46 protein-coding genes, 1 tRNA gene and 1 other annotated feature are annotated in these 54,589 nt (G+C 34.8%); of the genes, 9 read left to right on the forward strand and 38 right to left on the reverse strand.

The window, feature by feature from the left end; translation table 11 throughout:
* The 4 genes from RTP52_RS12610 to RTP52_RS12625 form a co-directional block, all read right to left on the reverse strand.
* Nucleotides 1-1,176: extracellular solute-binding protein (locus RTP52_RS12610; RefSeq protein WP_312371764.1), on the reverse strand; the 1,176-nt coding region annotated here is incomplete at its 3' end.
* Nucleotides 1,177-1,363: 187 nt separating this feature from the next.
* Nucleotides 1,364-2,944 (reverse strand): response regulator transcription factor, encoded by a 1,581-nt coding sequence (locus RTP52_RS12615; protein WP_312371766.1) that lies wholly within the window; start codon nucleotides 2,942-2,944, stop codon nucleotides 1,364-1,366.
* Between the two features lie 154 nt (nucleotides 2,945-3,098).
* Complete coding sequence (locus tag RTP52_RS12620) at nucleotides 3,099-4,889, reverse strand: sensor histidine kinase (protein ID WP_312371767.1); 1,791 nt, start codon at nucleotides 4,887-4,889, stop codon at nucleotides 3,099-3,101.
* Nucleotides 4,890-5,381: 492 nt separating this feature from the next.
* A complete protein-coding gene (locus tag RTP52_RS12625; RefSeq protein WP_312371768.1) occupies nucleotides 5,382-6,725 on the reverse strand; it encodes a glycoside hydrolase family 28 protein in 1,344 nt (447 codons plus the stop codon).
* A 391-nt stretch (nucleotides 6,726-7,116) separates the two neighbouring features.
* On the opposite strand from RTP52_RS12625, the gene RTP52_RS12630 reads away from it, so the two are divergent.
* Nucleotides 7,117-8,319, forward strand: coding sequence for an MFS transporter (locus RTP52_RS12630; protein WP_312371769.1), 1,203 nt, complete (start codon nucleotides 7,117-7,119; stop codon nucleotides 8,317-8,319).
* Between the two features lie 153 nt (nucleotides 8,320-8,472).
* On the opposite strand, the gene RTP52_RS12635 is transcribed toward RTP52_RS12630, so the two are convergent.
* Complete coding sequence (locus RTP52_RS12635) at nucleotides 8,473-9,336, reverse strand: AraC family transcriptional regulator (RefSeq protein WP_312106145.1); 864 nt, start codon at nucleotides 9,334-9,336, stop codon at nucleotides 8,473-8,475.
* A 341-nt stretch (nucleotides 9,337-9,677) separates the two neighbouring features.
* On the opposite strand from RTP52_RS12635, the gene RTP52_RS12640 reads away from it, so the two are divergent.
* Nucleotides 9,678-10,010 (forward strand): DUF1801 domain-containing protein, encoded by a 333-nt coding sequence (locus RTP52_RS12640; protein ID WP_312106146.1) that lies wholly within the window; start codon nucleotides 9,678-9,680, stop codon nucleotides 10,008-10,010.
* A gap of 124 nt (nucleotides 10,011-10,134) precedes the next feature.
* On the opposite strand, the gene brnQ is transcribed toward RTP52_RS12640, so the two are convergent.
* From brnQ to RTP52_RS12670, 6 genes are all read right to left on the reverse strand, one after another.
* A complete protein-coding gene (brnQ, locus tag RTP52_RS12645) occupies nucleotides 10,135-11,466 on the reverse strand; it encodes a branched-chain amino acid transport system II carrier protein (protein ID WP_312371770.1) in 1,332 nt (443 codons plus the stop codon).
* A gap of 114 nt (nucleotides 11,467-11,580) precedes the next feature.
* Nucleotides 11,581-11,826, reverse strand: a binding site (T-box leader).
* Between the two features lie 115 nt (nucleotides 11,827-11,941).
* Nucleotides 11,942-12,970 (reverse strand): ribonucleotide-diphosphate reductase subunit beta, encoded by a 1,029-nt coding sequence (locus tag RTP52_RS12650; protein ID WP_312371771.1) that lies wholly within the window; start codon nucleotides 12,968-12,970, stop codon nucleotides 11,942-11,944.
* A gap of 13 nt (nucleotides 12,971-12,983) precedes the next feature.
* The gene (locus tag RTP52_RS12655; RefSeq protein ID WP_312371772.1) at nucleotides 12,984-15,278 is read right to left on the reverse strand and encodes a ribonucleoside-diphosphate reductase subunit alpha; all 2,295 of its coding nucleotides are present in this window, start codon (nucleotides 15,276-15,278) and stop codon (nucleotides 12,984-12,986) included.
* Nucleotides 15,279-15,624: 346 nt separating this feature from the next.
* On the reverse strand, nucleotides 15,625-16,047 hold the full coding sequence (locus RTP52_RS12660; RefSeq protein ID WP_312106150.1) for a VOC family protein: 423 nt from the start codon (nucleotides 16,045-16,047) through the stop codon (nucleotides 15,625-15,627).
* Between the two features lie 388 nt (nucleotides 16,048-16,435).
* On the reverse strand, nucleotides 16,436-19,153 hold the full coding sequence (locus tag RTP52_RS12665) for an FtsX-like permease family protein (RefSeq protein ID WP_312371773.1): 2,718 nt from the start codon (nucleotides 19,151-19,153) through the stop codon (nucleotides 16,436-16,438).
* Between the two features lie 29 nt (nucleotides 19,154-19,182).
* Nucleotides 19,183-19,884: an ABC transporter ATP-binding protein gene (locus RTP52_RS12670; protein ID WP_312371774.1), complete on the reverse strand. Its 702-nt coding sequence runs from the start codon at nucleotides 19,882-19,884 to the stop codon at nucleotides 19,183-19,185.
* A 156-nt stretch (nucleotides 19,885-20,040) separates the two neighbouring features.
* Here RTP52_RS12670 and RTP52_RS12675 point away from each other — a divergent pair, with 156 nt between their 5' ends.
* Entirely contained in the window at nucleotides 20,041-20,592 is a 552-nt protein-coding gene (locus RTP52_RS12675) for a TetR/AcrR family transcriptional regulator (RefSeq protein ID WP_312107196.1), read from the forward strand.
* A 115-nt stretch (nucleotides 20,593-20,707) separates the two neighbouring features.
* Here the strand turns inward: RTP52_RS12675 and RTP52_RS12680 are convergent, their stop codons facing one another.
* The 12 genes from RTP52_RS12680 to RTP52_RS12735 all read right to left on the reverse strand — a co-directional run bounded on the left by RTP52_RS12680 (nucleotide 20,708) and on the right by RTP52_RS12735 (nucleotide 32,041).
* Nucleotides 20,708-21,538, reverse strand: coding sequence for an ABC transporter permease (locus RTP52_RS12680; RefSeq protein WP_312107150.1), 831 nt, complete (start codon nucleotides 21,536-21,538; stop codon nucleotides 20,708-20,710).
* A gap of 15 nt (nucleotides 21,539-21,553) precedes the next feature.
* On the reverse strand, nucleotides 21,554-22,528 hold the full coding sequence (locus RTP52_RS12685) for an ATP-binding cassette domain-containing protein (RefSeq protein WP_312371775.1): 975 nt from the start codon (nucleotides 22,526-22,528) through the stop codon (nucleotides 21,554-21,556).
* Nucleotides 22,529-22,567: 39 nt separating this feature from the next.
* Nucleotides 22,568-23,020, reverse strand: coding sequence for a MarR family winged helix-turn-helix transcriptional regulator (locus RTP52_RS12690; protein WP_312107148.1), 453 nt, complete (start codon nucleotides 23,018-23,020; stop codon nucleotides 22,568-22,570).
* Nucleotides 23,021-23,367: 347 nt separating this feature from the next.
* Nucleotides 23,368-23,895, reverse strand: a complete 528-nt coding sequence (locus RTP52_RS12695; RefSeq protein ID WP_312371776.1) for a GNAT family N-acetyltransferase — start codon at nucleotides 23,893-23,895, stop codon at nucleotides 23,368-23,370.
* Between the two features lie 92 nt (nucleotides 23,896-23,987).
* Nucleotides 23,988-24,128, reverse strand: coding sequence for a hypothetical protein (locus RTP52_RS12700; protein ID WP_312107147.1), 141 nt, complete (start codon nucleotides 24,126-24,128; stop codon nucleotides 23,988-23,990).
* A gap of 7 nt (nucleotides 24,129-24,135) precedes the next feature.
* Nucleotides 24,136-24,528 carry a helix-turn-helix domain-containing protein gene (locus RTP52_RS12705; RefSeq protein ID WP_312107146.1) on the reverse strand — a complete coding sequence of 131 codons (393 nt, stop codon included), beginning with the start codon at nucleotides 24,526-24,528 and terminating at the stop codon, nucleotides 24,136-24,138.
* Complete coding sequence (locus tag RTP52_RS12710; RefSeq protein WP_312371777.1) at nucleotides 24,518-25,453, reverse strand: CPBP family intramembrane glutamic endopeptidase; 936 nt, start codon at nucleotides 25,451-25,453, stop codon at nucleotides 24,518-24,520. Before RTP52_RS12710 ends, RTP52_RS12705 begins: the two co-directional genes overlap by 11 nt.
* A 307-nt stretch (nucleotides 25,454-25,760) precedes the next feature.
* On the reverse strand, nucleotides 25,761-27,560 hold the full coding sequence (locus RTP52_RS12715) for a hypothetical protein (protein WP_312371778.1): 1,800 nt from the start codon (nucleotides 27,558-27,560) through the stop codon (nucleotides 25,761-25,763).
* Nucleotides 27,561-27,639: 79 nt separating this feature from the next.
* Entirely contained in the window at nucleotides 27,640-29,007 is a 1,368-nt protein-coding gene (locus tag RTP52_RS12720; protein WP_312371779.1) for an extracellular solute-binding protein, read from the reverse strand.
* Nucleotides 29,008-29,089: 82 nt separating this feature from the next.
* A complete protein-coding gene (locus RTP52_RS12725; RefSeq protein WP_312371780.1) occupies nucleotides 29,090-29,911 on the reverse strand; it encodes an ABC transporter permease in 822 nt (273 codons plus the stop codon).
* An 11-nt stretch (nucleotides 29,912-29,922) separates the two neighbouring features.
* Nucleotides 29,923-30,936, reverse strand: a complete 1,014-nt coding sequence (locus RTP52_RS12730) for an ABC transporter permease (protein WP_312106668.1) — start codon at nucleotides 30,934-30,936, stop codon at nucleotides 29,923-29,925.
* A complete protein-coding gene (locus RTP52_RS12735) occupies nucleotides 30,929-32,041 on the reverse strand; it encodes an ABC transporter ATP-binding protein (protein ID WP_312106670.1) in 1,113 nt (370 codons plus the stop codon). Before RTP52_RS12735 ends, RTP52_RS12730 begins: the two co-directional genes overlap by 8 nt.
* Before the next feature lie 305 nt (nucleotides 32,042-32,346).
* On the opposite strand from RTP52_RS12735, the gene RTP52_RS12740 reads away from it, so the two are divergent.
* On the forward strand, nucleotides 32,347-33,246 hold the full coding sequence (locus RTP52_RS12740) for an AraC family transcriptional regulator (protein ID WP_312371781.1): 900 nt from the start codon (nucleotides 32,347-32,349) through the stop codon (nucleotides 33,244-33,246).
* A gap of 44 nt (nucleotides 33,247-33,290) precedes the next feature.
* Here the strand turns inward: RTP52_RS12740 and RTP52_RS12745 are convergent, their stop codons facing one another.
* The 7 genes from RTP52_RS12745 to RTP52_RS12775 form a co-directional block, all read right to left on the reverse strand.
* Nucleotides 33,291-34,283 carry an RNA polymerase sigma factor gene (locus RTP52_RS12745; RefSeq protein ID WP_312371782.1) on the reverse strand — a complete coding sequence of 331 codons (993 nt, stop codon included), beginning with the start codon at nucleotides 34,281-34,283 and terminating at the stop codon, nucleotides 33,291-33,293.
* Between the two features lie 761 nt (nucleotides 34,284-35,044).
* Nucleotides 35,045-35,116, reverse strand: a tRNA-Gly gene (locus RTP52_RS12750).
* A gap of 139 nt (nucleotides 35,117-35,255) precedes the next feature.
* Nucleotides 35,256-36,035, reverse strand: a complete 780-nt coding sequence (locus RTP52_RS12755) for a nitroreductase family protein (RefSeq protein ID WP_312102683.1) — start codon at nucleotides 36,033-36,035, stop codon at nucleotides 35,256-35,258.
* Nucleotides 36,036-36,061: 26 nt separating this feature from the next.
* Nucleotides 36,062-36,958, reverse strand: a complete 897-nt coding sequence (locus RTP52_RS12760; RefSeq protein ID WP_312371783.1) for an AraC family transcriptional regulator — start codon at nucleotides 36,956-36,958, stop codon at nucleotides 36,062-36,064.
* Nucleotides 36,959-38,473, reverse strand: a complete 1,515-nt coding sequence (locus RTP52_RS12765; protein WP_312371784.1) for an AI-2E family transporter — start codon at nucleotides 38,471-38,473, stop codon at nucleotides 36,959-36,961.
* Nucleotides 38,474-38,484: 11 nt separating this feature from the next.
* Nucleotides 38,485-40,998 (reverse strand): homocysteine S-methyltransferase family protein, encoded by a 2,514-nt coding sequence (locus RTP52_RS12770; RefSeq protein ID WP_312371785.1) that lies wholly within the window; start codon nucleotides 40,996-40,998, stop codon nucleotides 38,485-38,487.
* A 98-nt stretch (nucleotides 40,999-41,096) separates the two neighbouring features.
* Nucleotides 41,097-42,236 (reverse strand): metallophosphoesterase, encoded by a 1,140-nt coding sequence (locus tag RTP52_RS12775; protein ID WP_312371786.1) that lies wholly within the window; start codon nucleotides 42,234-42,236, stop codon nucleotides 41,097-41,099.
* A gap of 469 nt (nucleotides 42,237-42,705) precedes the next feature.
* Between RTP52_RS12775 and RTP52_RS12780 the strand changes: the two genes are divergently transcribed.
* From RTP52_RS12780 to RTP52_RS12790, 3 genes are all read left to right on the forward strand, one after another.
* Complete coding sequence (locus tag RTP52_RS12780; RefSeq protein ID WP_312102699.1) at nucleotides 42,706-43,398, forward strand: iron-sulfur cluster assembly scaffold protein; 693 nt, start codon at nucleotides 42,706-42,708, stop codon at nucleotides 43,396-43,398.
* 19 nt (nucleotides 43,399-43,417) lie between these two features.
* Nucleotides 43,418-44,428, forward strand: coding sequence for a GGGtGRT protein (locus tag RTP52_RS12785; RefSeq protein ID WP_312371787.1), 1,011 nt, complete (start codon nucleotides 43,418-43,420; stop codon nucleotides 44,426-44,428).
* Nucleotides 44,429-44,627: 199 nt separating this feature from the next.
* Nucleotides 44,628-44,873, forward strand: a complete 246-nt coding sequence (locus tag RTP52_RS12790; protein ID WP_312371788.1) for a TIGR04076 family protein — start codon at nucleotides 44,628-44,630, stop codon at nucleotides 44,871-44,873.
* A gap of 103 nt (nucleotides 44,874-44,976) precedes the next feature.
* Here RTP52_RS12790 and RTP52_RS12795 read toward each other — a convergent pair whose 3' ends face one another.
* Complete coding sequence (locus RTP52_RS12795; RefSeq protein WP_312371789.1) at nucleotides 44,977-45,627, reverse strand: HAD-IA family hydrolase; 651 nt, start codon at nucleotides 45,625-45,627, stop codon at nucleotides 44,977-44,979.
* Nucleotides 45,628-45,780: 153 nt separating this feature from the next.
* Between RTP52_RS12795 and RTP52_RS12800 the strand changes: the two genes are divergently transcribed.
* Nucleotides 45,781-46,932, forward strand: a complete 1,152-nt coding sequence (locus tag RTP52_RS12800; protein ID WP_312371790.1) for an Ig-like domain-containing protein — start codon at nucleotides 45,781-45,783, stop codon at nucleotides 46,930-46,932.
* A 69-nt stretch (nucleotides 46,933-47,001) separates the two neighbouring features.
* Nucleotides 47,002-47,232 carry a hypothetical protein gene (locus RTP52_RS12805; RefSeq protein WP_312371791.1) on the forward strand — a complete coding sequence of 77 codons (231 nt, stop codon included), beginning with the start codon at nucleotides 47,002-47,004 and terminating at the stop codon, nucleotides 47,230-47,232.
* 102 nt (nucleotides 47,233-47,334) lie between these two features.
* On the opposite strand, the gene RTP52_RS12810 is transcribed toward RTP52_RS12805, so the two are convergent.
* The 7 genes from RTP52_RS12810 to RTP52_RS12840 form a co-directional block, all read right to left on the reverse strand.
* Nucleotides 47,335-48,300, reverse strand: a complete 966-nt coding sequence (locus RTP52_RS12810; protein WP_312100243.1) for an ABC transporter permease — start codon at nucleotides 48,298-48,300, stop codon at nucleotides 47,335-47,337.
* A 2-nt stretch (nucleotides 48,301-48,302) separates the two neighbouring features.
* Complete coding sequence (locus RTP52_RS12815; RefSeq protein WP_331661496.1) at nucleotides 48,303-49,709, reverse strand: ABC transporter permease subunit; 1,407 nt, start codon at nucleotides 49,707-49,709, stop codon at nucleotides 48,303-48,305.
* Nucleotides 49,702-51,264: an ABC transporter ATP-binding protein gene (locus tag RTP52_RS12820; RefSeq protein ID WP_312371792.1), complete on the reverse strand. Its 1,563-nt coding sequence runs from the start codon at nucleotides 51,262-51,264 to the stop codon at nucleotides 49,702-49,704. The genes RTP52_RS12815 and RTP52_RS12820 overlap by 8 nt, the downstream gene beginning before the upstream one ends.
* Before the next feature lie 199 nt (nucleotides 51,265-51,463).
* Nucleotides 51,464-52,633, reverse strand: a complete 1,170-nt coding sequence (locus RTP52_RS12825) for a BMP family lipoprotein (protein WP_312371793.1) — start codon at nucleotides 52,631-52,633, stop codon at nucleotides 51,464-51,466.
* 271 nt (nucleotides 52,634-52,904) lie between these two features.
* Nucleotides 52,905-53,162, reverse strand: a complete 258-nt coding sequence (locus tag RTP52_RS12830) for a hypothetical protein (RefSeq protein WP_312371794.1) — start codon at nucleotides 53,160-53,162, stop codon at nucleotides 52,905-52,907.
* Between the two features lie 139 nt (nucleotides 53,163-53,301).
* The gene (locus tag RTP52_RS12835; RefSeq protein ID WP_312100253.1) at nucleotides 53,302-53,976 is read right to left on the reverse strand and encodes a UDP-N-acetylglucosamine pyrophosphorylase; all 675 of its coding nucleotides are present in this window, start codon (nucleotides 53,974-53,976) and stop codon (nucleotides 53,302-53,304) included.
* Nucleotides 53,977-53,997: 21 nt separating this feature from the next.
* On the reverse strand, nucleotides 53,998-54,589 hold a 592-nt coding region (locus RTP52_RS12840; protein ID WP_312371796.1), incomplete at its 5' end, for a DNA topoisomerase.

A 54,589-nucleotide genomic window follows, 5' to 3' on the forward strand; every position in this document is an offset into this window, starting at 1 on the left:
GCGAAGTGTTAATGCTTCTTGTGATAACAAATCATTGATAAACTTCATTGCACCTTCTACATCTTTACAGCTTACTGTGATTCCTAAACCGTTTGATACGTCAAGAGCACTTGCGGAATGGTAGCGTTCTTTTGTTCCTTCATTCATAACAATTCCTACAGGTACATAAGTACAATCATCTAAGCCCTGTGTCTTGATTGCTTCTTCTGCTTGCTGGAAGTTCCAATGTTGATCAACCATACCAAGTACACGACCAGAAGAAAGCTTTGCTATATATTGGTCATAAGACATCGTAAATGTCTCAGGATCGATAACTCCCTTTTGAAATTCTTCATTAAGCTTTGCAAAGTACTTCTTTGCAGTTTCTGTTGTATTATAATCAGAAACCTCTAAAGTTACTGGATCAACAATACAACAACCATCATTTGGATAACCATCTAAGAAAAATGGTGCGTTCTCCAAACAGAAATATCTCCAGTCATCACTTAATATTTCATATCCGATATTTGCAGTTCCATCTGGCATAGTAGGATTCGCTGCAAGATATCGTTCAATTAAATCAAAGTACTGATCAAGTGTTGTAATCTTAGGGTAATTAGCCCACTTTAATACTCTTGTTTGAATCCAAAATGCTTCGTCATTATGTACACATTCGGTATCTTTTCCATTGATAATACCAAATTGAGGAATTATATATACATGCCCATCCTCTGCTCTAACCTTATTCCACTCTTCCTCTGATAAGTAATTCTTAACATTAGGATAGTTATCCCAATACTGATCAATTGCAACATAGGCACCTGCTTCTAGTAACTGAGCATGACCTGTGGAACCACTAATAAAATCTGGATATTCACCACCAGCAATTAATGTACCAACTGCTTCTTCTGCTGTCTGACCAGTTAACCAAGTTTCTTTACACTTAGCTCCTGTTAACTCAGCTAATTTCTCCATTGCAACATTATTATCGTTGATTTCAGTCCCAGGTACTGCGAAAAATGCAGTGAATTCTTTCATTTCTTGCTTTTCTGGTGCTTTTGTGTCTTCTGGTTTTTTTGTTGCTTCAACTTTAGAATTGTCTACATCTTTCGTATCGTCCACCTTTTTACTGCAGCCTGATGCTAAAGAAGCAATTAGCATTAGTACTAAAAACAGTGACAAAAATCTTTTTTTCATAACTTATCCTCCCTGCTCTTATTGTTTCATCACCTCTAAGTGACTACTTAAATCGTACCAATATTGTGCATTTTCTACAACCATACAAACTATAGATTATATCCATGTGAACTATATATATAAACTTAACTTTCTCTTATCCGCTTATATATACATAATTAACAATATAAAAGATCAGTTCTACACATTATCTGTTTTGATTTCGAAATCTTGTCGGGGTACATCCCTTCACAGAAACAAAGCGATTGATGAAGTAATCTAGGTTATGATAACCAACCAATTCAGCTACGATATACACCTTTTCGTCCGAACGTAGCAATAACTCAGCTGCTCGATCGATACGATAATTATTCAAGTAATCCTTAAATGGCAGACCAAATTGTTTCTTGAATACCTGGCCTAAGTAAGCACTATTAATGAAATATTTTTCACTCAAAGATTTAAGACTTAAATTCTCAGCATAATTTTCTTCAATCTCCCTTTCAATACTAGCTAGAATTCCTTTTGAAACATTTTTACGAAGTTGTTGCAAATATTCTGAAAAATCATAAGCAAATAACTTAAAGTGCTTTCGGCTTCCACGCATAGCATCTCTGTGGAAGGTATTTTTACTAATATATTGTAGGATTTCTTCTTGATTGATATTATCATCTTGCTTCGTCGCCAAATAAATCAGTTGATATAATATGTAACTAATATTTAGATTTATTAGATTATAATCCATATTGGACTGATTAATATCATCGTTAATACTATCCACCATAGAGGATATTTCCTCTTTATTATTTTCTTCAACCGCTTGAATTAGAATATCTAATTTTCTTCTTTCTAATAAGGAGGTTCCATTTAGATTCATGTTTTCATCATAAAAGGCGATATCTTTATCATTACGAAACATCTGTAAAGTCTTTGCAATCAATGCGGTTTGATATGATTCTGATAATCTTGCAATTGAATCAACCTTATTCCCTACAAATAATATAATTTTGTGGTTGATTCCTTCGCCCAATTGCCCGCTGAATTGTTGTAAGTATTCCCCTTCGTTTAACCCCGCATCATCTGAAAGATAATCACAATAAAGAAAACCTATATCATAAGAGGAATCTTGTTTTCCGACATCAAATATAATATGGTATTCTTCTTCCTTCAGTAATTCTCTTGCCTGCATATATAGGTTCTTTTGAATTTTTCGTTTATCAGTCTCTGTTAGATTTTCCTGGCCTGTAAAATCAAGATTGATATTTATGTACTTTATTTCTTTCGATATCCTTAAATGTTTTGTTACATACTCGATATTGTAATTATCGAATTTTCCCCAAATGAGTGCCAAAAGATTTCGGTCAAAAAGTGCTCTTTCCTTTTCTCTGTTTTCATTTTGTCGATTATCAAGCTCTTTGCTTTTTTGAGAGACCCTACGAAGTACCTCCAACAACTCCTCTTTTTGAACTGGCTTTAAAAGATAATCACAACAGTTGTGTTTGATTGCAGACCTCGCATACTGAAAATCATAATATCCACTAAGAATAATATAAGATGCATCAGATAATTTTTCTTTTCTTATGTACTCTAATAGCTCGATGCCATTCATCTCAGGCATTTTAATATCTGCAATGATAAGATCTACTTTGTTTTTTCGTAAAAACCGTATCGCTTCTTTACCATTCGCTGCTTCACCAATGATTGTAAACCCTTCCGCCTTCCAATCAATAAGCATTGCTAACCCTTGTTTGATATATGGTTCATCATCCACTACTAAGACTCTTAACATATTAATCCTCCATTCTGTTGCAATCCCGCGATTTTGGACGACAGTACAATATTCGCAACGTGTCATCCTGACACACTACTCCAAACCATGTCGTAGGCTGTGTGAAAATTGTTTTTTATTTTCACGCTACCCTCTCCTTTTTCAATGGCTGTCCTTAACAGGTGATAATTGGCAATTTTATAACTATTGTTGTACCAACCTTATCTTCACTATCAATTTTTATATTAAACTTTTCGCCACAAAACATTCTAAGCCTTACGCAAGCATTTAAGATACCAATAGATTCACTATTTTCAATCGTTTCAATATTGGATCCGTTCATATACTCCTGAAGCTTCTTTGCTTGCTCTTCCGTCATTCCAATACCGGTATCCTCCACTTCAATCGTAACACTACCCTCATTTTCCGTAATATAGATAAATATCCATCCCTCATTACTCATACTCTCGATTCCGTGCACACAAGAGTTTTCAACGAAAGTCAGGATTGTTAACTTAGGAATCTTATATCGTAAACATGCTTCCTCCACTTGGATTTGATATAATAATTTGTTACCAAATCGATATCTTTGAAGTTGCAGATAAGCTTCCACAAAATCCATCTCTTCTTTAATCGTTATAGTATCTGCTCCCCAATCCACAGACTTTCTCATTAAGATAGCTAATTTTCCAATAATGTGAGCCGTTTCATCTTCGTTTTTAATTAAACTTCGCATACGAATACTCTCTAGGGCATTAAACATAAAGTGAGGATTAATCTGACTATGAAGCGCCAAAAGTTCCGCTTGTTGCTTTGCTAAGTTTAATTCTTGTCTCTCGAGCTTATCTTTATAAACAACCTGAATTAAGTCCTCCATCTTTAGAACCATTAAATTATAGTTTTTTATTAAATATCCGATTTCATCTACACTAGCTTCTCCAGTTATCATATCAAACTTTTCTTCTTTTACCTTATCTAGGTACTCTCCAAGAAGAAAGATTCTCCGAGTATTTGACTGATTGACTAGATACATAATCGTGATTGGCAGTAGTAAATTCGCTAATATTAAAATAAAAAAGATTGGTATATTGTCTCTTAATCGTTCTATCATGTTCGATTGGTAACCAACGATATAAATATCCCAATCCCTACTATAAAGATGCATTTGCTTTTCTGCATATTCTCCCTTTAAATTTCCTTCGTTCCACTTTGAGAATTCTTTGCTTCCTGAGGTTATCCCATCATTTGAAAATATGATATTATCACCATCACAGACATAAACTTTTGCATCGTATTTTGTATTCGTAATATCTTTTTGAATAATACTATAGTCTACATCGAGTTTTACAATCTTCTCTAGGCTGTTCTTTCCATAATAATCTAACTTTCTTATAATAGAAATGGTCCTGCCTGTATCATGGGTATATAAATTAGTTTTATTATAGTCATAGTATGGGAATATAATTAAATTTCTTCCACTAGAGGATAGATACTGATACCATTCTGTATTAGTAATCTCACTGACTTTAGCAAATTTTCCCCCATTGGTAATAGTATCATTGTCTGCATATAGTATGACATTACTAATCTTTAATCCAAGACTTTGATGTAAGATATAATTTCTTTTTAATGAATCGTAAGCGCTGTAATAATCGTATGGGGAAGTATATACTGTATCTAAGAATTTACTGATGATTCGGTTTGTATACATATCATTTGTAATAGTAACCGCATTACTAAAAGAGGAGGTAATATTATATTCCACTGCTTCTGCGATGTTTTCTAAGTTTCTTTTTCTGGATGCTTTCTCTGAATCATACACAATTTTTAAAATCAATCCATTAGTTACAATTACAGGGATAGCTACACAAAAAAAGTATAGAAAATAAAGCTTTTTTTTCAAAGTATAATTATCAAGCTTTTTTATTTGTCTCTTAAAAAATTTAGATAGTAAGTCACTATTCATGAGCCCTCATTTCCTGCATAGAATACGCACTTAACATATATAATTTATTACTTTGCTGCTTCTTTGTCTTGTTAACATGACAATTCTTGTTTGCAAGATAATTCTTGTTTAAGACAATGAGTATCATCGAGTTTGTGGATGAAACTCCGACATAAGCAGGCTGAGTGAAAGTTTTAAAAACTTACACCCATTACTCCTTTCTAACTATAGCATGCATACCTTACCAAATCTTGTCATTTATTGCTCATTACTATCTATTCATTGCTATATTTGTCGGTAGTACGAAATATAGTTTTAATTAGTACGTTTTACAAGGAACTACACCCGATTATGTAGAAGACCACTAACAACAAAACAGCGATATGAGCCTTGATAAGAGTGGCTACATATCGCTGTTTTATTGTTGTAGTTTCCAAAGGACTTTCCCCTTGGCACACGACCTTACAAAGCAAGGTGTATTGTGTTATCGTAATAAGTTACTTGCCTAAAATGTTATCTCTCCGAAAGATTAAATTCTTCCATAGTACAATCCTCAGACTCATATAATTTATTCTTAGAAATATGATATGGCTCTTCATAACGAACTCTGCCACTAACACGAAGCCCATCAACACTCCTCGCGTAAACAGCTGGAATGCTATGTGGATATACATGACGGAGGGATGGCTGTTCATCAAAAAAGCCAGATTTTTGAGTTCCTTGGCTGCACATCGTAACCTCAAGATCAGTTATAGTAATATTTTCAATCCTTGCATCCTCTTCTCCTGCTAGAAATACACTGGATTCTGCCTTCATATAGATATGGTCAAAGGTTATATTTCTTAACTTTCCTGGATAGTTACGATTTTCATTTCGGTATGTCGCATTAATAAAGATAGGCTCCCCATTCCCCCACCACATGGTAGGGCCTTCTGTCCGTTCTCCATCCGCATATTTTAAAACGCTTCCGGTAACATGATGTACGTGAATGTCTTCAATTGTAGCACCATCTCTTACCCAGATTCCAACACCTCTGGAGCAATCTTTAATTACACAGTCACTAAGCATAACATTTCGAATATCTCCATGAGTCTCAGTTCCAATCTTTAAACCAGAATCACGTGAATATAGAATACAATTATTAATTACTATATTTTCACAAGCTCCGTATTTTTGAGACATTGGTTTCGTTGCTTTTACTACGATTGCATCATCCCCTGTCTTCACTAAACATCCGCTAATCATAACATCCTGGCAGCAATCTGGATCAATGCCATCATTATTGGCACCACGAATATCATTTAATATTTTAATATCTTTTACAAGAACGTGGCGACAACCAGCCATATGTAAGGTCCAGAAGGCTGCGTCCTTAATTGTAATATCCTTTACTGCTAGATTCGTAACATCTTCTAAAAACGTGGTTCTTGGACGAAAAGCTGTTACATTCAAAGGACATTCGTGAGCTCCATTATCTGCATTATCATCAAAGAACACCTTATCTCCCTGTCCATAGATGGTTCCTTGTCCTGATATTGTAATATTTTCTTCATGGCAGGCGAATATAAAACATCCTCCATCCCATCCAGTCGTTAGATTATCATCTTCAAAAAGCTTTGCAAAATCTAGGATATCTTCTTTCCTTAAGCTACTAATCAATATAGCTCCCATCTCCAGATGAAAATCGACATTACTCTTTAAGATTATTGTTCCACTTAAGAAACTACCTGCAGGAACAATGACTTGTCCACCATTTATCGTTGCTTCATCAATCGCTTTTTGAATTGCAGCTGCATTGTTGGTTATACCGTCTGCAACAGCTCCATAATCTAATATATTATAGACTTTTCTAACCATATCAATCTCTCCTTATAAAGTATTCTTTCCTACTCCGACACACACACCATAATAAGATTTTATTTCTAAATATAATGCAAACATAATTCTCATCGGAGTAGGTTTTATCTATTGCCTTATATTTCCCGTATATCTTATCAGTATTATAAACGACATTTACAAATACTACAATTAATTGTTTTTTCCTTTTCTCAACACTTTCTCCAGGATTAATAAAATTCAGCGGCTATGCTCTGTACGACACTCGGCTTTTCTACATAGCAAATTGTATGAGTTATCCTTTTAGATGCTTGAATTTATAGATGGATGTATAATGAAACTTATTTAATAATAATTGCAACATAGTTATAATAATATTATGTAAGATAATATTTACAGGAAGGGATAAAGATTGAACAGTTATAATCGAAAAATATTAACAATTTCTTTTTTATCAATCCCTCTATCGGCTGGGATTGCATTAGTACCTGTTTTATCAAATATTGCGGCTGCTTTTCCAAATCAAGAAGGATCGATCCAACTACTCATAACAGTTCCATCTTTATTTATGATGTTTTCATCGCTCTTAACCGATAAGCTATCAGAAAAAACATCACTGAAAACCACTACCATAATCAGTATTATCATCATTCTTTTTTCTGGAATATCGCCATATTGGATAAACAATTTTGCCTATCTATTATGTACCCGTGCTTTTATGGGTATCGGGTTAGGACTGTTGAATACTGCCATTGCAAGTTTGCCAGCACTTTACTTTTCTGATGATAAGTCAAGAGATAGCGCAGTAGGTATTCAATCAGCTTTCGTGTGTGCTGGGGGAATATTATTTAATATTTTAAGTGGAACCTTTGCAAAGTATAATTGGAAATTTGTATTTCTTGTTCAGCTTTTAAATATCGTTCCTTTGATAGTAGCAATGATTTTAATGCCAAAGACAGAGAATAAAAAGGTTAAAACAGATATTTCTAATAAGAAAAACATTTTCGTGAAGAGTGCTATACCAGTAGCCGCCATTAGTTTTATTTGTATAATCTTAACATGCACTTATCCGTTAAACCTCTCCTTGTTCGTTGAAAGAAGTGGTCTTGGAAACTCACAATTTGTAGGCCTATTAGCAAGCATTAATTCTGCTATTGGATTTTTTATCGGTTTAGTTTTCGGTAAAGTGTATTCTAAAACCAAAGGTAAAACACTTACACTAGGGTTGATACTTACAGCTGCAGCCTTGCTGATTGTAAGATCTTCACCTAATCAAGCTATTTTGCTAATCGGTAGTGTTTTCTTTGGGATTGGTACCAGCTTTATATCTCCAACACTGTATTCAATGCTTTATAAGAGAGTGAAGCAAGAAGAAATCGTATTATCTGTAGCATTGTTAGGAATAGCTAGCAACGTATCTCAATTTATCTCGCCTTTTATAATAAACCCTATTGCTAAAGCAGTAGACGGCAATAATATTGAGGGGACTAGGCTTTTCGTTGCTAGTATTCTTATTATAGTTTTGTTATTGATACTGAAACTAACAGAAAAAAGAAAAATAGAAAATAGAAAATCTTTAATACACCTCAAGGATAATGAGCTAAGAAACCGATGAAGACAACAATTAGGCTTACAACAAAACAGCGATAATACACCCCGTTATGTGGGTTGCAAATCGCTGTTTTTTATTGTGATTTCCAAAGGAACTTGCCCCTTGTACATGACCTTTTGAAGCAAGTTTTTTATGCTATACGCTCAAAATTATCTGTTATTTCTTCACTGGTCTTATTGGAACCCACACTTCACAAACATAATCTGGAGCATCTACATCTCCACATGGATAAAATTCGATTTCAGGCCCTTCTTCATGCTCATAACCAGAAGTCATAAACCATTCTGTATTCATACGCTGAAACGTTTCTTGAATCCCTGCAGCTCCGATACACTCAAACTTTACCCAGGTAAACTCAGGTACTTCTAATACTTCATAACCTTCTGGCATCTGACCTTCTGGCTTTATTGCTATCATATAGCGGAATCTTTCTTCCTCAAAATGAAAATCATAGCAAACCCCATACATCGCTTCCTCTTTCCTGCCATTTAAATTAACAATCCTATCGCAGGTACCATCCGAGTTTAACTCTTCCCACATCTTTGGTATCAATTTAAAATTTTCTCCATTATTGATTGAAATTTCTCTTGAGATTCCAGCCAAACAAAATCCATCCATCTTTTCAATTCGATACTTCATAACTTCTGCTCCTTTAATTGATATTTGAAAGGAGATTCTTGGATAGAGCTTTAACTTTGCTCCTGGGACGCGCGCTTCCTGTGGAGTAATTCCATGTATGGATGTAAATGCTCGTGCAAATGATACTGGAGAATCGTATCCATATTTGATTGCTGTATCAAGGACGGAAACTTTACTTTTTGATAACTCCAGTGCAGCTGCTGTCATACATCTACGCCTTATATAAACTGCAAGTGTGACATTCGCTATAAAGGAAAACATTCTCTGAAAATTATAAGAGGAACATAATGCCTTAGCTGCTATTCTTTCATAATCAATTTTGATACTTAGATTCTCTTCAATATAATTAAGCGAAGCATTCATATAATCAAGCCAATCCATAACACCACTCCTTTCATAAACCATGATAAAACAACTGCAGATTAAAGTCGCAACTTTTTGTGCACAGAATTATTTATTTATGTCATTATTGGAGACCAAATACGATGCAATGCTCCGCAGATCTTCCATGTATTGAAACCAATGAATGACATTATTATCTTTATTGTATAACATATAAAAATTGCTTTCACTGAATAATCTACTGTGATATAATATTTATATATTCGGAATATCTTGAAGTAAAAATAGGTTAACCAATGAGAGTAACTGGGATAGGCTGAAAAATTAATCTTTTTTCAACCGTATTAAAAAGGTGCGAAAGCGCCAGAGAAGAGGTTACAATGAACGAGGACATCCATAATTACATAAGCAGTTTCGATAGGGAAACAATGCAACGATTTTATGAACTGTATGATTTAATTGAGCAATGTGCACCGAAAGGTTTCTATGAAAAGTTATGGGCTAAGATTCCATCTTTTTATTACAAAGATCAATTTATTCGCCTTATACCGTTCAAAGATCATATTAATATTGAAGCCAAAGCAGTTCTTTTATTTAAGGATCATTTAGTAGGTTACAATATAACGCCAAAAGGAATGCTTCAAATCTATCATGGTGAGCCAATACCACATGAAGTAATTAAAAAAATATTTGTAGAAAGTTTTAATGCATAAACAAGAAAACACGCTCACATTGCTAACCGAATCATTTAATTTTTCCAGATCGCTTTCTTCTTTAGGATAGCGGTCTGGATTTCTTTTTGCCACAAGGTAGTCAGCCTTGTGGCAAAACATTATATCAAAAGCCTTCATTTTCACATTCAGTTCTTGAATTTTTGTCCTTAATTAATCCAAAAACAAACCCTAATACGGCACCTACGATGGATGGGATAACCCATACAAGTCCTTCACTGGCCAAAGGAATTACTTTAAGAAAAGAAAAATTCAAACCAAATCCCTCTAATCCTGATAAGAGACTAAATACTGAAGTAAACAGCATACATAATTGATATACTTGTCTATATCCTTTAAATAGGTTATGGGCAAATGGTAAAAGTATTAGAACTATTGCCATTGGATATATGATGTTAAGCACAGGAATTGAAAATTTTAATATTTTATTTAGGCCAACATTAGCAAATAACATACTAGATAGGCATAATACAATTACCCATGTTTTATAGCTCACCTTAGGAATTATAGTTGTAAAGTATTTGCTGCAAGATGTTATAAGGCCAACAGAAGTACTTAAACATGCTAATGAAAATAGAATGCTAAGTATTATTATTCCTTTTGAACCAAATAGATATAAAACAATGTTTGTAAGACTTTGGGCACCATTTTCAACAGAACCAAGTGTTCCTTGTGCTGAAGCTCCTAAATAAGATAAAACTATGTATATTACAGTTAATACTAAACCTGCAATTACACCTGATTTTATCGTATTACTTATAAGACCTTTTTCACTATTTACTCCTCTTTCTTTCAAAGTGAATGCTATAACTATACCAAAATTAAGAGCGGCTATAGCATCCATAGTCATATATCCATCCAAGAAGCCTTTTAAAACAGGATTGCCTGAGTAATAGGATGTTGGAGCGGAAAATGCACCTATAGGTTTTAATATGCTTCCAACAAAGATTGAAGCTATAAGTATTAAAATACAAGGAGTAAGTACTTTACCTAAACGATCCATAAGCTTTGATGGTTTAAGGCTCAACCAGAAAGCTAAGGCAAAATAGCATAATGTATATGCTAAAAGCGGCATAGCACTTGCATTAAGAGAATCAGGTAAAAAAGGCTTAATTCCCATTTCAAAAGCAAGGCTTCCAGCACGAGGGATTCCTAAAAAAGGCCCTATAGATAAGTATATTAATATTGTAAATACTAGTGCAAAAGTTTTACCCACACGTCCAGCTACGGATTGAAGCCCATTAGCTTTTGCTACAGTTGCTACAGCTAAGATCGGAAGGCCTACCGCAGAAAGCATAAAGCCTCCTAATGAAAGTACTAAATTTGTACCAGAAAGCTGGCCAAGCAGTGGTGGAAATATCAGGTTTCCTGCACCAAAAAACATTGAGAATAACATTAAACTTACTAGCAATAAATCTTTCTTTGATAACTTTTCCATTTGAATCTTCTCCTTACTATTATAAAAATATTAATTGGATAGCAAATACCTATATCGCATTCCACAACACCACCTCTGCATAAAATTGGGCAAAAAAAACACTCGTCCTTATAACATAAGGACGAGTGCTACTCGCGTTACCACCTTAATTTCCGTTAAATTAAAAACACTTTAACGACACTCAGTAACGTACAATCATACGTGTTCCCTGTAATGTGGGAAAGTCATCAAGTCTTACTGATTTTCAGACTTGCTCCTCGGAGATGATTTTCAGATACACATTGCACATTGGCTCTCAGCATACACCAATTCTCTGTAGAACAAAAGTTATACCTTACTTTTTCTCGTCGTAGGATTTAGTTATATTTAAATAATTTTATATCACTTTGTTTAAAGAATGTCAACATTAAAAAAGTAGCTTTTGTGTCATCCTGTTTTTTATTGAACACTCAAAATACTGGAAAGTGCGTTTCCTTTACTGTAAATCATCAAAATCAAATACCGCTGCTTTTGTATAATTCGTTACTTTTGCTTCAAAAAAGTCAGTCTTCGTACTATTGATGTTAGAAAATGACTCTATCCATTCCATTGGATGTTTCGTGATTTCTGGATAAAGTATTTCCAAACCAACTGCTCGTAATCTTTGATTGGATAAGTACTTAATATATTGATCGATAAGCTCATGATTGATGCCAAGTATCTGATTATCCGTAACATATTGTCCCCAAGCAATCTCGTGCTCGACACCAGTTCTCATCATCTCACGAAGTTCCTCATCTAAGCCATTGGTAAATAGCTCTTTCTGCTCTAGACGAAGTTCCTTTAAAATATTTTGAAACAGTACCAAATGTGTTATTTCATCTCGATTGATATATTTAAAAATTGTACTGGTAGCTGTCATTTTACCTTGTCTTGCTAGTGTATAGAAAAAACTAAACCCGGAATAAAAATAAATACCCTCAAGTATATAATTTGCAAATACTACACGTACAAAATTTGCATCACTAGGTTCATCACTAAATCTTTGATAAATATTAGCTATGAATTTATTACGTTCCAAAAGATACTTATCCTCTCTCCATATATCATAGATTCGATCTCTTGTGACTGGATTAGTCACGGTATCTAAGATATAGGAGTAGCTTTGCGCATGAATTTCTTCTTGAAATGCCTGTACATTTAGTAAGGAGGATACTTCTGGAGCAGTAATATACCTTGATATGTTTGGTAGATTTTCACTTTGTATCGAATCTAAGAAGTTGAGGAATGCAATGATTTTATCGAAGGCATTCCGTTCTCCATCCGTTAAGTAAGGAAATTGTTTTACATCCTCTTGCAGTGAAATTTCTTCTGGTATCCAGAAATTATTCAGCATCGTACGATAAATCAAGCGCGCCCAGTCGTATTTGATTCGATTCCACTCTCTAAGATTTGTTGTATTTCCCTTGATTAAACGATCGGTTCCACGATCTCCATTCTCATTAAAAATTTTCTTCTTCTCCATTATAACCTCCCTTTTAACTAGAACAGCTTGTACATTCATCCATCTCCAGCGACTGATTTCTAACATAGTAAATTGTCTTAAGACCTTTTCTCCATGCTTCCATATATAAATTTAAAATATCAATTGCCTTGTATTCTGGTGTGATATATAGATTAAACGACTGAGATTGATCAATGTGTCTTTGACGTATTCCACAAGCACGGATGCTAAACTGTTGATCAATCGTATGTGCTTCTTTGTATAACCAGAAATTCGATGGATTCAAGTTTGGAGCAGTTTTTGGTATAAAACTTCCCTTCTTTTCTTCAATAAAATATCGTTTAAAGATAGGATCAATACCCGCTGAGGTATTTGCAATGTTTGAAGTACTTCCAGTTGGTGCAACTGCTGTAATATAGCCATTTCTCATCCCATACTTTGCTACCTCTTTACTTAATGCCATCCATCGTTCACTGGTATAACCTCTGCGGTTAAAATACTCTCCTGTTTCCCACTCGGAACCATGAAAAGCTTCATATTTTCCCTTTTCCTTTGCAAGTTGCATCGAGGCTTTGATGGCCTGATATGCAATTTCTTCAAATAAATCATCCGCTTCCTCAAGATGTTTTTGTGTCTCCCAACCAATACCGTGATTTACAAGATAATGATGATATCCACTTGTCCCAAGTCCGATTGCACGGTACTTATCACTGGTAATTCGTGCTTCTGCTACTGGTGTCTTATTTAACGTAATAACATTATCAAGCATACGAATCTGTAATGGAATATTAACTTCTAAATCCTTTTTTTCAATCCTACCAAGACTAATCGAATTTAGATTACAGGTTACCATATCCCCTGATTTAGTCTTTGTAATAATCACTTTATCACTGGACTCTTCTTGAAGCACTTCCTCTACGAGCTCACTTTCACTCATATTTTGAGCTATCTCTTGACAAAGGTTCGAGGAATAAATCATTCCAACGTGTTTATTCGGATTTGCCTGATTCACCGTATCACGGAAGAAGATAAAAGGTGTTCCGGTCTCAACAGCACTCTTCATAATCCGTTTCATCACTTCAAGTGCCGGAACTGAAATTCTTGGTAATTCTTTGCATTCTTCACATGCAAGATAGCGCTTTGTAAACTCTTTCTCTGTGACCTCATCATAGCTATCCTCCAAAGAAAATCCCATTACCTTTTTTACCATGTAAGGATCAAATAACGACCACTCTTCTCGTCGCTCTAATCGTTCCATGAATAAGTTTGGTACACTAAGTGCGGTAAATATATCATGCGCTTTTCTTCGATCATCTCCATTATTTGTTTTGAGGTCAAGAAAATCATATAGGTCGGCATGCCAAACATCTAGAGTAATGGTAGCTCCTCCCTTTCGTCTTCCTAATTGATCCACTGCAATTGCAGTATCATTATAGAGTCGCACCCAAGGAATTACTCCTCCGGAAGCATTCTTATTTCCTCGTATCTCACTGTTTAAAGCACGGATTTTACCTACATAGATACCAAGCGCCCCGCCATGTTTACTCACACTAGAAAACTTCTGATTCACATCATAGATCGACCATAAATTATCTCCTACCACTGAGATAAAACAGCTACTTAGCTGATAAAATGGTGTACCGGCATTGGCAAGAGTAGGCGTTGCTACTGTCATTTGAAGACTACTTAACAAATCGTAGAACTTCTTCACATATTCCATACGCTTTGATTTCTCTTCCGGAATTGCAAGGTGCATCGCAATTGTCATAAATCTTTCTTGTGGAAGTTCAAGAACCTCCTTCTGATTCCCCTTAACAAGATAACGATCGGATAACAGCTTCACACCCTCGTAATTAAATAAATAATCACGCTCTGGCTTAATATACTCACCTAACTCTTTTATCTCTGACTGTGAATATTTATCTGTCAAATATTCTCCGTAATATTCTTTCTCCACCAACGAATTCACTAGCTTTAAAAAATCCCCATATCCAAAATGCTTATAATGACGTTCAATAGCTGCTTCTTTATACAAATCAAATACGAACAATCTCGCCGCTACATACTGCCAATTGGTATGTGTTTCACGCATGATATTACCAAATTCATCTTTCTTGATATGGATTACTTTTTCAATCGCTGTTTGTATCAGCATCTTTTGAATTTCTTTCGTACTCATTCCGTCCACAAACTGGATCCTCGCATCCAGCTCCAGTTCGATTGGATCACAGCCTTCCAAACCCTCACAAGCAAATGCAATCATTCTCTTCGTCTTTTCCACACATAACGGCTCATAGCTTTGATTACGCTTTTTAATCATAATATCCATAGTTTACACTCACCCTGTCTTTTAGTTAATTACAATATATAGTATCATCTAAAGAGATATCATTATATTTAATACTATATAATGTCATAGTAATAATTATCGTTATTATTTATATATTATACCGCAACATAAAAATAATCAAGAGTGAAATATTTTTTTACTTATTTTTTTAGACTTTTGGAGGTGTATTATTCTCCAAAAATTGACATAAGAAAAAGAAGAACAGACTATTAAGAATGTTCTTCCACTGGAACTTAGAATATTTAAATTATACTTTTGCATTGTTGCCATTCTTGACGAAATCGAATATACCAATCCAAACACTTGCCAGACCTATATCCGCTTTTTACTTAACTCTAACTTTCATAGGGTGATTCTCATGAAACTGTACCAAATCCCATAGGTTTCCATATAAATCTTTAAATACAGCTACTTTTCCATAGTCCTGTACTTTAGGTTCTCTAATAAATTCAATTCCATGCTCTATCATCTCTTGATAATCCCTATCAAAATTATCAGTCCCAAGAAACAGGAAAACTCTTCCCCCTGCTTGATTACCAATAAACTCCTCCTGCACTGGTTTCGAAGCTTTAGCTAGCAATATTGTTGTTCCATTAGAACCTGGTGGTGATACTACCACCCACCTTTTATCTTGTTCAGCTTGATAAGTGTCTTCCACCAATTGAAAATGTAATTTTTTTGTATAAAAATCAATAGCCTCATCATAATCTCTTACAACTAATGCTATATGAACTATCGATTGTACCATGATTAGCTCCTCCTTTTAAGTATTTAAATCTTCTTATTAATATTTCATTTATTATATATCTGAAATAATGCTTTTGGGACCAAAACATTAACTATGTATGTTCCGTTCTCATTTGAGTTCCCCCATATTTATTGTTATGGTGAAATACTCCTTTTCGGTTATTTTAGCACTAGCATATAGAAAGGACAAGGGGCCATTTCCCCAATTATCATATGATAGAGTAAAGCATTATAACCTAATTATGAAATCAAAAGATATTAGTTTCTTATTGTACCGAATAATCAAAAAGTCTTAAAAAGAGAGAGGTAAAGCAAAATAATCAAACTACGACTTCTTTGCTATACTTCTCTCTCAATATTATTCCAATCAAGGTTTCAATTCTTTCTTATTACTCAATGCTTTTTAGAGCCTCGATCGGATCAATTACATCCAACGACCGATCAGTAATCAAATTCACCAATAGAGCAAAAATATAGGACATTACAGCAGAAATCACATAGCTGATTGGATGAATAGAAACTGCAAAATAAATGGATGGCATCTTAAGTGCATAAGTTAAACAGTTGCCGATAATATATCCTAATGGTAATCCAAGCAAAATTCCGATTCCCGTCAATATGAAAGTCTCTTTATTCACGTACAAATGAACTTCTTTATCATAAAAACCTAGCACCTTAATCGTTGCCAGTTCTCGTTCGCGCTCTGAAATGTTTGTCGTAGACAGTGTAAACAATACAGCAAATGCCAATCCTGCTGCCATTATAATTAAGATATAGACAACCATATTGATGAGTGAAAATGCAGATGCAAATTCCTCTTTCAAATTTTCTGTGCTAATAGCAGAAATTACTCCATCTTTTCCTGCCAGTTCCTCTGCGTAATCAGAGTGATTCTTATTAGTATCAGTCAAATTTGCTAACACACCATTTGGTTCATAGATGCCAAACAAATTTTCATAAACCTTCTGTGTCATATACACGTTATTTCCCAAATAATTTTTGACTAATTCGCTAACTTCCACTTTTGCCTGCACTAGTTTTAAATTTTGTAAGGATACCATGTCCCCCTTTTTAAAATCCAGTACAATACCTGCATTCTGTGTAACTATAATTCCACTCTCATCTAGCTTGACTGCTTTATCTTCTATATTTTCCAACTGGATAAACGATTCCAAGGTCTTTCCATCTGGCACTACAATCAGCTGTACCTTTTCTTCATTACCATCTCTATTTTTTATTTTGACCGAGTCAATTTGTACATTGATAAACTCTGAAACATTTTCATCCTCTCTGATATAAGACAACAGCTTTTCATTATCCTTTGATGATGCTATTACCATTAAATCATAAAGATATGTGTTCTCATATTGCTTTGGCATCAGTTCAGTCACAGAATCCTTAATAGCAAATCCACAAAGAACCAATGCAGTACACCCCATAATTCCAGATACCGTCATTATCATACGCTTCTTGTATCGGAATAAGTTTCTGGCTGTTACTTTATTTAAAAAAGATAGCCTTCTCCATATAGGTGTCACATATTCTAAGGCAACTCGTGATCCAGCGAGTGGAGATCTTGGCCTCATCAGCACCGCAGGCATTTGTTTTAGTTCCGCATGACATGAGAGAGTCGTCGCCCCAACGATTCCTATGATAAATAATAATACCCCTCCAATACCATAGATCAGATCAAACTTCAACAGATATTCTGGAAGTAGATACATTGTTTTAAAAATGATAAATATAATTTGGGGTAGTACGATATAACCACAGAGATCTCCCAAAATTCCTCCAAAAAGACATGCTATAAAGGAATACAAAAGATATTTTCTTCTGATCTCCCTGTTTTTAAAGCCCAATGCCTTATATGTGCCTATTAATCCACGGTCTTCCTCAACCATTCTGGTAATGGTAGTCAGACTGATTAGAATTGCTACGACAAAGAAAAGAATAGGAAATATGGTACCAATCGTCTCTATACTGGCGGCATCATTTTTAATATTTCCATAGCCGCTTAAAGAGGTACGATCTTGCACATACCACTGCGGCATTTCTATTTCTTCAATTTCTTTACGGGCTTCCCCTAGTTTTACCTCCGCTTGAGCCCGTTTCGCCTCAAATTCTTTTTTACTTTCCGAAACTGCTTCTGCTCCAAATTCAGCTTCTACATACGAAATTTCTTGTTCTGCCTTAGCAAATGCCTCCTTCATCTCCTGTTCAGAATCCGAAAGCTTCCTATAAGCCTCACTGGTTAGTTCATCATAACGCGCCTGTTCTCTTTTCCCTTTCAACTGGGATTCAATAGTATTTAAAACCTGTGTTACATAGTTTTCATAATCTTTTGAATAGCATAACAGTTTACTACTATCAGCCAGCGTCAAATAAACTTCTGTATAGATATTCGAATTTACCGCTTCTTGTAATACAAAAAATGTATAGTCTGTTGTGGCTGTGGAGCGAAATGACACCGCACCATCGTTGCTATTGACATCCATAACATCCGTAACAATTCCGGTAATTTTATAACTCGTATGAATGAAAGTCGGTTTCTCGTCTTTTAAATCCAAATTATCTTCTTTTGCATCTTCTTTTTTATCTCCCCCTACTCCTGTGCCGTCCTCTGTTCCCTCAGCCTTGTCTTCAATAATTAAGGTATCTCCAATTGATTTTCCAGTCTCTTTTCTATATTTTTCTGTTACTGCTATTTCATCTGCTTTTTGTGGGAGATTCCCCTCTATAAGATATGGAACGTTTATCCCAGTTTCACTGAAAGTTTTCATCTCCACACTTTGCTTTTTATCCCCATTTGGAGTATAGACAGTTTTATTAAAAGCTCCTTCTGCCATATTAATGCTTTCCAGTTCTTTCAGAGCCTGAACATCATCTTCTGTTAATCCTAATGTTGAAACAACACTAATATCAAAGAGATTCTGTCTGTCAAAAAAATCATCCGCAGAATAACGCAGATTCACGCACGCTGCTTTGATCCCTGTTAGCATGGTAACTCCTAGAGCAGTAATTAGCATGATAGAAAAAAAACGCCTTTTCCCTTTTTTCATTGAACGCCAAATATCTTTATTGTATGCCTTTTTCATATTTCCTCTCATTCTGCCATCCGGCGATCTCATCGTAGCTTTTACCATTCAATATCTGATATAGGAGTCGGGTGCTCATTCTGAATAATTTCGACTACTTTTCCACTCTTAAATCGGATTAAGCGGTCAGCCATTGGAGCTAAGGCTGAATTATGAGTGATGAGTATCACTGTAATATTTTCTTTTCTACAGGTATCCTGTAATAACTGCAAAATCTGCTTCCCTGTATTGTAATCTAATGCACCGGTAGGTTCATCACATAACAGAAGTTTCGGATTTTTTGATAGTGCTCGTGCAATAGATACCCGCTGCTGCTCACCACCGGAAAGCTGTGCTGGGAAATTTCCCTTTCGCTCTGAAAGACCAACCTTATCCATCGTCTCCGTTGCATTCAATGCATTTTTACAAACCTGGACAGCCAGTTCCACATTTTCTAATGCCGTCAGGTTTGGAACCAGATTATAAAACTGAAAAACGAACCCAATATCTGAGCGTCTGTAATCAATCAGCTGTTTTTTATTATATTTTGTTATGTCATTTCCATCCACCAGGATCTGTCCTTTGGTTGGAACATCCATACCCCCTAAAATATTAAGTGCAGTTGTTTTTCCGGCACCTGATGCACCTAATACAACGGCAAGCTCTCCCTTTTCCACATAAAATGTGGCATCGTCAAGTGCTTTTATGGATGTTTCACCCGCGTGGTATTCCTTAGAAATATGATTAAATTCAATGTATCCCATAGTATTCTCTCCCTTATGTTATTCAACAACCTGTTGACTAAATTTCAGTATACACATCCTGAATCCGTTCATCAATCAACAATACTAGACAGAATGTTGAGTGACTTGAAGCTAGCTTGTTGATGTGTTATCATATTTCCAAAGGAGGATATCCGTATGAAAAAACAGCCTCAAATTACGAAACAAACTATGGCAAATTTAAGAGAAGCCTTTTGGAATCTTTATACCGAAAAGCCAGTCGAAAAGATATCCATTAAGGAAATCACTGATCTTGCCGGATATAACCGTGGAACTTTTTATCTGTATTATAAGGATGTCTATGACATCCTTACTCAAATCGAAAACTATATATTAGATAAAATACAAGAAGCAGTCATGGAGTATCTTTGTGTAAATGATACCTTCGATATTTCTAAAAATATGGGTACCTTTGTGGAACTGATGCAAACCTATTCTAGGTATTCAGTCGTACTATTAAGTGACCACGGTGATCCCCAATTCACTACCCGCCTAAAGGAAATTCTTTGGCCACTTTTGAACCGTTTTTTTATCCAAACAGAGGGTTATAATGATTATCAGATAGAGCTTTTAGCAGAATTCTATCTTTCTGGTATATTAGCCACTGTAACCAAGTGGAACTCTAATTCTCAGATGACTATTGATCAGTTTATTTCCTTTATGGTTCCAAATATATTTCCAAAGAGGTAAATTTAGCAAATACGAAATAAACATAAAAACCGCCAACCATTATAAATGATTGGCGGTAATTTATTATTCAGACTGGTAATAAAATAACAAGGAAGGGAGCCATCGCTGAAGGCCCTTATGCCTCCATTTTTTTCATTCTTCTGGTTGCAAGTAAAATTAAGAGTATACCGATTGCAAGAACCAGTATAAAATCTGTATATTCTGTAAGGGAATAACCAAATACACTTAGATTTAATCCCATTACATCTTGAAGTGCCTCTGGCATATCTTGCGATCCAAGAAGAATTTTTTTAAACATATCGACACCATAGGTTACGGGATTTATTTTAACTAGAAATTCCATCCATGCAGGGCTTCCCGTTAACGGAAATATGGAGCCTGATAAGAAAATCATTGGTAACATCAACATAGTAAGTGCCGTGTGAAATCCTTGTGAGCTTTTTACAAAGGTAGCTACATAAAGACTTAGGGAAGATACAGTAAATGCTAGTACTAGCATAGCTGGTATCAGCTTTAATATCATGGTAAAATTTAAGGAGATACCGATCAATGGTGATAATAATAATATGATTAATCCCTGAATTACAGCTACCGTACTTCCACCCAGTACCTTTCCAAGAGAGATTGAGCCTCTTGGTATAGGCGCTACTAACATCTCACGAAGATAACCAAACTCACGATCCTGAACAACTGTTAAAGCAGAAATAACCGCGGTACTAAAGATAGTGATACCAACCACTCCTGGAAACATAAATTTGATAAAATTAAAATCAATCGATGCATCGTTAAAACTGACTCCATTTGCCATAGATTTTATAACTCCTCCCATACCACTGCCAAAGATGATGAGAAGTAAAATGGGAAGTGCTAAGTTTCCAATCAGACTTGCCTTATCCCTAATAGATTTTATAATGTCTCTTTTCCATATTGATAATATTGCTTCCATAATTATTCACCTTCCTTATTTGTTATCTTTCTTGTTTGAAGTATCTGTTGCTTCCTTCTTTAACTGAGTATCCTCGCGTATTTCACGTCCGGTAAGATTTAAGAACACATCATTTAAAGTAGGTCTTCTTAAATTTATACTTTGTATTGGAAGCTCAAAGGACTTAACAAAATCAACCAGGAATTCATTGCCTTTATCTACTTGAAAGACAATAGTTCCATCTTTCATTTTTGGATCCTTATGATATTTTACACGAATAATTTCAACGGCCCTAGTGTTATTCTCTGTAGACAATTCCATCAAATCACCACCCAAACCATTCTTTAAACCTTCTGGTGTATCCATTGCAATGATTCTTCCATCATCAATAACAGCGATTCGATCACAATTTTCGGCTTCATCCATATAGTGCGTGGTTAGAAATACCGTTATTCCAGCTTTTTCCTTCAGTTTAAGTATATATTGCCAAATGTGTTCTCTTGTTTGTGGATCAAGACCAACCGTTGGTTCATCTAGGAAAATTACCTTCGGATAATGAAGTAATCCTCTGGCAATTTCAAGCCTTCTTTTCATTCCTCCGGAAAAGGTCTTCACTATTTTATCTTTCTTGTCAGTTAGCTCTACCATCTCAAGAACCTCAGATATTCTTTCCTCCCGTACATTCTTATCTACATGATATAATTGGCAATGAAGAAGTAGATTTTCATAGGCTGTAAGCTTATCATCCAGGGTATTTTCCTGAAAAATAATTCCTATGCTTTGTCTAACTTGCTCTTTCTCTTTTACAATATCAAATCCATTTATCAATGCTACCCCTGCACTAGGTTTTTTCATAGTTGAAAGCATATTGATGGTAGTACTTTTACCAGCCCCATTAGGACCTAGGAAACCGAATATTTCTCCGCTCTTTACATTAAAGGTTACATCTTTTACTGCTTCAAATTTGTCATAACTTTTCTTTAATCCTTTTATTTCAATTATATTTTCCATTTAGTATCAACTCCTTTTAAAATTTTATTAAATTCTTCTCTAATTCTTATCCTCTTTTATATCGCTGTCATGTAATAGCCCTTTTAGAGTTTGAAGTCCTTTCAAGATAAGCTGAAGATCTTCCCTGGTAGCTTTTTCCACTAGACTACCAAGATACTTATCTACGTGATGTTGAATATGTTCTTCAATAAAGTTGCTTTTCTTTGAGAGTGTAATATAGACGATTCGCTTATCCTCTGTACTTCGAATTCGTTCTACCAGTTCCTGCTTTTCTAATCGGTCAATAATCCCAGAAACAGTACTGTTTGATAGCTTCATTTTATAACTTAGTTCAGATAACGTCATTTTTTTATTCTCATATAGAATTTGTAATGCAGTAATCTGTGGGACTGTATATTCCGTATGCCGGAAGGTACATCGTAAACGATTATTTAACTCATAGTTGATATCTTTCAGAAGAGAGTTAATCATGAAACCTTCCTTATGATCCATAATAATCACCTCTAATAATAATATTTAGATAAATAATACTTCGTATCAGAATATTTCGTATACGAATTATTTTATATTATATGCCTTTCTAATAATAATAACTATTATCATTATTGCTAAAATTTCAGATATTTTTTGTTTATTTTTAATTAGTTTTTCCATACTCACTATAAGTGACTCCTTGTAGTTACTGAACCTTGACTTGTTTGGAAGCCTATTTTCACCTAAAGCTTGCCTTCACCGTAGAGCATGAGCTCGTTTGCACAATAAGAAAAGTCCGTAGTTAGATCTACTACGGACTTCTCCTTTTCCCGGAATTTTATATTTCATTCGTTACATCTATGAAATTATGCTTTTTGTGCTGAAAACATTAACTCTCTTGCAATTTCTGAGGTTTTTGGATATTGCCTTACACCATCGTCCATTACTAAGGTTAATCCTATTTTTTTCATAACATTACATGATGCGGTATTCCTAAAATCGCAATGTGCTATTAAATTAGTAAATTTCAGTTCATTTACTACAAAATCTCTTACTGCCATAGCTGCTTCCGTTGCATAACCTTTACCCCAATATTTCTTATTAAGTATCCAGCCTAGTTCACCTTCGGTTCGGTGATCATTAAAATAAACAGATACAGCACCAATTTGCGTTCCTTCAAGAGTTATAGCAAATTCATAAAAATTAGGTTCATCTTTCTGCCACTCATTGGTTACGTGTGTTAAAAATTGTGATGTTTCTTCTATCGTGTCATTAGGTAAATGTATCATAAATCTAGTATTTTCAATATCTGAGGCATAAACATGAACTGTGTTTAAATCCTTAATATTTAATGGTCGCAAAATTAACCTTTCTGTTTTTAACTCAATATACATGTTTATCTCCTTTGTTTATAAAATAATAACCTAACTACGTAATAGTACTCTATTGCAGAATTTATAAAGTGCTCTAAACATTTTTTGATAGTTTAGAGAGCTTTTGCCATAAACATCTCAAGTGGCTGTTCAAAACCTGGAATATCTAGCACTAGGCAACCACAATCTTTATAACCAAGCTTACGATAGAAATGTTGTGAACTTTCATCAACTTGGGTTGATGTCATAATCATTTTATAACTAATACTGTGGTACCCCTTTCAAAACAAAGAATATTACCATTGATATAATATCAACTACTAAAAGGATACCTACTATTATTCCAACCACTTTCAAAATCTTTTTAATCTTCTGCTTATTATCTTTTTTATAAATCTTCTCTGTGATCTCAGTTATCATAGAATATTTAACATCCTGTTCGTTTTTTGCTTCGGGCTTTATCCCCAGAATTAATTCATCTAATGATACCTGAAATAAATCTGATAGCATTACTAATCTTTCCATGTCTGGATTAGTATCACCAACTTCCCATTTAGACACGGTTTGACGTGATACATTAAGTTTATTTCCCAATTCTTCTTGGGATAATCCACTTTGCTTTCTAAGATTATATAATCGATTACTAAATTCCATCGTATTTTGCTCCCTTCATTATCTTGACGAAATATATAATATCAATAAAAAGTAATACTGGTATCAATATTATACTTGCTTCTATACCATAACTTCCTCCCGTAATCAGATCAAGACTTGAATTAACATTGATTTGTATAATTCCTTCTGAAAAATTAGCCCCACTAAGATTCAGTCCAAAAATAAATCCTAATGCAAAATTCCATCCAACATGAATACCACATGCTGATGATAATGAAGCATCTTTTATAACAGCAAAAGAAAATAAAAGAGAAACTAAAATTAAATTTATAATAGCAATCCACCTTAGAATAACCGGCATTTCACTAAAGTTCTTTACATGAGGTAGCATAAACATAACTGAACTAAAAAAGATTGCTACTTTGCAACTCACTTTTCTTTGTAACGTATTCTGCAAGAATCCTCTACACATTATCTCCTCTACTGAACCCTGAATAGAATAGGCAATAAAATAACTTATGATTATTATAATACTCTTACTGTTAAAACCAGTAAAGCCATAAAATCCACTCATACAAAGAAAGGTAATGATAATGGCAATTAATAGAACACCGAAAAAAGTATTTTTGATAAACTTTATCAAAAATCTAGAGTTTAATTTGATTTTTATTGATTGCAAAGTTTGCTTCTCTATTCTTATAACATATAATATTGTTATAATTCCAAACCCCAGGTATCCATATAAAGGTATTAAGCGAACTATTTCACCAGTAGGCATTCTTCCGTTAATAATGTCATAACCAAATACAAAGAACATGATTATAATAAGAGCTTCCATTATAATTGCAGATATTTCTTTGATAAAAATAAACGCCAGTAACTTTTGTACAACATATTCAGTAGAAGAGTTTTCGCTATTTTTAATCGGGTTTATATTTCGTATGAAATTTATTATTTTTCTCATATTATGAGACCTCCCTTGTTTAATAAAAAAAGATTATCAAACAAGGGAGCATTAGGCTATATATGTACATCACCAATCTGTCAATTAATATGAACATTTACGTTAACATTCATTGCATCCTTTTAATTACTGATTTATATATAGCGTTTATTATCGAGTCATGTAGCAAAATTTTTCCTACTTTCATAATACACCTTAATAAATTAAAATAAGGCAAATCATATCTGTTAAACATCATTCTTACTTTTATGTTGAATTTACAGCATACCGTTTGCTCAATGTGTTATTATTTGTTAGCCTCTATAAGTTAATTTAGTCCTTTTCCAGTCAATCCCCATGTACCCTCTTTCGAAATCTCTATGCGATTTTCCGGAAGAATATTTCCTTCTATATCTAATTTGCGAATTGGATTGATAGCTGAATCAAACCCTTTATTCCAATCATACCCCATCAAATCCAGAAATTTATCATCTTTTTCATATAAAGTTGGACATCCTTCTTCCGTCTCATACAACTGTTTCCATTTTTCCCAAAGCTCTTCATATTCTTCAATTGCTGAAGCAACTTCTTTCTTATGCCCCCCTTCTAAAGCTAGTGCATTCCCACGATACATCACCTCATATAAACTATATAAATAAAATCCATATTTACAGGTAGTTAAAATATATGCTTTCTTTTCAACTGATTCAGATAAACTTTCAGCCAAACAAACAATATTTTTCCACAAATCCACACTACGTTTTCTTTCATTCAGCATTAAATCAAGGCATTCTGTTTTCCTAGCACTTTCAATATTAGAGAGCATACGTGAATATTCAATGTTCTGATCTCTCGTCCAAAACACATCCCAGTCATATTTCACTGTATTCGTTCCACGTCCTAATAAAACAGCTTTTTCTGATAACAGGAGAATTTCATAGAAGATTTCGGCATCTTTATGTGACATATGTAATTCCATTTCAGCATATTGAAGTGCATAATATTTCTCAGAATGTGACGTATCCTTTGTCCACTTTAAAATAACATATGCATTGGCATCCGGCCACAATTCACACCCTGCTGCAACAACGACTTCACCATTCCTTCCATTCTTCCCATTAATATATGGCCCATCCCAACCACCGCCTCTAGACCATGTCCATACACCTGCAATTAAGGAGTCTGGAAGATTGATTACATCCTTCAAGCATTGGGCTTCATTCTCTTTCATCATCCACTTAAACTCTTCATATCCATTGATTACACCATCACCAATATAATTTGGATAAGCACCTTTTCCTTCATATTCACGTGCCGCTTGAATCTCTATCACTTGTTTGTGTTTTCCTATGTTTAGGCATTGATTAAATGGAAATGTCCTATGAAAATCCCCAGCAGTATGTTTGATACAAAAATAGAATTTAGGATTCACTTCAATAGAATTACTGATTTTCAAATAATAAGCTGGATCAAACTGAAATGCTCCAAATCCCCAGGATCGATAATATATATTCCGTTTATATTCGTTACAAACTTTTTCTTGTAGATATTGGATCAAGAAAATATGATATTCTTCTGCAGAATCTAGTATTGGATTATTTCCAAAATGATACGGCGTATTAAACTTTTCACCTACATATGTTTCTCCAAAACGAATATAAATGCCATCTATTTCTGGAAACACATGAAACATCTCATTGAATAATGAATCCAGTATTTCTTTCGTCTCAGCCTTTTTGATATCAATCTTTCCAGATTCATTCAAAATCTCCGAATAGATTTCTTTTATTCTTAATGGTAGAACAATGATATCCATCATAAACATCACATTCAACCCTATTTTTTTAGCTGCTTGGTATTTCTTCTTTAATTCTTGCTGTTTTTCTAAAGCCCATATACGTTCTTTACTACCTTCTAGGTACACCTTTTCTCTTTCTGGATTTTTACTGTCAAGATAATCCCATGTAATCCCGAACTGTGCACACTGAAAGATATCAAACACCTGTCCATCATATCCTCTCTTTTTCAAAAATTCTGGACTGTTATATTGAGTTTCATATGGCGCTAATCCCGGATTATTATGGACCATATCATACACTAGTATATCTTCGCGAGTTGTTCTTTCCACCTTATACCACCTTCATTTTCAATAAATATAGCAGGCAGCGTAACACCGCCTGCTATAAAAACTTTTCCTTTTTATTTCATTATTTTATTTTCGATTCTAGCTGTTCCTGCCATGCAGTCTTCAATGTATTATTAATTCCAACATCTGTTACTGGCATTAAACAGACGCGATCTGTTGTCTTAATTTTCTTAATTCCATTTACTTCTTCGAGGAATTGCTCTGGATAATATTTCTGTACTGCATTCCAAACTAGCTTAACATCTTCATCTTTGATTAAATCTGGTGTTGCACTCTTATAAGATGGAGCTGCTAATACAGTCAATACTTCTGCATTCATTTCTGGCTGAGTAACCCACTTCATAAATTCCATCGATATGTTGTAATCTTCATCACTCAGATTTGAAGGAATCAGATAGCAATGATTTGTAAGGATTGCAGGCAGTGGTTTATTATTTTCATCTACTATATAAGCAAACTTTGCATTTTCCAAACCCAATGCGTCCACCTTTAAATTATCTGTTAATGTAGATTCCTCCATTTTCAAAGCATATAAACGATAAAACCAAGATAGTGTATGCGGTGTCATATCTACATTACCTGCTGTTAAATCTTTAAAAGTATCACTTGTACCTTCATAAAGATTAACCCTTCCATTTGCATACAAAGTTTTCATCTTAACAATTGAATTTTGTGGAACCTCATCTGTATTATATTTATCAAATTCTTTCATCATTCCATATGCAAAAATTGCTTCAGGTCCTGATTTAGGAAATCTTCCACATCCTAACTTCATATCCGGATTATCATTAAACAATTTTATAATTTCATCATAAGTAATTGCACCATCTACGCCTACTGCTACGTCAATAATTTTACCTTTCTCAGTATCTGGCATATATGTAATAGCCGACTGAGATGGTTCAATGGAAATCGGCACTGCTGATGAGTCATATGAATCCCATACCTGCTTACCTAAATCTGTTAAATCTGTTATATTCAATGCATTTGCTTCTCCTGATAAATCAGCCCAAATACCTGATCCCAATCCAGTCACAATATCAGAATCTCCTGACATTACAATATTGACATTTCCATTTCCCTTTTGGAGTCCTTGCGCTTCAATTTTTGCTACTACATCTGGTCCTGAAATAGTTTCATATTGGATATCATATTTATCTCCAAACTCTTCCTTAAACTTTTTCAAAACTACCTGCTCATGATAACCTGGTGCTCCGGCTGCATTGTAAATCGTAAAAGTTTTCTTTTCTCCAGAATCTACTTCTTTACTGTCAGCTGCTTTACTATCAGCATCTTTACTATCAGCTTCTTTACTGCCTACTGCATTACTATTAACATCCTTCTGTTTCTGCCCAGTACTTCCACATCCAACCAACATGGTAGCAATCAATACTATTGCTACTGTAGTTTTTGCAAATTTGTTTTTCATTTCATATCCTCCTTAATTTTTTAGTTATATCCCCTCATTTTCTTCTGAGAGGAACTTATACCTTTCGGGTATAGAGTCTTATTTATTTTCCACCAAAACGCTTCTTCAACATCTTTTCCAAAACAAGTGTCAGGAAAGTAAAAATAAGCATTGGCAACATATAATAAAGTGTAAGTGAATTCAAAAGAGCTTGAGGCTCTGTTTTTGCATTTGATAGAACATTAAAAACTTTAATTGTCAGAGTAAATGTCTTAGGTCCTCCAACTAACAAGACTAAAGTGTAGTTTGTAAACAACCTTACAAACACATTGATTAACGTTGAAACAACCCCTGGTATCAGCTGTGGAATAATGATCTTGGTGAAAACCTTAAATTTATTTGCTCCTAAAGTCTCCGCTGCTATTTCTACACGTTCATCCAACGCTTCTATAAAAGGTATTAAAATAGATAATCCAAATGGAATTCCAATCACAATCAGTATTGCAACTACTACACCGTAACTTTCTGCAATTCCGATACTATAGAATATCGTTGCTAGCGGAATACCTATCAGTAACTCTGGCAAAAGAATTGGAAGCTGAAAAAATTGATGAAGTAAACTTTTTATCTTCATCTCTTTTCGAGCCATAACATAGGCTGTCGGAATGACACATATCAGTGACAATGATGTGGCTACTACTACAATTTCCACGGAAACCAAATAATATTTTGCAATTCCATAATTTGTCCATGCTTGTTTCAAATAAAAGGTACTAAACGACTTAGGTAGAAAAGTTTTACTCCAATCATTCGAAAAGCAACCTATTACTACAGTGGCAAAAATTCCAACAACAAATAAAATAAACGTAAACATAATTATATAAAATGGAATTCTTGTCAGATTTTTTCTTGACTTTGCTTTCATGGTCTTCCTCCCTACTTAAATGATCCACCGTATCCGATATAGAATTTCTTACGAATAGCACTGATGACACCAATAATCAATAATTGACTTGCAGTTAATACAAGCGAAATCGTAGCAGCCATATTATAATTCAAATTCTGCTGGAATTCTTCAAATGCTGCAACTGCCAGTAATCTTGTGGATCCAATTGGATTTCCGACTAATACTGCCGATGGATAAGTAGCCATATTTAAAACCATATTCAATGAAAGAATACTTAGTAGTGACGGAATTGCCAAAGGTAAAAACACTTTTATAAATGCTTTTACTGGATTTGCTCCAAGGGTCTGAGCTGCAATTTCCAAATTTGGATCTATGCCCTCACAAATCGGTAAAAATCCTGAGAAAAGGAACGGTGTTCCACTAATTATCAAGGAGATAAAAGTACCCCAATATGAATACAAAATCTTAATTGGCTTATCTATAATTCCCAAAGTCATCAAAACTGAGTTGAACCATCCTCCTGCTCCAAAGAAATTTGTCATTCCTGCTGCTATAATCAGTGCCCCTAGCGTCAAAGGAAAAATAATCAATGTATTGTAAACCAATTTCCCTTTTATCTTTCCTCGTAGAAAATACGCCATAGAAAATGCCAAAAGGAACTGAATAATAGCTGCCGGTATTACCAATTTAAAGGTATTCCAGATGGTTATTATATATTTTTTAGTAGAAAAAAACTTCTTAAAATTGGTGATTCCATAATCGGTAACTTCTTTATAAACATCTGTCTGTGATTTAATTTCAAAAGGTTTTAATACCACCCCAGTACTTCTATCTTCATCCATTTGATCATAACGATTTATTTTCGCATTATAGAAATACTCATACTGTCCATCCGTATAAATAGCCTTCCCACTTTCATTTACAACCGGGTTAGAAAAAGCTAGCACCAAGGAATAGACTAACGGTGCAATAAATAAAACTGCAATTGGTATGATGGACGGAAGCAGCATAAAAAAATCACCTTTTCGAATTTTTTTATTCATGCTGCATTCCTCCTTCATTCATTTTTATCAGAGTCATACGATCTTTTCTAAATACTACTTTCATATGTGTCCCTTGAGGATAATTACTATATCCAGGTTCACTTGCTTTTACTTCAAAGCCTTCTTTGGTTGTAAGTTCATACCGAGTTGCTGTTCCTGTATAATCATTCATTTGAACAACCACATCAAAAACATTCTGCCCGCCCGTTCCTGTACCATCTAGCAATTGGACACTCTCTGGCTTAATTGTCGCTGTTACCTTATCGCCCATATTAATTTCTTCTTTATACTTTTGTTCTGTAATATCAGCTTCAATTACATATCCATATTTCTCATCTTTCATAGTAATCAGATTATCTTCTACCTTAATTACCGTCCCTGTAAGGAAATTAGAATATCCAACAAATTTAGCTACAAAATTATTAGCTGGCGTATGAAAAATCTGAAGAGGAGTTCCATATTGTTGGACAATACCATCTTTCATTACCGCAATCTTGGTAGACATGGACAAAGCCTCTATCTGATCATGTGTTACATATATCGTCGTAATCCCTAATGCTTTATGTAATCTTTTTAATTCAAATCTCATCTCTTCACGAAGCTGTGCATCTAAATTGGACAATGGCTCATCTAATAATAAAACTCTTGGCTTAACCACGATTGCTCTGGCAAATGCAACTCGTTGCTGCTGCCCTCCTGAAAGTTCCCTCGGATATCTTTTTTCTAACCCTTCCAATTTAACAAGACTTAATGCTTCTGTGACCATTTTTTTAATCTCTTCTTTTGATAACTTTCTCATCTTTAATCCAAAAGCAACATTATCATAAACAGTCATATGAGGAAATAATGCATAATTCTGAAAAACCATCCCAACATCTCTTTTATAAATAGGAATATCTTGTACAGGTTTATCATCAAAGAAGATATTACCCTCTGTTATATCCTGTATTCCTAAAATCATCGAAAGCAATGTTGTTTTTCCACAACCACTAGGTCCCAGAAGTGATACGAAATCTCCACTTTTAATATCTAGATTCACATTATCATTAGCAACAAACTTTCCGAATCTCTTTATCACGTTCTCAATCCTTACTGCTGTTGACACCTTAATTCCTCCCTGTATCTTTTTATCTTGGCTTTATTATAATAGATTGATTGTGCATTTTCTTTGCTTATTACACACAAATTATTGCATTTTCTACTTTCTTGTGATTTTGCACTTTAATATTTAATTTTCTAACCATTTTTAGTATATTTTTATCTTAAATGTATATTTATTTTCTTTCACTCTATGTAAATCATAAAATTTACCCCCCTTTTTAAATTATTTTTTTCACTATTTATCATTTTTGTATTGATTTTATCTATTTTATGACTTATGTTATTTATATCATTAATGGAGGATTTATTATGAATAAAAGATATCAAGCACTAAATACTTTAAATTTAGATACATTTTTCTTTCATCAAGAGTTTGAAAATGATTACCGTATCAAACATGTAATTACAAAAACTAATTGGGGACATCGATTACATACACATAATTTTTTTGAAATCTTTTTCTGTCTGTCCAGTAATATGCGTTTTCTAATTAACGAAACCGTATATTCACTTCGTGAAAATGATTTAATATTACTAAACAGAGCGGATGTTCATGGAATTATAAACGATACAAATCTGTTATTTGAACGCTATGTAATTGAATTTGATCCCAACTATACTGCAGATTTTTGTCAATATTACAACGTACTTGAAGTATTTGAGACGGAATCTCATCCACATATCCTTCACCTTAATACCAACCAAACACAGATATTCCTTTCTCTTTTTAATAAGCTCTATTCCTATGAAAATCCGCAGGATACCTATGCTTTGCCTCTTTATAGAAAAATTGCATTTGCTGAATTAATGCTCCAAATAAATAACTTTGCCAGTAACTCAAATATCCCCGCCATTGAAGATGAAGATCCCAAAACAAATAGAATGCAAAACATTTTGTCTTATATTAATAATCATCTTTCAGATAACCTTTCAATTACCTCTTTAGCTGAAAGATTCTATATCAGTCCTTCTTATTTAAGTTCCATTTTTAAAACATTTACCGGATATTCCGTGAATAACTATATTATCAACCAACGAATTATACTAGCTACGAAACTTTTGAAACAAAATCTTTCCGTACAAGAGGTTGCTGATAAATCCGGTTTCTATAACTATGCCCATTTTATCCGAACATTCAAAAAATACACCGGATACGCGCCAAAGCAATATATGAAAACCTTATCCTCTAAATGCACACATGATTTATAGCTAATAAAAAAGTCGCAAACCCTTTATTTTGATTTGCGACTTTTTTAATTTAGAATGAGAAGTAATTCGAATGAACACGTTTGACCTCCTAATGACATAGGTACCAATGACCATAATAAATATCCAAAATCATTTTCAGGTATATAAATACCTAGTTCATGATAATTAATAAATTTGCTTTCCAGTAATGGTACATATTCATCACAAATGATTTTCGATATCTCTTTTTGTAAATTAATTATTTCATCAAAGGCTATGAGTGGTACATTATCTATCTTTATATTTGTTAAATATTTATTTCCACTAAGTTTATCAAGAAAGCCATATTCTTCAAGAATGTCTACTTCATCCTCAATAAATACAGGAGAAACACCTAATTCTGTTGCAATCTCAGATACCGTCTTTGCATCAAAATATGCTGAGTATGCAATATTCTGACGTAATTTTGTGTTTAAGAAATCAGAAGTGTCACCCTTATCACCAGCCCATCCATTATGCCCCATATTACAAAAACTCACAGGTTTTATTCCTAATTCTCCACTATTTCTCATTATTTCCATTCCTTCTTTCATGATTTTCTTAGCATCATGTAGATGCCATTTGACAGTCCCTACAGGAAGGTTTAAAGCATGGCTTATGTAAGAAATCTTATTGTTTTCGTAATAATGCATATAGATAATTTCTCTTTGGATTTTACTTAGCCATGAAATTTCACGTTTAATTAGTTTATAATCTTCACTTTGCATTATCTCTTTTGTAAAATCCACATCCGATGTAATCTCCATATCATCAATTGCAAAATTACTATTACGCTTAATTTCTTTTACATATCTTGCATATACGCCGCTTGCAATACGATATAAGTAACCATCCCAGTTACTTATATCATCTACCTTAAGAAGAGTTACATATGCTTCAAGTACTATTCTTGCTGCCAGTTCCTCCGCCTCATCGATGGTATATGCCTTAGAAAGTGCAAAACCATAAAACATTGTTTGATATTTTTCTATCATTTTGTCTGCATAAATCTTATCCATTAGGTTACCTCTTTTGAAAGCTTTCATTTATTGACTGTCATATATATAGTGTGTCGATTTATAAAAAAGGTTGGAAAAATTATAAAATTTTTCTTCTTAGCAAGATTATTTGTGTATTTTATTTGCATTATATCTTATTAGATCTAGAAATTCTTAACCTCCTCATAAATCTCAATCTCTTACTATAATGAATTAGTCGTTTTATTTCTTGGGTCAATGCGTTTACATTATATTATTCTTTATCAATCAATGATTCTTTTATCAAATTCAATTTTATAGCAGGTCCGACGTTTTCTTTTAACCATTCAATTAGTTGGTTATTGTTCATGTTTAACACCTTCTAAATTTTATAAAGTTTTACGATTCTCAATATTAATCTTATTATACATTTCTAAATATAGGAAATCAATCAGCGAATCCAGTGTATCTTCTACTCATTACAATAAGTGTACCCTTTCTCAAACAAACATAATAACGGCTACTCGTAACGTCTTTTCAAATTGGAACAAGGGTCGGTGAACTAGTAGTCCTTAAGAAGGAAGATATGTTGGATAACAAAGTCTATATTCATAAGATGGAGATTGCCGAGCGAATACCTGTTTACACAGGCCAGAATGACGAGCAGAACCGTACCTACATGAATTAAGCATTATATGCTGATGAGTATGTAAAAGGATGTTACACACATCCTGTACTCATGACTTTTAGACACAAAAAAACAGGAAAGCTTGATTTTACTAGCTTTCCTGCCATTTTCATTAAGCACGAGACGGGATTCGAACCCGCGACCCTCGCCTTGGCAAGGCGATACTCCACCACTGAGCCACTCGTGCATTTTATATATCTTATCTTCTCGTTTTACAATCTCGTGAAGACAAGATATATAATAACCCATATTGTTCTTTTTGTCAACACAATTCGGAAAATTTTTATTTTATTTTTTTAAGCTTTTTTCGCACAATTTGTAACTTTTTAAAATACCTTTTCCTTAAGCATAACAGTCGTAATGTATTCCGTATTCTTTAAGTCTTTATTTGAGAAAACTTCAGACTTCGTTGATATTACATCCAACCATAATTCATCCGTTGCCTGAGATATATTTGCTAAGACTATTCCCATATCAATTAGCTTCATATCGCTTATTACGAATTTCAAAAATCTAGCTTTTTTACAAAATACATGAATACGGTTATGATATACTACAAAGCGCCAAGGTTGGTTATTCATTGAGGACGGTGAAAGAATGGCAGCTTGCATAATGACCTTCATATTCTCGCTGACCTCTTCCTTATATACAATTAAGCTGTCTTCCGACAGACGTTTTGCCTTCTCTGGTGAACGGTAAATCGATTTTTCACTCCTGCCAAATGCAATTGCTATAACATAATCATATTTTAGCTTAGACTTTAGCTCTGAATTTGGTTTAATTCCTCCCTGATAACAGGTTGCAATCCCTCTTGCTGTCAGATAAAGTATCATCTGCTGCATGAGAAAACCCGCATTGATTAGATAATCCTGCTTTAATTCTGAGGAGATCAGCAGGTAATAAGGGGCTTTTACCTGAAATAAACCCTTAAATTTTTCATCTTCTTTCGTATTGTCAACAATTATCATCTCATATTCAATGCTACTCTTATATGGCTTTAACTGCTCTATATAGGAAGTTATATTCTCAAGCAGTTTCTCCTCTAACGCCTCCATATTATAATTTCTCATTGATTTTCTGACAAACATTGCTTCATACAGATTCATGGTACTACCTCTGCCTTTCCGATATGCTATTGTGATTCCGTCGTTCGCTGTGCGATTAGGGACTTTCGATAATTCTGCGGTGAAATACCGAAATACTTTTTAAATAACTTACTAAAATGATATACATCATCATAACCTATTTCATTTGCAATGTTTTTAATACTTCCGCCTTCTCGTTCTGACAAGATTTCTTTTGCTTTTTCTAATCTTATCTTGATTAAATAGTTGATTGGTGATTCTCCAGTCTCTTCTTTAAATATCTTTGAGATATAAACAGGACTTAAGTACATGTTATGCGCAATCTGATCAAGGGATATTTTATGTGCGTAATTCTCCATCAGGTAATTAATAATTCGCTTGACAGCATAGCTTTTGCTATAAGTCTCAAAATTACAGCCCTTCTGGATCACCTTTGGTGCTTCAATCACTTCTCGCATCAGTAGCATTAGCATCTGAATAAGTTGTGCTTTTAACATAAAGTACTTTCCAACCTGACCAGCTTCGTTCTCCGCCAGCATATCATAACAAAGTCTGGATATCTCTCGCTTTGCCTCTGAACTTAAATGAACGATATGGCCCTGGTTGCTTAATTGAATTGTATTTTCCGGCATATTTTTAAATTGATAATCCGTAAAGCCGGTACAAAATTCCACCAACGGTTCTTCACCATCTAGCAGCATGTTTTGATGAAATACACCGGGATTGCAAACAATCATGTCACCAGCTTTCACATCATAATATATGTCATCGATACGATATTTACTCGTACCGGACAAAATATATGTTAATTCTGTAAAATCTTGATGCGCATGATATGCTATTCGCTTGGTCACACGCATCTTGCTAGCAAAAAACACCGTTGGATTAAAATCACTGTAAGTTAAATCATAATCACCATTGCCCACATTAACACCCCTTACCAATTACTTTTCATCCTTTGAAATTCTTTCTAATTGTCCGTAATTTTTTTTCTCTTTGGTGTGAGTTTCCTTTTGGTCGGGTAACTCAACTTTTCTTACTTTATCTTTTCTTACTTTATCTTTTCTTACTACATTTTTTCTTGCTTCATCTATTCTTACTTCTTTGGTACTTACTTCATCATCTTTTGATCCATCTTTTATAAACTTATTTAAACTTTCTTTTTCTGCTTTATTACTATTGCTACCAGCTGACAGTATCCCCTCTGCTTTACGATATCCTCTGGCAGTCCCTGTCTCCACTTCCTGTTCTAACGTTTCAATTTGGGGAATCTGAGAATTATTCGCTGAGTATATATATTTCTCCTCTGGTATTTGTCTTTGGTTCAATCTTATCTTCACATTTTCACGCAATAAAGTATATAAAACTGATGTTAGTGGAATAAAGATTAACATACCTATAACACCCATTAGACTACCACCAATTGTTACTGCAAACAATACCCAGATCGATGGAAGCCCAACCGATCCTCCTACGACGTGAGGATAGATAAAGTTACCCTCAATCTGCTGTAATACATTAAAGATTACAATAAACCATAATGCCTGAACTGGATCAACCATAAAGATTAAAAATGTTCCAATAAAAGATCCAATAAACGCACCAACAATAGGAATCAATGCAGTAAATGCAATTAATACACCAATCAAAAGAGCATATGGAAAACGTAAAATGCTCAAAGTTATATAAAACATGGAACCTAATATAACAGCTTCAATGCACTGACCGGATAAAAAATTCGAAAAGGTGCGATGTATTAATTGTAATACCATAATAATTCTATCTGCCCTTTTCTGTGGAATGAAACTGTAGCAAAGTTTCTTTCCTTGTTCTGAAAGTTTTTCTTTGTTAGCCAGAATGTACATTGCAAATACAAAGCCAATTAGGAAAGTAGTTAAACCACTTATGATATTCGAAATAATACTAAAAGCAGAACCCAAAACTCCATAAAAAAGACCTTTCACTACACTGACTAAACCAGTACTTACATTAGCCCAATCTTTCGGGATATCCTTAATAACACTTCCAACGTCCGGATACTGAATTAATAATTCTGCTGCTTTAACTTCCACCCATTTCTGTGCTTCTAGAACAAATGCATTGATCGTTCCAGCTAGATCACTAACCGTTTTTATTAACTCTGGAATAATTAAAAATGTCACTGTAAATATAATGCTAGCCACTAGTATAATGCTTAGTAAGATACTTACCGGACGTCTTATTTTATTAACAAAACGATTTTGTGTCTTCCCTCTTCGAAATAATTTATCTTCAAATAAACACAACGGTACATTTAAGATAAATGCGATACATCCGCCTAAGATGAAAGGGGTTAAAATACCGATAATATATTTAAATGTCATCAATATCACATCAAAATGCTGTATTCCAACATATAAAAAAACGGTAAAGGTAATTATAAATATTATTTTCTTCACATTATTACTATTAAACTCCATGTACCCTCCCGTTAGATTTTTAGTATTTTTTTCACTAAATTGACTGCTTCTTGTGCATCTTTGGAATAACCATCTGCACCAATTTCATCACAATAATCCTGAGTAATTACAGCTCCACCTATGATTACCTTGACCCTTAAAGATGCTTCGTTTCTTAACCTTACAACCCTTTTCATTTCAAGCATTGTAGTAGTCATAAGTGCAGAAAGAGCTATAATATCTGCATCCATTTGCTTCGCAGTTTCTATAATTTTTTCTGATGGAACATCCTTTCCCAAATCAATAACAGTAAATCCATAATTCTTAAGCATTAACGCTACAAGATTTTTTCCAATGTCATGAATGTCGCCCGCAACCGTTGCTATTATGATAGTACCCACTTTTTCCTCTGTAGAATCCTTTTTTAGCATAGGTTCCAAATAATCGATTGCAGTCTTCATGGTTTCCGCTGAAGCAATCAATTGTGGTAAATAGTACTTTCCACTATCAAAAAACTGTCCCACTTGATTAATGGCAGGAATTAGTATTGTATCTAGTATTTCGGCAGCTGAGGTTTTATTGTTAACCTCCTCTATAACAAGTGATAAAATTTTTCTCTTATTTCCTTTTATTACTGCCTCATAAATTGGTGAGCTTAAGCTTACTGTGGAATTTTCATTCAACTTCTCACTCGTAGTTTCACTCACACTTTTTATTTTATCCGCCTTATCTTCGCCTTTCTCAACTGCTTTTTTTGGTGTTCCTTCTGCAATTGCCATAGGATGTGCTGTCACTCGATTTATATAGCGTAAATCAGCTCCTTCTTTGTTTCTTAGTAAATCTGCTGCATACGCAGTGTTCATAAGTAGGTCTTGGCTTGGATTTGCAATTGCCATTGTTAAGCCTGCCTGTATTGCAAAAGACAAGAACGTTGCATTTACAAATTGACGTTCTGGTAGACCAAACGAAATATTAGAAAGTCCAACAATCGTAGCAAGAGAGAGTTCTTCCTTACAATACCTAATTGTCTCTATTGTTTGAATCGCTGCTTCTTTATTCGCACCAATTGTATTGACTAATCCATCCACCACAATATCCTCATCTGTCAGTCCAATTCCTATTGCAGCAGTGACGATCGTATGAATGATTTGTTTCTTTTCTGTTAGGTCTTTCGGTAATCCTGCATCGGATAATGGTAATAGAATAAACATCGCACCATATTTTTTTGCGATAGGAAGTAATTTTTCAAACTTCTCTTTTTCTAAAGAGATAGAATTGATAAGCGCACGCCCCGGATATCTTCTAAGAGCTGCCTCAATGACAGAAACATGGCTGGAATCAATACTTAGTGGTAGGTTTGTTACTTGGAGAACTTCCTCCATTACCTTAAGCATCATCACTTTTTCGTCAATACCATTCATACCCATATTAATATCTAAAATATCTGCACCAAGTTCTTCTTGCTCCATTGCCATTTCACTAACTAAGTCTAAAACTCCTTCTCGAAGTTGTGCTTGAAGCGCTTTCTTCCCTGTAGGATTTATTCGTTCTCCTACAACGAAAAATCGATCCTCCAAAGATAGTTCCATTGACCTTCGCTCCGTCGTTAATACTCGAAGAGGTTTTTTATGAATCACAGGTGCTTGATATGTCTTTGCTAATTCATTTAACAAATTGATATGCTTTGGTGTCGTACCACAACAACCTCCAAGAATAGATACCCCAAGTTCTAAAAAAATCTTACAACTTGTTGCAAATTCCTCGGCATCCATGGTAAATACTGTTTTATCTTGCACAAGTTTTGGAAGTCCGGCGTTTGGCTTTGCGATAAGAGGAACATTGGCAACTGGAAGCATCTGTTTTATCACTTCACTCATTTTCTCTGGTCCACTTGAACAATTAACTCCAACTGCATCTGCTCCTAAGCTTTGAAGAACTATCAAAGCTGTCTTAGGGTCTGTTCCAAAAAGAGTACGATTATCCTCACCAAAGGTCAACGTTACCATGATTGGCAACTCGCAAGTTTCCTTTGCTGCAATCACAGCAGCGCGGCACTCTTGCAAACTTAGCATCGTTTCTACCACGAGTAAATCAACTCCTGCTGCAACAAGATGCCCTATCTGCTCCTTATAGATCGTGATTAGTTCGTCAAAATCCATCTTTCCAAATGGTAATAACTGCTCTCCAGTCATTGTTAAGTCACCTGCTATCATAACAGGACGGGTCTCTCCTGTCTCCTCGCGATAACGATGAATTGCCTCTTTTGATAATTCCACCAAAGAATGATTGATTTCTTTTATTCTATATTTTAAACCATATTCAGCAAGTTTGATTCGGTTACTCGTAAATGTAGGTGCATACAGAATATCCGTACCAGCAATTAGATACTCTTTCTGTAAGGTTATTAAGACCTCTTTATTATCTAAAATCCATGTTTCAGGACATATACCGGAAGGCATGCCATAGTTTTGCAAATTACTTCCCGTTGCCCCATCAAGGATTACGATTTTCTGTTCCATCATCGCTTTAAATTCATTTTTAGTCATGTGTCTCAACCTTTCTATACACAGTGTAACCGATCAATTCCTTATCCTATTACTCCACCTTTTTATTGTTACATTATTGTATCGGTATGTACTATTCATTACCCTTCTCTAGTTATCATGCCATAGGTAGAATAATTTGAAACATCTCCCTCAGATAAAAACTCAAGCATACCATAGTACCAACCAATAATGCCATTTTTCTTAACCAGATAACCACGGCTAGTTTCCTCTGTAACAGAAACTATATCTCCATAGGTAAGAGGAATCTGATAATTCGATATGTCTTCCGTGTGCCATCCATCCCGTTCCTCACATAGATAAGAATTTGGTATCCACATTTTATTACCAGAGGATATGTGTTCACAATACGTAAAGTCCTTCTCAGTACGTAACAGCTCCACAAGGCTATCCGTCCAAGGAATACAAAAGGATTTTTCGCCCGCTTCTTGTGTATTTAATACTTTTGCTTTTCTTAGCTGATCTACGTATGTAAAATTTACCTCTTCCTTCGTTAAATCTGGTATAATCAATGCATTTAATTGTCCATCTCGCTTTAAAACATTTCCACCGTCAATACTAATAATCTTATTTTCTTTATCAATTCTTGGATTACAATTTGGAATCTCTTTGCAATAAAGAGATGTCGGCCAATGACCAACCACATGATATTTTTCAAAACAATAGCCTTGATTCATAAAATCGTCAGCTTTCATTGCTTGAGAAGGTTTCATCTCTTCCATTCTATTTGGATATACCGCTGCATGTGCAAATACATACTGGCCTATTTCTATTATGTGAGGTAATTCAAAGATAAAGTTTATTTCCTCTTGATATACCTCTCGTAGTACTTTTTTTGCCTTTGCCATGTCGGTGCCACGGTTTAACTCAATTCCTGACTCTCGGCACATTTCACCGATTAAGGTTTGCTTTCGTAATAAAATATATTTTAATAATTCTTCATTTTTGGTATCCTTAAGTACTTCCATGGCAATTGCATCGCAGTTACCACAGACAGCATACACGGTATGTGTTTTCTTAAGTTCCATCACATAATGAAGCAAAGCTAAACTACTTTCACCTTTTTCTACCATATCACCAAGTAAAATAAGGATATCCTGTTCAGAAAAGTTTATCTTTTTTAATAACATTAAAAAAGCTTTTAAATCCGCATGGATATCGCTGATAACAATTACACGTTGGCCCAACTTTTCATTAGGCCGTTCAACTTTTACCGCCATCTTGCAACACCTCGCTATCTGTGTGTTTTTTCTATTTTAATTTTATCCATCAAACTTATTCTGTTAAACAGCAGCATCTGATATTTTCCTTAATCTTAATCATAGCAATATTTGTGCAAAATGAAAAGAAGAATTCAATAAAACTTTAAAAACTTTTTAGAAAAAAGTATAGACTATTTAGACGTTTTATGAGAGAATATGGAGAAAGCAAAAACGGCCCTTGATAGATTGATATCTTTTGTTAAATTAATAACAGGTATTACCATATATCAATGCCACATAATAGGAACTTAATCTTATGGCTTTCCTTGAAAGACACAGTGGATTTTGTTCTATTTTTAATTATTTTCTCTTAGCCTTATGATTGAAAGATAAAATAGAATAAAATCAGCAATATGTTGTCTACAAAAAAGTGAACCAATCACTTTTTTGTCATGAATATAATGATATGATTGAAAGGAGTCTCAACATGATTTATTCACATGAAGTAGAAAAAATGTGTCCTGTAGCACAGGGTGTTCACCATGGTGCTGCACCAATCCCTGAAGAAGCAAAATGGGTACAGAGCAAACAAGTTAGCGATATCTCCGGTTTAACACACGGTGTAGGCTGGTGTGCACCACAGCAAGGTGCTTGTAAATTAACCCTTAACGTAAAAGAAGGTATTATTCAGGAAGCATTGGTAGAGACCATTGGATGTTCCGGTATGACTCATTCCGCTGCTATGGCAACTGAGATTCTTCCAGGACTTACTGTATTAGAAGCTTTAAACACAGACTTAGTTTGTGATGCTATCAATACTGCTATGAGAGAATTATTCCTTCAGATTGCTTACGGTAGAACTCAGAGTGCTTTCTCTGAAGACGGCCTTCCAATCGGTGCTGGTCTTGAAGATTTAGGAAAAGGTTTAAGAAGCCAGGTTGGTACTATGTATGGTACTTTAAAGAAAGGTCCTCGTTACCTTGAGATGGCAGAAGGTTATGTAACTGGTATTGCTTTAGATGAAGAGAACCAGATTATTGGTTACCAGTTCGTAAGTCTTGGCAAGATGACAGACTTCATTAAGAAGGGTGATGATCCTAACACAGCATATGAAAAATCAAAAGGTCAGTACGGCCGTGTTGCAGATGCAGTAAAGATTATCGACCCAAGAGAAGAATAGAAAAGGAGGATACATAGCGATGGCTTTATTTGAATCATATGAAAGAAGAATAGATAAAATTAACGCAGTGCTTAACAGCTATGGAATTGCTTCCATCGAAGAAGCGGAAAAGATTACAAAAGATGCCGGCCTTGATGTTTACAATCAAGTAAAAGGTATCCAAACAATTTGTTTTGAAAATGCTTGCTGGGCTTACATCGTAGGTGCTGCAATCGCAATTAAGAAAGATTGTAGAAAAGCTGCTGACGCTGCTGCTGCAATCGGTGAAGGTCTTCAGGCTTTCTGTATCCCAGGTTCTGTTGCTGATCAGCGTAAGGTTGGTTTTGGACATGGTAACCTTGGTAAGATGTTACTTGAAGAATCTACAGAATGTTTCGCTTTCTTAGCAGGACACGAGTCTTTCGCAGCTGCGGAAGGTGCTATTGGTATTGCTATGAGCGCTAACAAAGTACGTAAGAATCCTCTTCGTGTAATCTTAAATGGTCTTGGAAAAGACGCTGCTCAGATTATTTCCCGTATCAACGGATTTACATTCGTTGATACTCAGATGGATTACTACACTGGAGAAGTAAAGGAAGTATTCCGTAAATCCTACTCCAAGGGACCTCGTGCATCTGTTAACTGCTACGGTGCTAACGACGTTACCGAAGGTGTTGCAATCATGCATAGAGAAGGCGTTGATGTTTCCATCACTGGTAACTCAACAAACCCTACTCGTTTCCAACATCCAGTTGCTGGTACTTACAAGAAAGAATGTCTTGAGCAAGGCAAGAAGTACTTCTCTGTAGCTTCTGGTGGTGGTACTGGTAGAACACTTCACCCAGATAACATGGCTGCTGGTCCAGCTTCTTATGGTATGACAGATACTATGGGTAGAATGCATAGTGATGCACAGTTCGCTGGTTCTTCTTCCGTACCTGCTCACGTAGAGATGATGGGTCTTATCGGTATGGGTAACAACCCAATGGTTGGTGCTACTGTGGCTGTAGCTGTTGCAATCCAGGAAAGCGCTGACGCTAAGAAATTCTAGTATTTCAGAATTTTCTATAGTTTTATATTAACAACAATTTAGGTTAAAAATATGATATTGTCCAAAATTGCCCACCAAAAAGTATTGGTGGGCAATTTTATTTCGTTATTATTCAAAATAAAGACATTAAATTATATATTGATAGTTGGGACAACTACTTATATAATAAAATAAGTACTATAAAGTCAGGAGGTCCGATATGCATAAAGTTAGAATCACAGTTTTGGAGAGTAAATGCCGAGGCGGATATCACAAAATTGGTGAGAGTTACGATATCGAAGATTTGTGTCCGCCAATATGCCATGAGCTCTGGAACAGCGCCTACCCCATGATATACGCTCTTCAAAATGGAGCTGTATTGGATTATGGAAGTGGTAAGGATACGAAGTTTGATATAAAATGCCCTGATGGAGGGCGTGTTATATTACACGGTGAACTTATATAATATGATGACAAGAGTATAGCATGAAAAGAGCTAGGGTTGCATTTATTTCAACAATAATAATAATTCTCTTTGGACAGTACATTACATATCACATACTTATAACTTAAAGAAACTCTTCCCTGTCTACTAACTCACACACGCTTGTTACGATAGCATCTGCTCCTGCTGCAATAAGCTCCTCCTGATCGCCGTAACCATTTAATACACCGATTGAGTCAATTCCTACTTCCTTTGCTCCTAAAATATCATACTTGCGGTCACCAATCATGACTGCTTTCGATAAATCAGTTACCTTTCCTTCCTCTAATACATATTGTATAACTTCAGATTTTTCTGAACGATTACCATTTAGTTCACTGCCACCTACAAAATCAAAATATGTTAATAATTCAAAATGCTCTAGTATCTGCTTTGCAAATACTTCTGGTTTAGAAGTTGCAAGCATTATCTTTTTATTTCTACTTTTCAGTGTAGCTAATAACTGCGCTACCCCATCATAGACTTCATTCTCATAAATACCATGATCCTTAAAATACTCTCTATATTTCTCTATGGCTTCTAATGCTTTTTCCTTACTTAATCCGCAATCCATAAAGCTATCCATTATAGGTGGTCCAATATATTTGCATAAGGAATCCAAATTTTCAATAGGGATGTCAAAATACTTCAAAGCATATGCAAATGATTTTGTAATACCAAGCTTTGGATCTGTTAATGTTCCATCTAAATCAAATAATATATAGTCGTAATTCATTTGTTCTTCCTACACTTTCTTGTTCTCTATTTTTTGGAACTATTATACCAATTCGCTAATTTTTCTTCAATAGTTGTCATATATTCTTAGACATGCACATATAGTTAATATAGATGGCACTTTTTCACTAATCTAAGATAAGGAGGACTTACGATGAAACATTATATCAAATATCGCTGTGTATTCTTACTGGTTTTGATACTATCATTTATCATGCCAACAAGCTATAGTGAAGCTGCAACAAAAATATCCAATTCCATTTCCGCACAATATTCCAATGCAATATTAGCATATGCAAAATTCCTCAAGGAATACAACTACCAGACGAAAAGTCCCTATATGAAAGGATACCAGTTAGAAACTGTTCAGTTTAATATTATCTATTTAGACAAGGATGTAACCCCAGAATTATATCTTCGCTATAGTGTAATAAATAAAGAAGGAGAATTTAGTTATCTTAATTATCTATTTACCTATCAGAATAATGAAATATCTCTGTTGGGCGGTGATTATAGGATTTCCGAAGAATTATATCTTTATCAACATCAAAACTTACTAATTAGTAAGTTTTTGTTAGAAAAAACATCTTACATTGATCATCAAAGGAATGCAAACTTGTCTTCTCAATGCCAATATCTAACCTTGCTTAATACGACATTAAAATCCTGTGGAAAGGATGATTTTCTAAAACTAAATCCTAAGTTTATTGATAATCATCCAATAGATATCGCAAGAAATCTGCAGCCTGTAACAGAACAAAACATTAAGAATTACTGTTCTCCAGAAATACGGCTAAATTATACCGACTTAATTCTCCCACTGGATGGATACGATTCCTATGTCGAATATCTACTACTATTGGGCGCTGATAGTGATAACGTTGTATGGGAAAGTAGCGATTCTTCGATAGCTACTGTAGATAAGCTGGGCTTAGTTACTGCAATGCTACCTGGTACTTGTACGATTACTGCCACCTACCAGGATAAAACTTATTCCTGTGAATTAAAGGTTCCTTATATCCCAGATTATGAATCTTTAGCATATCTTCAAATTGTCGATTCTAATATTCAATACCATGAAGCCTATTTGGATAAATTCGAAAACATAACTATGATTCATAATTTATTAAATGGAGAGCTTTTTCCTGATACAGAAATAGAAATATTGGATTCCAAAGCACAAGAGGCCTATTACCGTAAAGGAACATTGGATGACCTAAAACGTTTATGTAAAGAAAAAAAGTTAGTAAAAATCGTAATGAACCATGACCTAATCTTAAGCATCATCGAGATTACTATACCCTAAACTTTTAACCTTCAATTTAACACTTTGAATTTTTGTGCTATAATAAAAGGATACAAAGGAGGGATGAATATGAGAACAATGGAGTTTAAAATGGAACGAGAAGGTTTAGTAAAACCAGGGGATCAAGTCGAAGTATTAGAAAGTAAGCTTCCGATGAGTTATTATTATACCATCATCCCAGCGGTCGCCATGTCAGCAAATTACACCTTCTCAGAACGTTTAAAAAATCTAATTGGTAATGTAACCGACGTGCGTGGTAGTTCTGCAGGTTGGTATGTAACTGTAGAATTTGAAGAATAAATGAAACTAGAAATGCAAATAAGTGCCTAAACAAAGTATCTTCACTCTGTTTAGGCACTTCATTTACATGCTTTTGGTACATAAACTCACTATTACATATAATTAACGTTTTCCTTTGTCATACGGAACACCTTCTGCCTTTGGTGCTCTTGACTTCTTAGAAGTAAATGCTAAGACAACCATGGTTGCAATATAAGGTAACATCTTATAATAGGTTGGATTAATATTTAAGTTATTTAAGAATGGAATCAATGACACGGAATATGCAACTGTACGTAAAAATGCAAAGAACAATGCTGCAAAAAATATTTTCATTGGTTTCCACTGTCCAAAAATCATAACAGCAAGTGCTAAGAAACCAAAACCAGCTGCTCCGGTATGTCCGTTACAATTTCCTGACATTACACCAACAGAATAGAAATAACCACCAATTCCACCTAGAAATCCTGATAATGTAACGCCCGCATATCTCATACGATATACATTAATACCTACAGAATCTGCCGCCTGTGGATGTTCGCCGCAAGCGCGTAAACGTAACCCAAATCTCGTCTTATAAAATATAATTGTTGATATAATCAAGAAAGCAATCCCGATGTATACTGTTAGATATGTTTTCTGAAAAAACAGTCTTCCGATAATTGGAATATCCCCAAGTACAGGTACTTTTTGAATATAGAATTTTACATTGGTTGTAATACCATCACTGTTAAAGTTCATCTTAGAGAACAATAATACCATTGCTGGTACAAGCATGTTAAGAGCTGTACCTGTGATGGTTTGATCTGCTTTCATACTAACAGCTGCAAAAGATAGTAATAAGGAAAAGATTACTCCTGCTAAAGCAGCTATAAGCATTGCTAGTAATAAGATTACCTGTGGATTTAATCCTGTTCCTTGAACGAAATACACAAAGAGACATCCAAAAAATGCACCAAATAACATAATACCTTCTAGCGCAATATTGATTACACCACTTCGCTCACTAAACATACCTCCGAGAGCAACCAACAAAAGAGGTATCGCAACTGGAAGTGTATTTTGAATTAAATAAAACATAACATCCATCTTTACTTAACCTCCTTTTCTGAGGTTGTATCTTCCAGATTTACATTTTCTGATAGAACATCCTTTAAGTCTGAACCCTTTGTATCATTAATGTTTTCTGTACTATCTGTATCCTCTGTATCCTTTGAATTCTCTGTGTTTACTATATCATTTGAATTCTCTGTGTTTACTATATCCTTTGAATTCTCTGTGTTTACTATATCATTTGAATTCACAGTGTCTTCTTTATTCTCTAATTTCTCTGTATTTTCTGTATTACTTGAATTTACAGTGTCTTCTTTATTCTCTGAATTCTCTGTATTTTCTACAGTCTTCCCTACAGGCTTTTGGTTTTTCTTTTCTTTCTTACGCTTAAAAAATGTGACTACCATTTGATTCATTAGCATAGAAAAAGCAGAGAAATAGATAATAACTGAAATTACAATATCAATAATCTCTGGCTTATATCCATAAAGTGCGGTTAACGTACCACCACGCTGTATATGAGAAATAAAGATGGCAGAAAAAATAATACCAATAGGACTTGAATTACCAAGTAAAGCAACAGCAATACCATTAAATCCAGTCGCTGCAATAACATTGATTGGTTCATAAGTCATACTACTTCCTGGGATGGTAGAAGGAGCCAAGATACTAAACGCTCCACCAAGTCCTGCTAGTGCACCAGCAATTACCATTGTAAGTACAATATTTTTCTTACCATTCATTCCGGCATAATCACTTGCATGCTTGTTATATCCAGTTGCTTTTAACTCATAACCAAACGTAGTTTTATTTAATATAATATACAATAGAATCGCTATCCCAATTGCTATAAAGATAGACACATTGACACTACTTCCCTTAACACCTAAGGATGGAATCTGCGCAGACGCTGGAAGGTACTCTGTTCTTGCCTTAGTAGAAACATACATTTCAGATTTTCCCATAATAAGCATATCAACTAAGAACATACCAATGTAATTAAACATGATGGAGGTTATTACTTCATTTACATTTAAGAATGCCTTAAATAATCCTGGTATAATACCCCATAACATACCTCCCACCATACCTGCTAGTATACATACTAGCCAATGGATATTAGCGGGCAAGTCCCACATAAATCCAACATAAAGTGAAAAATACATACCCATCGTAAATTGACCAGATGCACCGATATTAAATAGCCCCATCTTGAATGCAAATCCAACCGCTAAACCAGTCATTAAAATAGGTGTTGCAAAATAAAATACATCACCAACTCGCTTTAATCCACCCGTTAATACCATATGAAACCCATCGACTGCATTGGATGGACTAGCAAACAGCATAATAAAAAAGCCGAATATTAAACCTAATACAATGGCAAGCAGCGCCGAAGTGAAGGCAGAAAAGCTCTTAGTTTTGATTATATTTATCTTATTCATTGGCGCTTGATTCCTCCTTCTTCTTTGGTGTCACATTCATACGTTTGGCACCAGACATATAAAGACCAAGTTCCTCTACTGTTGTAGTCTTTGGATCAAGTTCGCCAACGATTTCACCTTCATACATAACCAAGATACGATCGCTGACATTCATTACTTCTTCAAGCTCTAAAGATACCAATAAAACCGCCTTATTCGCATCTCTTCTTGCCACCAGTTGCTTATGTATATACTCAATCGCACCGACATCAAGTCCGCGGGTTGGCTGAACAGCAACTAAAAGTTCATGTTGTTTGTCAATTTCACGAGCGATTATCGCTTTTTGCTGATTACCGCCTGACATACTACGTACTATTGTAATTGGTCCTTGACCACTTCTTACATCATATTGTTTAATCAGCCTATCTGCATATTGGCGAATTGCATGCTTCCTTATAAAGCCCTTTTTTTGAAAAGTAGGTTCCCAATAACGTTGCAATACCATATTTTCTTCCAAGGTGTACTCAAGAACTAAGCCATGTTTATGGCGATCCTCTGGAATATGGCTCATTCCTGCTTTTGACCGTGTTCTAATATTCGCCTTTGTAATGTCTTTCCCACATAATGTGACTTTACCACCAGACATTTTTTCTAATCCGGTTAGCGCTGAAACAAACTCTGTCTGTCCATTTCCGTCAATTCCAGCCAGGCAAACAATTTCGCCAGCTCGTACATCAAAGGTTACATTCTTTACTGCATTATTTTTATGAATTTTGGATGGTACCGTAACATTATTAACAGATAACACAACATCACTAGGAGTTGCCTCATCTTTCTCAACAGAGAAGCTAATATCACGTCCAACCATCATCCTTGATAATTCTTCTTTCGTTGTATCCTTAATATCTACAGTTCCTATATATTTACCTTTACGCAAAACTGTGCAACGGTCTGCCGCCGCCATAATCTCATTTAGCTTATGAGTGATGAATAAGATGGATTTTCCCTCTTTTGCAAAGCCTCGCATTATTTCCATAAGTTCGTCGATTTCCTGTGGTGTCAATACCGCCGTAGGCTCATCAAATATTAAAATCTCATTTTCACGATAGAGCATCTTCAAAATCTCTACACGTTGCTGCATTCCAACTGAAATACTTTCTACCAATGCATCTGGGTCTACTCTAAGCCCGTATTGGTTGCACAGGTTTAACACTTTTTTTCTTGCTTCCTTTTTCTCGAGGAAACCTAAGGTATTAGGCTCTACACCTAAAATTATATTTTCTAGAACAGTAAAAATTTCTACCAGTTTAAAATGCTGGTGAACCATACCAATACCAAATGCATTGGCGTCATTCGGGTTATTAATCTTGATTGATTGACCTTTCTTTCTTATCTCACCTTTTTCAGGTTGATATAAACCAAATAGCACACTCATAAGAGTAGATTTTCCCGCACCATTTTCTCCTAACAGTGCGTGAATTTCTCCCTTTCTTAGGCGGAGTGTGATATCATCATTTGCTATAATTCCAGGGAACTCCTTTGTGATATGGAGCATCTCAATAATATAGTCTTCCACAATAACCCTCTTTCCTATTGTTTATTGTCGGAGCAACTTAGCTCTCTATCCTTGTACGATTAAAAGTATTCGCGAACTTTAATTGTCGCGAATAAGGGGGAACGGCACTCGCCCTTCCCCCATTGGTTTGTTTTATTCCTTGTGAGGTACATGATTTTAAGTTTTCTTCTATGTTCCTCGATAAAATAGTTCCTTGTTATTATCTAGTAGTTACTACAACTTTAGTAAGAGATAAATTGTCTGTAAGCTCCTTAGCACTTGCAATACCACCTGCATCTTCTACAGTGAAATCACGGATTGGATCAACAGTTCCATCTACTAAAGTTTTAAATACTGCTTCATACTCAGCTTTGTTAAATGTGCTGAAACGATCAAAGGCATCTGCCTTATCATCTCCGATAACAGCGGTAGGAAGACTAACGCCAGCATTAGCAGCGCTAAAATAAGTTGTCTTTCCACCATAAGTATCCCAGCTATTTGACTTATAAATCGAATCAAGAACTGCGATTACAGATGCACCAAGACCTTTCGTTGCAGAAGTCATAACAGTATCACTATCATATCTTTGGTCAACGTCTACACCGATAACTTTAGCATTTGCTTCTGTTGCAGCAGACATAACGCTCTTACCTACAGAACCACCACAAGCAAAGATTACTTGCGCGCCTTCTTGATAAATAGACTTCGCCATATTTTTATTTGTATCATTTTCTTCAAAGTTACCAGTATAATGGTATGTAACAGAAATAGCACCATCTGCAAGACCTAATTCTTTTGCAGCATTATCAGCACCCTGTAAGTAACCATAACCGTAAGCACGAACTGCTGGTACAGCCATACCACCCATGAAACCAAGCTTTGTCATGCCATCTTTTACAGCTGCATAACCTGCAAGATATCCAGATTCTTCTTCATCATATAATACACTGGCAACGTTTGATTCAGTTACAAAATTTTTATAATCTGCATCATGAGGAGCTCCATCAAGTAAGATGAACTTAACATCAGGATACTTTGTCTGAGCTTCGTATACTGCTACTTCAAATAAGAAACCAGGTGTTACAACAACCTTAGCACCACCAGTTATAGCTAACTCAATTGATGCTAAATAGCCTGCATCAGTTGCCTCTTCTGGTTTATAGTATTTGTGAGAAATCTTATTCTCCTTTGCAAATTCTTCTACGCCTTCCCAAGAACCTTGGTTAAAGGACTTATCATCAATGTTACCTTTGTCTGTAATCAGAGCAATTTCATATCCATTGCTACTATTTTCTGATCCTGAACCAGTCTCAGTGTCTTTCTTGCCACAACCTGCTAATAAAGAACAAGTCATAACAAATACTAAAGCAGTTGATAAAAATTTTCTCATAAATTTTTCCTCCCAAATATAATTTGACGTATATCCTGTCTTCTTCATTATACATCTTTTTATATAAATTTCAACTATTCTACCATATTTTGAAGCCTAACAGTGTATAAATAATAGGGCAATAATTCCTAATTTATCTGATAATTCATTGTAATTTTATCTTTCTGTTATGACTTCCATAGGAATCGTGCAATGTGTCTTTCTCATACATCTCTTTTGTGCATTTCTAATAAAATATCAGACGAAAAATTACTTCATTTGAGCAATTTGTCTATTCATCGAAATCAGCATGATATACCTTATCTTTCACATGGATATCGATATAAGATAAGTTAAACTCTTCTTCCATAACATCCACTTTATACTCAAAAAAACAGTTCTCCGTTTTCTTTGACATAAAAATATAGGTACCTGGTTCTTTTTCTTCGATTTCATCGCAAATCTCGTTGTATATCTCATATCCATCAATTTCGCCCGGATATCCACAAGCTTTAATCTTCTCTTCAATCATATCATAAAATTCCTGCATGATTAAACCTCCATTCCTTCCATTGTTTTTTTGCATTCGGAATTTGTGCCGAGGACAACGCAGGCACAAACAATATATGAAACTAGTGTGAAGTTTTAGAATTTCTTAGGCGGTGTCTTTTGGCGCCTTAAAAATTCTCTTACACTTCATCTTGCTTTTTAGCAATCTCTCCAGCCTTTTTATATATACTATGGTCTGGGATATATCCTCGGACAGAGGATAGTGGATATACATTTGTCTCTTTTCCAATCACGGTTCCTGGGTTTAGTACACTACCGCATCCAATCTCCACCATATCTCCTAGAATAGCACCCATCTTCTTTAAACCAGTTGGATATTTTTCGTTTTGAAATCGTACTGTAACTAATGTCTTATCCGATTTAACATTCGAAGTGATGGCACCAGCTCCCATATGTGATTTGTAACCTAGAACTGAATCTCCGACATAGTTATAGTGCGGTACTTGAACTTTATTAAATAACACAACATTCTTAAGCTCTGTAGAATTCCCTACAACCGCGCCTTCGCCAACAATAATATTTCCGCGAAGATATGCACAGTGACGGATTTCTGCGTTCTTATCAATAATACAAGGGCCATGAATATCAGCAGAACGTGCTACTGTAGCTGATTTTGCAATCCATATATTATCCCCAATCTTATCATATTCCTCTACTGGCAAGGTCTCCCCAAGCCTTATAATAAAAGATCCAATGCTTGGTAGTACTTCCCATGGATAAATCACACCTTGGAATAAATTTGTTGCTATAGTTTGTGATAAATCAAATAAACTCTCTATCTCTAATTCAATCATATAAATCCTCCATTCTGTAGCTTACTTTTTATAATTTTGCGCGACTTGTTCAAAGTATGGTATTAATAGATTCGCATTATTGATTCCTTTCACGCCTTCGGTCATACGGCCTACAAAGCCCTCCAGTTTTGCAATATACTCATCTTCCGAAATAGTTCCGTCTGCTACCATCGTAAGCCCTTTTTCCCAGCTTGCAGTAAGCTCTGCATTGAGTAAGGACCGAATAGAAGCATTCACTACATCATAAATTAATTCACCCATTAAAGAAGGGGTCATAATCTGGGTTTTCTTATTTAAGGAGAGGTAATTTATCTTTACAAGTTTGTTTAATATTTCAGCTCTTGTTGCACTTGTACCGATACCACTTCCTTTTATCTGAGCACGCAATTCATCGTCTTCAATCAGCTGTCCTGCATTTTCCATAGCAAGAATTAAAGAACCAGAATTGTAGCGTTTTGGTGGAGCTGTTTCTCCTTCTTTAATTGTAAAATTACGAACTGGTAGTTTCATTCCCTTTTTCAGACTTTTCATAACCTCAAAGAACGTGGCATCATAATCTTTCTCTTCCTCAGCTTCCTCATCAGAACCTTTCTCTTTTCCTTCTGTCTCTGTC

Origin of the sequence: Lachnoclostridium sp., assembly GCF_031997925.1 — a bacterium.
Classification (GTDB): Bacteria; Bacillota; Clostridia; order Lachnospirales; family Lachnospiraceae; genus Lachnoclostridium.

Coding starts and splice junctions, on each gene's coding strand:
- RTP52_RS12615 (WP_312371766.1), bottom strand. CDS start 2,944: ATGTTAAGAGTCTTAGTAGTGGATGATGAACCATATATCAAACAAGGG.
- RTP52_RS12620 (WP_312371767.1), bottom strand. CDS start 4,889: ATGAATAGTGACTTACTATCTAAATTTTTTAAGAGACAAATAAAAAAG.
- RTP52_RS12625 (WP_312371768.1), bottom strand. CDS start 6,725: ATGGTTAGAAAAGTCTATAATATATTAGATTATGGAGCTGTTGCAGAC.
- RTP52_RS12635 (WP_312106145.1), bottom strand. CDS start 9,336: ATGGATTGGCTTGATTATATGAATGCTTCGCTTAATTATATTGAAGAG.
- RTP52_RS12640 (WP_312106146.1), top strand. CDS start 9,678: ATGAACGAGGACATCCATAATTACATAAGCAGTTTCGATAGGGAAACA.
- brnQ (WP_312371770.1), bottom strand. CDS start 11,466: ATGGAAAAGTTATCAAAGAAAGATTTATTGCTAGTAAGTTTAATGTTA.
- RTP52_RS12650 (WP_312371771.1), bottom strand. CDS start 12,970: ATGGAGAAGAAGAAAATTTTTAATGAGAATGGAGATCGTGGAACCGAT.
- RTP52_RS12655 (WP_312371772.1), bottom strand. CDS start 15,278: ATGGATATTATGATTAAAAAGCGTAATCAAAGCTATGAGCCGTTATGT.
- RTP52_RS12660 (WP_312106150.1), bottom strand. CDS start 16,047: ATGGTACAATCGATAGTTCATATAGCATTAGTTGTAAGAGATTATGAT.
- RTP52_RS12665 (WP_312371773.1), bottom strand. CDS start 19,153: ATGAGAGGAAATATGAAAAAGGCATACAATAAAGATATTTGGCGTTCA.
- RTP52_RS12670 (WP_312371774.1), bottom strand. CDS start 19,884: ATGGGATACATTGAATTTAATCATATTTCTAAGGAATACCACGCGGGT.
- RTP52_RS12675 (WP_312107196.1), top strand. CDS start 20,041: ATGAAAAAACAGCCTCAAATTACGAAACAAACTATGGCAAATTTAAGA.
- RTP52_RS12680 (WP_312107150.1), bottom strand. CDS start 21,538: ATGGAAGCAATATTATCAATATGGAAAAGAGACATTATAAAATCTATT.
- RTP52_RS12685 (WP_312371775.1), bottom strand. CDS start 22,528: ATGGAAAATATAATTGAAATAAAAGGATTAAAGAAAAGTTATGACAAA.
- RTP52_RS12690 (WP_312107148.1), bottom strand. CDS start 23,020: ATGGATCATAAGGAAGGTTTCATGATTAACTCTCTTCTGAAAGATATC.
- RTP52_RS12695 (WP_312371776.1), bottom strand. CDS start 23,895: ATGTATATTGAGTTAAAAACAGAAAGGTTAATTTTGCGACCATTAAAT.
- RTP52_RS12700 (WP_312107147.1), bottom strand. CDS start 24,128: ATGATTATGACATCAACCCAAGTTGATGAAAGTTCACAACATTTCTAT.
- RTP52_RS12705 (WP_312107146.1), bottom strand. CDS start 24,528: ATGGAATTTAGTAATCGATTATATAATCTTAGAAAGCAAAGTGGATTA.
- RTP52_RS12710 (WP_312371777.1), bottom strand. CDS start 25,453: ATGAGAAAAATAATAAATTTCATACGAAATATAAACCCGATTAAAAAT.
- RTP52_RS12720 (WP_312371779.1), bottom strand. CDS start 29,007: ATGAAAAACAAATTTGCAAAAACTACAGTAGCAATAGTATTGATTGCT.
- RTP52_RS12725 (WP_312371780.1), bottom strand. CDS start 29,911: ATGAAAGCAAAGTCAAGAAAAAATCTGACAAGAATTCCATTTTATATA.
- RTP52_RS12730 (WP_312106668.1), bottom strand. CDS start 30,936: ATGAATAAAAAAATTCGAAAAGGTGATTTTTTTATGCTGCTTCCGTCC.
- RTP52_RS12740 (WP_312371781.1), top strand. CDS start 32,347: ATGAATAAAAGATATCAAGCACTAAATACTTTAAATTTAGATACATTT.
- RTP52_RS12745 (WP_312371782.1), bottom strand. CDS start 34,283: ATGGATAAGATTTATGCAGACAAAATGATAGAAAAATATCAAACAATG.
- RTP52_RS12755 (WP_312102683.1), bottom strand. CDS start 36,035: ATGAATCTGTATGAAGCAATGTTTGTCAGAAAATCAATGAGAAATTAT.
- RTP52_RS12765 (WP_312371784.1), bottom strand. CDS start 38,473: ATGGAGTTTAATAGTAATAATGTGAAGAAAATAATATTTATAATTACC.
- RTP52_RS12770 (WP_312371785.1), bottom strand. CDS start 40,998: ATGACTAAAAATGAATTTAAAGCGATGATGGAACAGAAAATCGTAATC.
- RTP52_RS12775 (WP_312371786.1), bottom strand. CDS start 42,236: ATGGCGGTAAAAGTTGAACGGCCTAATGAAAAGTTGGGCCAACGTGTA.
- RTP52_RS12780 (WP_312102699.1), top strand. CDS start 42,706: ATGATTTATTCACATGAAGTAGAAAAAATGTGTCCTGTAGCACAGGGT.
- RTP52_RS12785 (WP_312371787.1), top strand. CDS start 43,418: ATGGCTTTATTTGAATCATATGAAAGAAGAATAGATAAAATTAACGCA.
- RTP52_RS12790 (WP_312371788.1), top strand. CDS start 44,628: ATGCATAAAGTTAGAATCACAGTTTTGGAGAGTAAATGCCGAGGCGGA.
- RTP52_RS12795 (WP_312371789.1), bottom strand. CDS start 45,627: ATGAATTACGACTATATATTATTTGATTTAGATGGAACATTAACAGAT.
- RTP52_RS12800 (WP_312371790.1), top strand. CDS start 45,781: ATGAAACATTATATCAAATATCGCTGTGTATTCTTACTGGTTTTGATA.
- RTP52_RS12805 (WP_312371791.1), top strand. CDS start 47,002: ATGAGAACAATGGAGTTTAAAATGGAACGAGAAGGTTTAGTAAAACCA.
- RTP52_RS12810 (WP_312100243.1), bottom strand. CDS start 48,300: ATGGATGTTATGTTTTATTTAATTCAAAATACACTTCCAGTTGCGATA.
- RTP52_RS12815 (WP_331661496.1), bottom strand. CDS start 49,709: ATGAATAAGATAAATATAATCAAAACTAAGAGCTTTTCTGCCTTCACT.
- RTP52_RS12825 (WP_312371793.1), bottom strand. CDS start 52,633: ATGAGAAAATTTTTATCAACTGCTTTAGTATTTGTTATGACTTGTTCT.
- RTP52_RS12830 (WP_312371794.1), bottom strand. CDS start 53,162: ATGCAGGAATTTTATGATATGATTGAAGAGAAGATTAAAGCTTGTGGA.
- RTP52_RS12835 (WP_312100253.1), bottom strand. CDS start 53,976: ATGATTGAATTAGAGATAGAGAGTTTATTTGATTTATCACAAACTATA.